At 39.6% G+C, this 57,671-nt stretch carries 41 protein-coding genes, 3 tRNA genes, 6 rRNA genes, 1 other RNA gene, 1 pseudogene and 1 other annotated feature (2 of these 53 only partly in view); of the genes and pseudogenes, 40 read left to right on the top strand and 12 right to left on the bottom strand.

The features are described 5' to 3' along the window. The 6 genes from mnmG to rpmH form a co-directional block, all read right to left on the bottom strand. Nucleotides 1-358: the start of a tRNA uridine-5-carboxymethylaminomethyl(34) synthesis enzyme MnmG gene (gene mnmG / locus AAJG31_RS13505; RefSeq protein ID WP_048395211.1), read on the bottom strand. The gene continues 1,535 nt to the left of window position 1, outside the view; 358 of the gene's 1,893 nt are visible here — the first part of the coding sequence; the start codon lies at nucleotides 356-358; its stop codon lies off the left edge, out of view. A 27-nt stretch (nucleotides 359-385) separates the two neighbouring features. Beyond that, nucleotides 386-1,771 carry a tRNA uridine-5-carboxymethylaminomethyl(34) synthesis GTPase MnmE gene (gene mnmE / locus AAJG31_RS13500; protein WP_054548811.1) on the bottom strand — a complete coding sequence of 462 codons (1,386 nt, stop codon included), beginning with the start codon at nucleotides 1,769-1,771 and terminating at the stop codon, nucleotides 386-388. 249 nt (nucleotides 1,772-2,020) lie between these two features. Continuing rightward, a complete protein-coding gene (jag, locus tag AAJG31_RS13495) occupies nucleotides 2,021-2,821 on the bottom strand; it encodes an RNA-binding cell elongation regulator Jag/EloR (protein WP_279493535.1) in 801 nt (266 codons plus the stop codon). Next, entirely contained in the window at nucleotides 2,818-3,588 is a 771-nt protein-coding gene (gene yidC / locus AAJG31_RS13490; RefSeq protein WP_025115704.1) for a membrane protein insertase YidC, read from the bottom strand. The genes jag and yidC overlap by 4 nt, the downstream gene beginning before the upstream one ends. Before the next feature lie 372 nt (nucleotides 3,589-3,960). Further along, a complete protein-coding gene (gene rnpA / locus AAJG31_RS13485; protein WP_048395204.1) occupies nucleotides 3,961-4,305 on the bottom strand; it encodes a ribonuclease P protein component in 345 nt (114 codons plus the stop codon). A gap of 100 nt (nucleotides 4,306-4,405) precedes the next feature. Next, nucleotides 4,406-4,540 (bottom strand): 50S ribosomal protein L34, encoded by a 135-nt coding sequence (rpmH, locus tag AAJG31_RS13480; protein WP_004233310.1) that lies wholly within the window; start codon nucleotides 4,538-4,540, stop codon nucleotides 4,406-4,408. Nucleotides 4,541-5,130: 590 nt separating this feature from the next. Here rpmH and dnaA point away from each other — a divergent pair. The 20 genes and pseudogenes from dnaA to asnB all read left to right on the top strand — a co-directional run bounded on the left by dnaA (nucleotide 5,131) and on the right by asnB (nucleotide 32,433). Beyond that, nucleotides 5,131-6,480, top strand: a complete 1,350-nt coding sequence (gene dnaA / locus AAJG31_RS13475; protein ID WP_004233307.1) for a chromosomal replication initiator protein DnaA — start codon at nucleotides 5,131-5,133, stop codon at nucleotides 6,478-6,480. Nucleotides 6,481-6,649: 169 nt separating this feature from the next. Then, nucleotides 6,650-7,786, top strand: coding sequence for a DNA polymerase III subunit beta (gene dnaN / locus AAJG31_RS13470; protein ID WP_279493545.1), 1,137 nt, complete (start codon nucleotides 6,650-6,652; stop codon nucleotides 7,784-7,786). Nucleotides 7,787-7,899: 113 nt separating this feature from the next. Beyond that, nucleotides 7,900-8,124 carry a S4 domain-containing protein YaaA gene (gene yaaA / locus AAJG31_RS13465; RefSeq protein WP_004233303.1) on the top strand — a complete coding sequence of 75 codons (225 nt, stop codon included), beginning with the start codon at nucleotides 7,900-7,902 and terminating at the stop codon, nucleotides 8,122-8,124. Between the two features lie 3 nt (nucleotides 8,125-8,127). Then, nucleotides 8,128-9,243, top strand: coding sequence for a DNA replication/repair protein RecF (gene recF, locus AAJG31_RS13460; protein WP_048395200.1), 1,116 nt, complete (start codon nucleotides 8,128-8,130; stop codon nucleotides 9,241-9,243). 93 nt (nucleotides 9,244-9,336) lie between these two features. Continuing rightward, on the top strand, nucleotides 9,337-11,271 hold the full coding sequence (gyrB, locus tag AAJG31_RS13455) for a DNA topoisomerase (ATP-hydrolyzing) subunit B (protein ID WP_048395198.1): 1,935 nt from the start codon (nucleotides 9,337-9,339) through the stop codon (nucleotides 11,269-11,271). A gap of 25 nt (nucleotides 11,272-11,296) precedes the next feature. Next, a complete protein-coding gene (gyrA, locus tag AAJG31_RS13450) occupies nucleotides 11,297-13,762 on the top strand; it encodes a DNA gyrase subunit A (RefSeq protein ID WP_048395196.1) in 2,466 nt (821 codons plus the stop codon). A 141-nt stretch (nucleotides 13,763-13,903) separates the two neighbouring features. Then, nucleotides 13,904-14,986 carry an HD-GYP domain-containing protein gene (locus tag AAJG31_RS13445; protein WP_279493547.1) on the top strand — a complete coding sequence of 361 codons (1,083 nt, stop codon included), beginning with the start codon at nucleotides 13,904-13,906 and terminating at the stop codon, nucleotides 14,984-14,986. 392 nt (nucleotides 14,987-15,378) lie between these two features. Further along, a 16S ribosomal RNA gene (locus AAJG31_RS13440) occupies nucleotides 15,379-16,930 on the top strand. A gap of 94 nt (nucleotides 16,931-17,024) precedes the next feature. Then, nucleotides 17,025-17,101, top strand: a tRNA-Ile gene (locus AAJG31_RS13435). Nucleotides 17,102-17,113: 12 nt separating this feature from the next. Next, nucleotides 17,114-17,189 (top strand) — tRNA-Ala (locus tag AAJG31_RS13430). Nucleotides 17,190-17,278: 89 nt separating this feature from the next. Next, nucleotides 17,279-20,206: ribosomal RNA gene (locus AAJG31_RS13425) — 23S ribosomal RNA — on the top strand. Nucleotides 20,207-20,276: 70 nt separating this feature from the next. Further along, nucleotides 20,277-20,392: ribosomal RNA gene (gene rrf, locus AAJG31_RS13420) — 5S ribosomal RNA — on the top strand. The 16S, 23S and 5S rRNA genes sit together here with 2 tRNA genes alongside, the layout of an rRNA operon. A 124-nt stretch (nucleotides 20,393-20,516) precedes the next feature. Next, nucleotides 20,517-20,638: pseudogene (locus tag AAJG31_RS13415) on the top strand (IS200/IS605 family transposase); the annotation flags it as partial. 604 nt (nucleotides 20,639-21,242) lie between these two features. Then, nucleotides 21,243-22,136 carry a patatin-like phospholipase family protein gene (locus AAJG31_RS13410; RefSeq protein WP_279493548.1) on the top strand — a complete coding sequence of 298 codons (894 nt, stop codon included), beginning with the start codon at nucleotides 21,243-21,245 and terminating at the stop codon, nucleotides 22,134-22,136. A 304-nt stretch (nucleotides 22,137-22,440) separates the two neighbouring features. Further along, nucleotides 22,441-23,992: ribosomal RNA gene (locus AAJG31_RS13405) — 16S ribosomal RNA — on the top strand. Between the two features lie 181 nt (nucleotides 23,993-24,173). Further along, nucleotides 24,174-27,101: ribosomal RNA gene (locus tag AAJG31_RS13400) — 23S ribosomal RNA — on the top strand. A 70-nt stretch (nucleotides 27,102-27,171) separates the two neighbouring features. Next, nucleotides 27,172-27,287: ribosomal RNA gene (gene rrf / locus AAJG31_RS13395) — 5S ribosomal RNA — on the top strand. 271 nt (nucleotides 27,288-27,558) lie between these two features. Beyond that, complete coding sequence (gene guaB, locus AAJG31_RS13390) at nucleotides 27,559-29,022, top strand: IMP dehydrogenase (RefSeq protein ID WP_004233999.1); 1,464 nt, start codon at nucleotides 27,559-27,561, stop codon at nucleotides 29,020-29,022. A gap of 141 nt (nucleotides 29,023-29,163) precedes the next feature. Next, the gene (locus AAJG31_RS13385; RefSeq protein ID WP_081010913.1) at nucleotides 29,164-30,495 is read left to right on the top strand and encodes a D-alanyl-D-alanine carboxypeptidase family protein; all 1,332 of its coding nucleotides are present in this window, start codon (nucleotides 29,164-29,166) and stop codon (nucleotides 30,493-30,495) included. Between the two features lie 99 nt (nucleotides 30,496-30,594). Next, a complete protein-coding gene (gene asnB, locus AAJG31_RS13380; protein WP_279493549.1) occupies nucleotides 30,595-32,433 on the top strand; it encodes an asparagine synthase (glutamine-hydrolyzing) in 1,839 nt (612 codons plus the stop codon). A 15-nt stretch (nucleotides 32,434-32,448) separates the two neighbouring features. Here the strand turns inward: asnB and AAJG31_RS13375 are convergent, their stop codons facing one another. Continuing rightward, nucleotides 32,449-33,867 carry a PLP-dependent aminotransferase family protein gene (locus AAJG31_RS13375; RefSeq protein ID WP_279493550.1) on the bottom strand — a complete coding sequence of 473 codons (1,419 nt, stop codon included), beginning with the start codon at nucleotides 33,865-33,867 and terminating at the stop codon, nucleotides 32,449-32,451. Between the two features lie 102 nt (nucleotides 33,868-33,969). Between AAJG31_RS13375 and pdxS the strand changes: the two genes are divergently transcribed. From pdxS to AAJG31_RS13345, 6 genes are all read left to right on the top strand, one after another. Beyond that, on the top strand, nucleotides 33,970-34,854 hold the full coding sequence (pdxS, locus tag AAJG31_RS13370; RefSeq protein WP_279493551.1) for a pyridoxal 5'-phosphate synthase lyase subunit PdxS: 885 nt from the start codon (nucleotides 33,970-33,972) through the stop codon (nucleotides 34,852-34,854). A 1-nt stretch (nucleotide 34,855) separates the two neighbouring features. Then, nucleotides 34,856-35,419, top strand: coding sequence for a pyridoxal 5'-phosphate synthase glutaminase subunit PdxT (gene pdxT / locus AAJG31_RS13365; RefSeq protein ID WP_279493552.1), 564 nt, complete (start codon nucleotides 34,856-34,858; stop codon nucleotides 35,417-35,419). Nucleotides 35,420-35,468: 49 nt separating this feature from the next. Continuing rightward, nucleotides 35,469-35,688: a binding site (T-box leader), on the top strand. 75 nt (nucleotides 35,689-35,763) lie between these two features. Continuing rightward, complete coding sequence (gene serS / locus AAJG31_RS13360; RefSeq protein WP_048390985.1) at nucleotides 35,764-37,044, top strand: serine--tRNA ligase; 1,281 nt, start codon at nucleotides 35,764-35,766, stop codon at nucleotides 37,042-37,044. Between the two features lie 141 nt (nucleotides 37,045-37,185). Then, nucleotides 37,186-38,520 carry a sigma 54-interacting transcriptional regulator gene (locus tag AAJG31_RS13355; protein WP_279493553.1) on the top strand — a complete coding sequence of 445 codons (1,335 nt, stop codon included), beginning with the start codon at nucleotides 37,186-37,188 and terminating at the stop codon, nucleotides 38,518-38,520. 108 nt (nucleotides 38,521-38,628) lie between these two features. Beyond that, nucleotides 38,629-39,960 (top strand): branched-chain amino acid transport system II carrier protein, encoded by a 1,332-nt coding sequence (brnQ, locus tag AAJG31_RS13350; RefSeq protein WP_279493554.1) that lies wholly within the window; start codon nucleotides 38,629-38,631, stop codon nucleotides 39,958-39,960. After that, nucleotides 39,957-41,552 carry an amidohydrolase gene (locus AAJG31_RS13345; RefSeq protein WP_279493555.1) on the top strand — a complete coding sequence of 532 codons (1,596 nt, stop codon included), beginning with the start codon at nucleotides 39,957-39,959 and terminating at the stop codon, nucleotides 41,550-41,552. Before brnQ ends, AAJG31_RS13345 begins: the two co-directional genes overlap by 4 nt. A 95-nt stretch (nucleotides 41,553-41,647) precedes the next feature. Here AAJG31_RS13345 and tadA read toward each other — a convergent pair whose 3' ends face one another. Beyond that, on the bottom strand, nucleotides 41,648-42,163 hold the full coding sequence (gene tadA, locus AAJG31_RS13340) for a tRNA adenosine(34) deaminase TadA (RefSeq protein ID WP_081010911.1): 516 nt from the start codon (nucleotides 42,161-42,163) through the stop codon (nucleotides 41,648-41,650). Between the two features lie 223 nt (nucleotides 42,164-42,386). On the opposite strand from tadA, the gene AAJG31_RS13335 reads away from it, so the two are divergent. The 10 genes from AAJG31_RS13335 (at nucleotide 42,387) to AAJG31_RS13290 (ending at nucleotide 50,703) form a co-directional block, all read left to right on the top strand. Then, the gene (locus AAJG31_RS13335) at nucleotides 42,387-42,722 is read left to right on the top strand and encodes a metalloregulator ArsR/SmtB family transcription factor (RefSeq protein ID WP_004233978.1); all 336 of its coding nucleotides are present in this window, start codon (nucleotides 42,387-42,389) and stop codon (nucleotides 42,720-42,722) included. A 20-nt stretch (nucleotides 42,723-42,742) separates the two neighbouring features. Then, a complete protein-coding gene (locus AAJG31_RS13330; protein WP_279493557.1) occupies nucleotides 42,743-43,696 on the top strand; it encodes a cation diffusion facilitator family transporter in 954 nt (317 codons plus the stop codon). Between the two features lie 66 nt (nucleotides 43,697-43,762). Beyond that, a complete protein-coding gene (locus AAJG31_RS13325; RefSeq protein ID WP_048390994.1) occupies nucleotides 43,763-44,095 on the top strand; it encodes a metal-sensing transcriptional repressor in 333 nt (110 codons plus the stop codon). Nucleotides 44,096-44,126: 31 nt separating this feature from the next. Beyond that, complete coding sequence (gene copZ / locus AAJG31_RS13320; protein WP_036121975.1) at nucleotides 44,127-44,333, top strand: copper chaperone CopZ; 207 nt, start codon at nucleotides 44,127-44,129, stop codon at nucleotides 44,331-44,333. Between the two features lie 81 nt (nucleotides 44,334-44,414). Then, nucleotides 44,415-46,826, top strand: coding sequence for a heavy metal translocating P-type ATPase (locus AAJG31_RS13315; RefSeq protein WP_279493558.1), 2,412 nt, complete (start codon nucleotides 44,415-44,417; stop codon nucleotides 46,824-46,826). Between the two features lie 198 nt (nucleotides 46,827-47,024). Next, the gene (locus tag AAJG31_RS13310; protein WP_048391001.1) at nucleotides 47,025-47,660 is read left to right on the top strand and encodes a deoxynucleoside kinase; all 636 of its coding nucleotides are present in this window, start codon (nucleotides 47,025-47,027) and stop codon (nucleotides 47,658-47,660) included. Continuing rightward, complete coding sequence (locus AAJG31_RS13305) at nucleotides 47,660-48,328, top strand: deoxynucleoside kinase (protein ID WP_004233968.1); 669 nt, start codon at nucleotides 47,660-47,662, stop codon at nucleotides 48,326-48,328. Before AAJG31_RS13310 ends, AAJG31_RS13305 begins: the two co-directional genes overlap by 1 nt. A gap of 107 nt (nucleotides 48,329-48,435) precedes the next feature. Beyond that, on the top strand, nucleotides 48,436-48,945 hold the full coding sequence (locus AAJG31_RS13300) for a TIGR00730 family Rossman fold protein (protein ID WP_009374249.1): 510 nt from the start codon (nucleotides 48,436-48,438) through the stop codon (nucleotides 48,943-48,945). Between the two features lie 129 nt (nucleotides 48,946-49,074). Further along, entirely contained in the window at nucleotides 49,075-49,983 is a 909-nt protein-coding gene (locus tag AAJG31_RS13295) for a methyl-accepting chemotaxis protein (RefSeq protein ID WP_016995248.1), read from the top strand. Between the two features lie 99 nt (nucleotides 49,984-50,082). Beyond that, nucleotides 50,083-50,703 carry an RraA family protein gene (locus AAJG31_RS13290; RefSeq protein ID WP_115674562.1) on the top strand — a complete coding sequence of 207 codons (621 nt, stop codon included), beginning with the start codon at nucleotides 50,083-50,085 and terminating at the stop codon, nucleotides 50,701-50,703. Nucleotides 50,704-50,748: 45 nt separating this feature from the next. On the opposite strand, the gene AAJG31_RS13285 is transcribed toward AAJG31_RS13290, so the two are convergent. From AAJG31_RS13285 to AAJG31_RS13270, 4 genes are all read right to left on the bottom strand, one after another. Next, complete coding sequence (locus tag AAJG31_RS13285; RefSeq protein ID WP_016995246.1) at nucleotides 50,749-52,023, bottom strand: cation:dicarboxylase symporter family transporter; 1,275 nt, start codon at nucleotides 52,021-52,023, stop codon at nucleotides 50,749-50,751. Nucleotides 52,024-52,115: 92 nt separating this feature from the next. Continuing rightward, nucleotides 52,116-52,994, bottom strand: coding sequence for a response regulator (locus tag AAJG31_RS13280; RefSeq protein ID WP_048391012.1), 879 nt, complete (start codon nucleotides 52,992-52,994; stop codon nucleotides 52,116-52,118). Further along, nucleotides 52,995-54,254 (bottom strand): sensor histidine kinase, encoded by a 1,260-nt coding sequence (locus AAJG31_RS13275; RefSeq protein WP_279493559.1) that lies wholly within the window; start codon nucleotides 54,252-54,254, stop codon nucleotides 52,995-52,997. A 126-nt stretch (nucleotides 54,255-54,380) separates the two neighbouring features. Then, nucleotides 54,381-54,473: transfer RNA gene (locus tag AAJG31_RS13270), tRNA-Ser, on the bottom strand. A 168-nt stretch (nucleotides 54,474-54,641) separates the two neighbouring features. Between AAJG31_RS13270 and ffs the strand changes: the two genes are divergently transcribed. From ffs to recR, 4 genes are all read left to right on the top strand, one after another. After that, nucleotides 54,642-54,909, top strand: an RNA gene (gene ffs, locus AAJG31_RS13265) — signal recognition particle sRNA large type. Between the two features lie 141 nt (nucleotides 54,910-55,050). Next, on the top strand, nucleotides 55,051-56,835 hold the full coding sequence (dnaX, locus tag AAJG31_RS13260) for a DNA polymerase III subunit gamma/tau (protein ID WP_048391014.1): 1,785 nt from the start codon (nucleotides 55,051-55,053) through the stop codon (nucleotides 56,833-56,835). Between the two features lie 20 nt (nucleotides 56,836-56,855). Further along, nucleotides 56,856-57,170 carry a YbaB/EbfC family nucleoid-associated protein gene (locus AAJG31_RS13255; RefSeq protein ID WP_004233957.1) on the top strand — a complete coding sequence of 105 codons (315 nt, stop codon included), beginning with the start codon at nucleotides 56,856-56,858 and terminating at the stop codon, nucleotides 57,168-57,170. 11 nt (nucleotides 57,171-57,181) lie between these two features. Then, on the top strand, nucleotides 57,182-57,671 hold the 5' portion of the coding sequence (gene recR, locus AAJG31_RS13250; protein ID WP_048391017.1) for a recombination mediator RecR. Its footprint extends 107 nt past the window's final position; the window shows 490 of its 597 coding nt (coding positions 1-490); its start codon is at nucleotides 57,182-57,184; its stop codon lies off the right edge, out of view.

Here is a 57,671-nt window from a genome sequence, read left to right as displayed (position 1 = left end):
TTGGTGTTTCTTCTAATACTCGTTTCATTTCTTGCTGATACAAAACTTTGTCCGCTTGTGCGCGCAATGCACGTACAGCTGGGCCTTTCCCTGTATTCAACATTCGCATTTGAATATGCGTTTTATCTATCACTTTCCCCATGACGCCTCCTAAAGCGTCAATCTCACGTACGACAATTCCTTTGGCAGGACCACCAATAGATGGATTACATGGCATAAATGCAATCATATCTAAATTGATTGTTAGCATTAATGTGTTAGCACCCATTTTAGCTGCGGCATGTGCAGCTTCTGAACCTGCATGACCAGCACCAATCACAATCACATCAAACGTGCCTGCCTCATATTTTGTTGGCATGCTCGTACCTTCCTTTCTTTCTGAAAATTATTTTCCTAAACAGAACTGAGAAAATAGTTGATTGATGAGGCTTTCTTGAACAGTATCACCAATGATTTCGCCAAGTATTTCCCATGTTCTTGTTACATCAATTTGTACCATATCAACTGGTACACCATCCTGTGCAGCTGCTATTGCATCTTCTACCGTTGCTTGCGCTTGGTGTAGAAGAGCAATATGTCTTGCGTTTGAAACATATGTTAAATCGCCCGCTTCGATTTGTCCCTCAAAGAACAATGCAGCAATGGCTTCTTCTAGCTCTGTAATACCTTCCTCTTGTAGCAGAGAAGTTGTTACAATGCGATGGTCACCAGCTAATTCCTTGACACGAGCCAAATCAATTTTTTGCGGTAAATCTGTTTTATTGACAATAACGATGTAATCCATCGCTTCAATTGTTTCGAATAGACGCTCATCCTCAGCAGTTAATTCATCTGCATAGTTTAATACAAACAGAATTAAATCAGCTCCACGAAGAGCTTCCCGTGAGCGTTCTACTCCAATTCGTTCAACAATATCTTCTGTTTCCCGAATACCCGCTGTATCCACTAAACGAAGTGGAACACCTCGGACATTGACGTACTCCTCTATAATATCACGAGTAGTCCCTGCAATATCTGTCACTATGGCCTTATTTTCTTGTACTAAGCTATTTAATAGTGAAGATTTCCCTACATTCGGACGACCTAAAATAACTGTTGATAATCCCTCACGTAAAATTTTTCCTTGAGAAGATGTTTGCAAAAGTTTTATAATTTCATTTTTTACCCATGTACATTTCTCTACTAATACAGGTACAGTCATTTCTTCTACATCATCATACTCTGGATAATCTATATTAACCTCTACTTGGGCTAATGTCTCTAGTAAAGCTTGGCGCAAATCACCAATAAGTCTCGATAATTTTCCATCCATTTGACCCAGAGCCACATTCATCGCACGATCTGTTTTAGCTCTTATCAAATCCATTACTGCTTCAGCCTGTGATAAATCAATACGTCCGTTTAAAAAGGCACGTTTTGTGAATTCACCTGGTTCAGCTAACCTTGCTCCATTTGTTAAAGCAAGTTGCAACACGCGTTTGACTGAAACTAATCCACCATGACAGTTTATTTCAACTACATCCTCACGTGTGAATGTTTTTGGCCCACGCATCAGCGAGAGCATTACTTCCTCTACTACCTCATTAGTTTTAGGATCGACTAAATGTCCATAATGAATAGTGTGCGAATCTTTGGTTGTTAAACTTTTTCCCCCGGGTGATTTGAATATTTTGTCTGCAATCGTCACAGCCTCGTCTCCACTTAAACGAACGATGGCTATGGCACCTTCACCCATCGGTGTGGATATCGCAGCAATTGTATCGAACTCCATTTAATGACCTCCTCAACGTTATCCACATGTGGATAATCAAAACCGACCAATACTTACTAACACCTTAGACTAACATATTTTCAGCAAAATCTAAAGTAAGGATCATTTCCAAATGTGGATAAAATCAATTTTTCGCTAATCATATTTTCGACAAAATTTGCTACGTTTCATTAAAAAAGGTCATTTTATCTAAAAGATAAAATGACCTTTCAAAATATATTGTCTGTATGATTATGTGAAACAGCCTAATTATTTTTTTACTGGTTCTATTACTAAATAACGATTAGGCTCCGTACCTTCTGAATACGTTTCAAGATCTAGACGATTTGCTAATTGATTATGAATTATCTTTCGTTCGTAAGACGGCATTGGTTCAAATGCCACACGTTGATTTAAGCGTAATGCTTTATCCGCCATTCGATCCGCAAGTAATTCTAAAGCTACTTGTCGACGCTCGCGATAGTTTTCTACATCTAGTTTCACCATTAAGAACTGCTTTGCGCTTTTATTTAATACGAGTTGTGTTAATTGCTGTAAGGAATTTAATGTTTGACCTCGTTTCCCTATAAGCAGGGCAGCTTTCTCACTTTTTAGTTGAAATAATACATATTTCCCTTCGCGTGTCGTAGCAATCTCAAGATCATGAATAGCCAATTGTTCAGCGATACTACTTAAATAAGCCTTTGCCTCTTCAATTGGATTTGCTGAGTCTCCATCCTCAGCTTGTTCTTTAACGACTTGTTGAACTTCTTCCATTTCACTTGGTTGTTCAGAAACTTGTGAACTTAGTGTTTCAACATCATCTACTTCTATTGGTTCATATAATTGAGTTACTACGTGCAATTGCGCATTGTCGCTTTCAATTGTCGGAACCTGAACTTCTTTTACTGTTACACGTACCTCTGCAGAACGTGCACCAAAACCTAAAAATCCTTTTTTACCTTCTTGTAAAACTTCAACATCTACTTGTTCACGGGTTTTGCCAAGTTTCTGTAACGCCAATGAGATCGCTTCTTGTGTTGTTGCGCCTATTTGCGTAAGTTGTTTCACTTTTTAGCCCCTCCATTTTGAGCAGGTTGTGTTTTATCTTTATTCCAAGGTTTATAAATGTACAAGTTTTGGAAAATCGAAATAATGTTTCCGATTACCCAGTATAATGATAATGCAGCTGGTAAGGCCATACCAAAACCAATAATCATGAATGGCATAATATACATCATAATTTTCATTTGAGGATTATCCATTGCTGGTCCTGTACGTAACACGATAAATTGCATTAAGCCAGCTGTAATAGCTAATGCAGGTGCAGGATCTGCTAGCGGGAAGATAAAGAAATTCCCTAAATCAAATGTTGATGTTGCATTCATACGGCTAATTGCATGATAGAAACCAATTAAGATTGGCATTTGAATGATTACTGGTAAGCATCCTGCAAGTGGATTTACTCCAGATTCACTCATTAACTTCATCATTTCTTGCTGATATTGTTGTTGTGTCTGAGCATCCTTAGAAGCATACTTCTTTTGCAGTTCCTTCAATTTTGGTTGAATTTCTTGCATCTTTTTAGAACTCTTTGTTTGTTTGATCATCAATGGTAAAATTGCTAAACGAATAATAATCGTTACGGCAATGATCCCCCATGCATACGTACCTAGCAGATCAGCAAAGTATTTTATTGCTGATACCAACGGCCAAACAATGAATTCATTCCAGAAGCCTGTGCTATCTTTGGAAATTGGTTCATTGAATTCTGTACAACCAGAAAGTAGTAAGGCTACCGATACTAGTGACAAAATTACCCAATGTTGTTTTTTCAACCTTCTTCCCCCTACAATTACTATTCACTTTTTCTTATTCTTATGGTTCTTTTTGTACCGACAGTTTCCTATCACATAATCGGTTTAACGTCAGTAGCCTTATCTTTATTTCAGTCCACTTTTGAGAGTCCTCGATGAAGATAAAGTTATCAGTTATTTTATCATGCCTATAACATTCACTCTACTAAATATTCTAACTACACACGCTTATTCTTAAGATAAGTTGTGAATTTTACATATTTTTAAGCGAAAACTCTCGCCACAAATACCCCCGTGTGTATAATTCTCTTACATATAATTTTATGCAAAATCACATATTATTTATTCTATTGCTAACAGTACAGGCGTAATTTCACCACTTGGTTGCATACATTACACTTTTTTCATTACCTTTGCGATTCGTAGTACATGCTGCAAACTTTGTTTCACTTCATGAAAATCCATAGTGGCCGCCGGATGTCTGGCGATAATAACATAATCCATATTCGGCTTTAGCTCATCTTTTAATTCATGAATACTTTGTCGAATATAGCGTTTTACTTGGTTGCGTGTTACCGCATTCCCAAGCTTCTTACTAACTGATAAACCTACACGAAATTCCGTTTGTCCCTCTTTTACTAAAAAATAAACAACAAACTGACGATTAGCGAAAGATTTACCTTTTTTAAACACCTTTTGAAAATCATCATTCTTCTTCACTCGTTGGCGTTTTTTCATTTCTTTCACCTGCTATTAGATAATATCTTTTGATCCTCATTTCTAGGTTTACCAAAAATAAAGAAAAAAAAGACCACTGATGTGGCTCAGTGGACTTATTTTATGCTGATAAAACTTTTCTTCCTTTACGACGACGAGCAGCAAGAACTTTGCGACCGTTTTTCGTGCTCATACGTGCGCGGAAACCGTGTACTTTGCTGTGCTTACGTTTTTTTGGTTGGTAAGTACGTTTCATTTATATAGACACCTCCTGATATGAGTTGAATTTTTCAACATACAGACTCGAATATTATATAAAGTATCTAGTTATTTTGTCAATGAATTTCACAAATTTCTTTTAATCCGTCCAACTATCTATTTATTCTATTCTCAATTTTCTAGTGTTTGGAACTCTACTAGAAATATTTTTTCTACATAAACATAAAAATATTTATCCACAGAGTACTTGTTTTTTTTACACAGAGTTGTGTATAGTATTTTTTGCATTATTTTTTATCCACAACAATTATCTACAGGTTTCTCACATAAGCAGTGCTTGTGGACAACTATAAAGTGCATAACTGTAAGCTATGTGGATAAGTTTCACAAACTATTGAAATAGCTTTGTTTTTCTGATACGATTACTGTGCTTCACTTTGTTGAAAACTAAAACGAACATTTTAATTATCCACAACTGTTAATATGCTGTGGATAATTTTTATCACAGCCTTTGGTTAACTTTTATCCACAACTTGTGATTATGTGGACGAGTTATAAAATGAACGTATTTACAATTCTATAAATGCGATTTTTTTTGTATTGAACACTGTAAAGGAGATTAGCAGCTTGGAACATTTAGAAGAACTATGGAACAATGTCCTGGCTCAAGTTGAACAAAAAATTTCTAAACCAAGCTTCGAAACGTGGCTAAAGTCTACGAAGTTACTATCTTACAATGGTAGTGGGTCCACTGTGACAATTGCTGCGCCAAATTCGTTTGCTCGAGACTGGCTTGAAAATCATTATATTCATTTGATTACAGGTATATTAACGGAGCTAACAGGCGAAGACTTGCTTATTAAATTTGTTGTTCAAAAAAACCAGGATTCGGACGATTTTGATTTGCCAGCGCCGATTATCCAAGCAAAAAATAATGAACATCATGATATTTCACCAGGTATGTTAAACCCGAAATATACTTTTGACACGTTTGTTATTGGCTCTGGTAACCGCTTTGCACATGCAGCTTCGCTAGCTGTAGCTGAAGCACCTGCTAAAGCATACAATCCATTCTTTATTTATGGGGGAGTAGGGCTAGGTAAAACGCACTTAATGCACGCTATTGGTCATTATGTATTAGAGCATAATCCAAATGCTAAAGTAGTGTACTTATCATCCGAGAAATTTACAAATGAATTTATTAACTCAATTCGTGATAACAAAGCACTTGATTTTCGCAATAAGTACCGCAACGTGGATGTACTGCTAATTGATGATATTCAATTCCTTGCTGGAAAAGAATCAACTCAAGAAGAATTTTTCCACACTTTTAATACTTTACATGAAGAATCCAAACAAATTGTTATATCAAGTGACCGACCTCCTAAGGAGATCCCAACTTTAGAAGATCGGCTCCGTTCACGTTTCGAGTGGGGGTTAATAACTGATATTGCGCCACCCGATTTGGAAACTCGTATCGCTATTTTGCGTAAAAAAGCAAAAGCAGACGGTCTAGAGGTACCAAATGAAGTAATGCTTTATATTGCGAACCAGATTGACTCCAATATTAGGGAGCTTGAAGGTGCGCTTATTCGCGTCGTTGCCTACTCATCTCTTGTAAACAAAGATATTACAGCGACATTAGCTGCCGAGGCATTGAAGGATATCATTCCAAATTCAAAACCGCGAACAGTGACAATATTAGACATTCAAAATGCAGTAGGGGAACATTTTAGTATACGTTTGGAAGATTTCGCTGCTAAAAAACGTACTAAATTAATTGCTTTTCCACGTCAAATCGCTATGTACTTATCGCGCGAGTTGACAGATTTTTCGCTGCCCAAAATTGGCGAAGAATTTGGTGGCCGCGATCATACGACTGTCATCCATGCACACGAAAAAATATCTTCTATGTTGAAAAATGACGTTCAACTTCAACAAGATGTTAAACAAATTCGTAGTATGCTAGGCAAGTAATTGCTGTGGACAAACTAACTATTTAAACACAAACTTATACACAGTCTATCTACATGTGGATAGACTGATTTTATTCATAAAAATATACTTATCCACAAATCCACAGGGCCTATTACTATATCTTTTTATTTTATATAAATAAATAATATAAATATGTGAGGGAAAACGAATGAAATTTGATATTTTACGTGACCGTTTATTAGAAGGTTTAAATGATGTCATGAAAGCAGTAAGTTCAAAAACAACTATTCCGATTTTAACTGGTATTAAAATTGACGTAACAGAGGAAGGGATCCGCTTAACTGGTAGTGATGCTGATATAACTATTCAAACATTTATTCCAGTAGAAGAAGATGGACAACAAATTATTCACATTACAGAAACAGGTTCAATTGTTGTACAAGCACGTATGTTTAATGAAATCGTACGTAAATTACCAACAAACGATGTTGAAATTCAAGTAACACCAGGTTTCCAAACGCATATTCGTTCAGGGAAATCGGAATTCCATTTAATTGGCTCAGATGCAGCAGAGTATCCTTTATTACCAGAGCTTACAGAAGATCAAAAATTTACTATTCCTGCTGATCTCTTAAAAACAATTATCCGTGAAACAGTATTCGCTGTTGCCACTTCAGAAAGTAGACCCGTGTTGACAGGTGTAAACTGGCAGATCAAAAATGAAACATTAATCTGTGTTGCAACAGATAGTCATCGTTTGGCAAGACGTAAAGTGCAACTCGAAAATTTACCAGAAGTTGAACATAGTGTAGTAATTCCAGGGAAAAGTTTGAATGAATTAAATAAAGTACTTGAAGATTCTACAAATCTTGTCCAAATCGTTATTACAAGTCAGCAAGTATTATTTAAAACTGGTGATGTATTATTCTTCTCTCGCTTACTGGAAGGAAATTATCCTGACACAACTCGTTTAATTCCTGAAGAGTATCAAACAAATTTAACAATTAATGGTAAATCTTTATTACAAGCTATTGACCGTGCATCACTTGTTGCACGAGGAGATCGTAATAATGTTGTCCGTTTTGAAATTTTAGATAACCAAGCAGTTGAGGTTTCTTCTAATTCTCCTGAAATCGGAAAAGTACAAGAAGAAATTCCTGTGGAAGCATTAGAAGGGGAAGGTTTAAAAATCTCATTCAGTGCAAAATATATGATGGAAGCATTAAAAGCAATAGATGGACAAGACGTAGTTATTCAATTTACTGGGGCAATGAGACCGTTTATTTTACGTTCCGTTCATGATGATGCTATTTTACAATTAATTTTACCTGTACGAACTTACTAAAGAATAAAAGATCTGTTAAGATAGTCGCTCTTCGTGACTATCTTTTTTTACTTATGGCGTAATTTTAGGTATGATAGAGAGATAGACAGTCTGTATTCGGAGGGGAACACACTATGCAGGACATTAAAATTGATGAGGAGTTCATCACGTTAGGGCAACTTTTAAAAATTACTGATGCCATTAGTTCAGGTGGAATGGCCAAGTGGTTTTTACAAGAACATGCTGTATATGTAAACGGAGAAGTAGACGATCGTCGAGGTCGTAAATTACGTAACGGAGATATTGTAAATATTCCTGGATGTGGTCGTTTTCAAATTATAGGACCAACTGGACAATAAATTATGTATATTGAGCAAATAAAACTTACAAATTACCGTAACTATGATGCCTTAGCTTTAAACTTCTCTCCAAAAATTAATGTTTTCATTGGTGAAAATGCACAAGGAAAAACAAATGTTATGGAGTCCATCTATGTTTTAGCAATGGCTAAGTCCCATCGAACAACGAACGATAAAGAATTGATACGTTGGGATTCAGACTATGGTAAAATAGAAGGGGCCGTTAAAAAAAGGCATGGTATTTTACCGATCGAACTTACGATTACAAAGAAAGGTAAAAAGGGCAAGATAAATCATATAGAGCAAAGTCGCCTTAGTCATTATATTGGTCAAATGAATGTCGTTATGTTTGCGCCAGAGGATTTGAACGTTGTAAAGGGAAGTCCGCAAATACGTCGGCGTTTTATTGATATGGAGATTGGGCAAATTTCGCCTGTCTATTTACATGATTTATTAACCTTTCAAAAAGTTTTAAAACAACGTAACCATTTTTTAAAAATGAACCAAGGCAAGTCCATGCCAAATGATGTGATGTATGAGGTCTACAATGAACAATATATTCACGCTGCTACCCAAATTATTCGTAAAAGATTTCAATTTATGGATTTATTGCAAGAGTGGGCGGAACCCATACACGCAGGTATATCGCAAGGTAAGGAAACACTGGTTATAAAATATCGTACGGTAGCTGGTATTGAAAAAGAACACTCTACTAGTGAAATTGAAAATACTTTACATCAAAAATTAATTGAAGCGAGAGAACGTGAATTTGATAGAGGCGTGACATTAGTTGGTCCACACCGAGATGATTTACAATTTTTAGTGAATGGCTATGATGTTCAAACTTATGGTTCACAAGGACAGCAGCGTACTACTGCATTGTCTTTAAAGCTTGCTGAAATTGAATTAATTAAACAAGAAACAAATGAAACACCCATACTACTTTTAGATGATGTTTTATCGGAACTCGATGATTATCGCCAATCGCATTTATTAAATACCATTCAGGGTGAAGTCCAAACCTTTGTTACAACCACAAGTGTGGAAGGAATTCATCATGAAACGATGGAACAGGCTCAACTGTTCCACGTGAAACAAGGTGCGATTGAAAGAAGTTAGCCAGGGTAGTTTTTTAGATTACAAAAAGAATGGTAATAGTCAGCTCGGTTGACTGTTCATTCATTTACACACAATGATGTTATGAAGGAGTAGATGAAAGCCGTGGCTATAGAGAACGAAGGTTTACAAAACCAAGCTTATGAGGCCGATCAGATACAGGTATTAGAAGGTTTAGAAGCAGTACGTAAAAGACCAGGGATGTATATCGGTTCAACTAGCTCTAAAGGGCTTCACCATTTAGTATGGGAAATTGTTGATAATAGTATCGATGAAGCACTTGCAGGATTTTGTACAGATATCAAAGTAACAATTGAAAAAGAAAACTGGATTCGTGTAGAAGATAACGGTCGTGGTATTCCAGTTAGTATTCAAGAAAAAATGGGTAAGCCTGCTGTTGAAGTTATTATGACTGTTTTACATGCTGGTGGTAAATTTGGCGGTGGAGGCTATAAAGTTTCTGGTGGTCTTCATGGAGTTGGAGCATCAGTAGTAAATGCACTTTCTGTTGAAACAATTGTTCAAGTACATCGTGAAGGTCATATCCATGAAATAAAATTTGAACGTGGAAAAACAGTTCAAGAGTTAATGGTTATCGGTGACACCGATCATAATGGTACAACAACGCGTTTTAAAGCTGACCCAGAAATATTTAAAGAAACTACTGTTTATGAATATGATATTTTAGCTCATCGTATTAGAGAATTGGCTTATTTAAATCGTGGTATTAAGATTACGATTGCTGATGAGCGTGAAGAAGAGATTCGCTCAACAACATACCACTATGAAGGTGGTATTCGCTCTTATGTTGAGCATTTAAATCAATCTAAAGAGCCAATCCATGATCCAATTGATGTCCTTGGGGAGAAGGATGGCATCACAGTAGAAATTGCTATGCAATATAATGCTGGATTCTCTTCTAATATTTTTTCATTTGCTAATAACATTAATACGTATGAGGGCGGTACACATGAGTCAGGGTTTAAAACAGCCCTTACACGCGTTATTAATGACTATGCACGAAAAAGTGGATTACTAAAAGAATCTGACGCTAATCTTACAGGTGAGGATGTACGAGAAGGGTTAACAGCTATAGTTTCTGTAAAACACCCAGATCCGCAATTTGAAGGACAAACAAAAACAAAGTTAGGGAATTCAGAAGTAAGTCAAATTACCAATTCTTTGTTCTCAGATGGCTTTGAGCGTTTTATGTTAGAAAATCCAACGGTTGCACGAAAGATTGTGGAAAAAGGATTAATGGCAGCCCGTGCTCGTGTAGCTGCGAAAAAAGCACGTGAGTTTACTCGTCGTAAAAATGCCCTTGAAGTATCTAGCTTACCGGGTAAATTAGCTGACTGTTCTTCTACTAACCCAGCTGATTGTGAAATTTATATTGTTGAGGGTGATTCTGCCGGCGGTTCGGCTAAATCTGGACGTGATCGACACTTCCAAGCAATTTTACCTTTACGTGGTAAAATCCTTAACGTTGAGAAAGCTCGTCTAGATAAAATTTTATCGAATGCGGAAATCCGTGCGATGATAACAGCATTCGGTACTGGTATTGGTGAGGAGTTTAATTTAGAGAAAGCTCGTTATCATAAAATCATTATCATGACAGATGCCGATGTCGATGGGGCACATATTCGTACATTACTTTTAACATTCTTCTTCCGTTTCCTTCGACCACTTATAGAAGCTGGCTATATTTATATTGCACAGCCACCACTTTATCAAGTGAAACAAGGTAAACATATTGAGTATTGCTATGATGAAGAGACATTAAAAGAAATTTTAGAACGGCTACCAAAAATGCCAAAGCCAAATGTGCAGCGTTATAAAGGTCTTGGAGAAATGAACGCTGAGCAGCTTTGGGAAACAACAATGGATCCTGAGTACCGCACATTATTACAAGTAGAATTAGATGATGCAATTAAAGCAAACCAAGCATTTGAACGTTTAATGGGCGATGAAGTTGAACCTCGTCGTCAATTTATCGAGGAAAATGCCGTATACGCTAATTTAGATATCTAATTTTTCTTGAGAGGAGGTCTACACTTTGTCAGAACAAGAACGCTCCGGTGTTAAAGGAGTTAATATAACAGAAGAAATTGAAACATCCTTTCTTGATTATGCAATGAGTGTAATTGTATCACGTGCATTACCTGATGTACGTGATGGATTAAAACCAGTTCATCGTCGTATTTTATATGGGATGCAGGAATTAGGTAATACAGCAGATAAAGCCTACAAAAAGTCAGCACGTATCGTTGGGGATGTAATGGGTAAGTACCATCCACATGGTGACTCTTCCATCTATGATGCAATGGTACGTATGGCACAAGATTTTAGCTATCGCTACATGCTTGTTGATGGTCACGGAAACTTCGGTTCTGTTGATGGTGATGGCGCAGCAGCCATGCGTTATACAGAATCACGTATGTCTAAAATAGCAATGGAAATGCTCCGTGATATTAATAAAGATACAATTGACTATACAGATAACTATGATGGATCAGAAAAAGAACCAATAGTTTTACCAAGTCGCTATCCAAATCTTTTAGTCAACGGTGCTGCAGGGATTGCTGTAGGTATGGCAACAAATATTCCTCCGCATCAATTGGGCGAAACAATTGATGCTGTTATAGCACTTTCTGAAAATCCGGCCATTACGACTGAAGAGCTGATGGAAATCATTCCTGGCCCTGATTTTCCTACTGGTGGATTAATTTTAGGACGTAGTGGTATTCGTAGAGCCTATGAAACTGGTCGAGGTTCCATTATCATCCGTGCGAAAGTGGAAATTGAGCAAAAGGCAAATGGTAAAGAAACTATTCTTATTCATGAATTGCCTTACCAAGTGAATAAGGCTAAGCTCATTGAAAAAATTGCAGAGCTTGTACGTGATAAAAAAATAGATGGAATCACAAATTTACGTGATGAATCAGACCGTCGTGGTATGCGTGTAGTGATTGAAGTTCGTAAAGATGCAAATGCTAATGTTGTACTAAATAATTTATATAAACAAACAGCTATGCAATCTAGCTTCGGTATCAATATGCTATCTTTAGTAAACGGACAGCCTAAAGTATTAGGCTTAAAAGAAATGCTATACCATTATTTAGAACACCAAAAAGTAATTATTCGTCGTCGTACAGAGTTTGATCTTCGAAAAGCTGAAGACCGCGCTCACATTTTAGAGGGCTTACGAATCGCACTCGATCATATTGATGAAATAATCGCTATTATACGTGGTTCACGTAGTGGTGAAGAAGCAAAACCTCAATTAATGGAACGCTTTAACTTATCGGAGCGTCAGGCTCAAGCTATTTTAGATATGCGCCTCGTTCGATTAAGTGGCTTAGAACGTGAAAAAATTGAAGCAGAATATCAAGAGCTTCAAGTTCTTATAGCTGAATTAAAGGCAATCTTAGCAGATGAAGAGAAAATTGTAGATATTATTCGTACTGAAATCTTAGAGTTGAAAGAACGTTTTAATGACACACGTCGTACTGAGATTACATCAGGTGGAATTGAAATGATTGAGGATGAGGATTTAATTCCTGTTGAAAACTCAGTTGTTACTTTAACACATAATGGCTATATCAAGCGTTTAGCTGCGAATACATATCGTAGTCAAAAGCGTGGTGGTCGTGGTGTACAAGGAATGGGTACAAATGAAGACGACTTTGTAGAGCATCTAATGAATACTTCTACCCACGATACAATTTTATTCTTCACGTCTAAAGGTAAAGTATTTAGAGCAAAAGGATATGAAATACCTGAGTTCGGTCGTACTGCTAAAGGGTTACCAATCGTAAACTTGCTTAATATAGAAAAAGGCGAAAAAGTAACAGCTATGATTCGTGTTGCGTCGTTTGATGAAGATGCTTACTTTATCTTTACCACAAAAACAGGTATTACAAAACGTACCCCTGTATCACAATTTGCTAACATCCGAACAAATGGTTTAATCGCAATCAGCTTGAGAGAAGACGACGATCTTATTTCGGTACGTCTTACAGATGGAGAGAAACAAGTGATTATTGGTACTCGCGATGGTATGCTCGTTCGTTTCCAAGAAGACGACATTCGATCTATGGGCCGTACAGCTGGTGGTGTTCGAGGCATTAAGCTACGTGATGGTGATGAAGTAGTTGGCATGGAGATTGTTGAACCAGGGCAAGAAATATTAGTAGTAACTGAAAAAGGTTACGGTAAACGTACTTCTGAAGAGGACTATCGTTTACAAAGTCGTGGTGGAGTAGGACTGAAAACTATTCAGATTACAGATAAGAATGGTCCAATGGTGGCTGTAAAAACCGTCGATGGTTCTGAGGATTTAATGCTTATAACTATTAATGGTATGCTTATCCGTATGGATGTAAATGATATTTCATTAATTGGGCGCAGTACGCAAGGTGTACGTTTAATTCGACTAGGAGATGACGAATTGGTTGCAACTGTCGCTAAAGTGGAAAAAGCAGAAGAGTCTTTTGAAGACGAAGAGGAAGTCGAAGAATAGTATAATCCGATGACGACATTATTGAATGTCGTCATCGGTTTTTTTACGTAAATAATGAAAAATAAGTAATTATTTTGAATTCCATGATAAAATGATAATACCTTATTTTGAAGCAAGAAATAGTGGAGAGGTGTTCATTCTGTGGAAACTATACATGTTCCAATTTCAGAGCTAGGTGTTGGCAAGGTAATTTCTGAAGATATATTTGCTAATACACAGTATCCGATTATTTTCAAAGATACAATGATTTCTTATGTACACTTGCAAGTTTTTCATGCATTTAATATTTTCACCGTCCCCGTTTATAAAAGTGAAAATGATATGCGTGTAGAAAAGAATGAAAGTGATGTCGAAGTTATAATAGAAGAACTTCCGACTTTTAGGAAAATCTATAATCATTCTGTTGAACAGTTTAAAAAAGAATTTAAAAACTGGGAAGCGGGCGCCAAGGTAGATATTGCAAAGGCCAGAACAATTATTTTACCTTTAGTAGAGATGGTACTAGAAGATCGTACTATTATTTTTGATTTAAATGAGTATTCAAATCCAAAAGACTACCTGTATCATCATTGTGTAGCAACTGGTCTGATTGCCTCAGTTATTGGTCAAAAACTTGGTTATGATAGAGGAACCACTATTCAAGTAGCCATCGGTGGTTTATTGGCTGATTGTGGTATGGCTAAAGTACATCCTCGTATCAGGGATAAGAAGACACCATTAACAGAGCAAGAATATGATGAGATATATAAACACCCGATTTATAGCCATAATATGGTGAAAGATTTGACCATTTTAAAAGAAACGATGAAAGAAGCAATCTTCCAACATCATGAACGTTTAAATGGTAGTGGATATCCGAAGAACGAAAAGATCGCCAATATTTCTATATTTGCACAAATTATTGCTGTTGCAGATGTTTTTCATGCTATGACATGTGAACGAGTATATAGAACGAAACAATCTTCATTTAAAGTAATTGAAATGATTAATGAATCTGAGTTTGGTAAATTTGATATTAAAGTAGTACGTGCATTAATTGATATTGTTGCAGATCTTCCGATAGGTACAATTGTAGAGCTTTCTAATTTAGAACGTGGGGAAGTAATGTTTGTAAATAAATTTGCCCCAACAAGACCACTTATTAAATTAATTCATTCAGGGGAAATTTTTGATTTAGGGAAAAATCGCAGTTTTTATATTTCACGTATCATAACTAATTTATAGATAGACGGGCAAACTATATTATGTGGTTTGCCTTTTTTATTAGGTAAGAGATGTACTCTACGCAAGTGCTAATATAATTTTTTCTTAACAAACACTTCGCAATAATAGTAATCAATTAAATAGTGAGCATTTTAACCATAATTGTTTTTTGAAACATTTATATATTGTATTAAAATATTTTTGGAGAAACTGTTGACTTTGTTTTGGAATCTTGATATTATAAATGAGTCGCCAAGAGGTGACAACGAAATAAACAAAATGAACCTTGAAAACTGAACAAGCAAAACGTAATCAATAAAGTTTTAAGTAGCTAGCTTCGGTTAGTGAACAAAACAAAAATTTTGGACATCAAACATGATGCCAGCAAAACAATTTGAGCTAATCAAATTTCTTTTATGGAGAGTTTGATCCTGGCTCAGGACGAACGCTGGCGGCGTGCCTAATACATGCAAGTCGAGCGAACAGAAAAGGAGCTTGCTCCTTTGACGTTAGCGGCGGACGGGTGAGTAACACGTGGGCAACCTACCCTATAGTTTGGGATAACTCCGGGAAACCGGGGCTAATACCGAATAATCTCTTTTGCTTCATGGCAAGAGACTGAAAGACGGTTTCGGCTGTCGCTATAGGATGGGCCCGCGGCGCATTAGCTAGTTGGTGAGGTAACGGCTCACCAAGGCGACGATGCGTAGCCGACCTGAGAGGGTGATCGGCCACACTGGGACTGAGACACGGCCCAGACTCCTACGGGAGGCAGCAGTAGGGAATCTTCCACAATGGGCGAAAGCCTGATGGAGCAACGCCGCGTGAGTGAAGAAGGTTTTCGGATCGTAAAACTCTGTTGTAAGGGAAGAACAAGTACAGTAGTAACTGGCTGTACCTTGACGGTACCTTATTAGAAAGCCACGGCTAACTACGTGCCAGCAGCCGCGGTAATACGTAGGTGGCAAGCGTTGTCCGGAATTATTGGGCGTAAAGCGCGCGCAGGCGGTCCTTTAAGTCTGATGTGAAAGCCCACGGCTCAACCGTGGAGGGTCATTGGAAACTGGGGGACTTGAGTGCAGAAGAGGAAAGTGGAATTCCAAGTGTAGCGGTGAAATGCGTAGAGATTTGGAGGAACACCAGTGGCGAAGGCGACTTTCTGGTCTGTAACTGACGCTGAGGCGCGAAAGCGTGGGGAGCAAACAGGATTAGATACCCTGGTAGTCCACGCCGTAAACGATGAGTGCTAAGTGTTAGGGGGTTTCCGCCCCTTAGTGCTGCAGCTAACGCATTAAGCACTCCGCCTGGGGAGTACGGTCGCAAGACTGAAACTCAAAGGAATTGACGGGGGCCCGCACAAGCGGTGGAGCATGTGGTTTAATTCGAAGCAACGCGAAGAACCTTACCAGGTCTTGACATCCCGTTGACCACTGTAGAGATATAGTTTCCCCTTCGGGGGCAACGGTGACAGGTGGTGCATGGTTGTCGTCAGCTCGTGTCGTGAGATGTTGGGTTAAGTCCCGCAACGAGCGCAACCCTTGATCTTAGTTGCCATCATTTAGTTGGGCACTCTAAGGTGACTGCCGGTGACAAACCGGAGGAAGGTGGGGATGACGTCAAATCATCATGCCCCTTATGACCTGGGCTACACACGTGCTACAATGGACGATACAAACGGTTGCCAACTCGCGAGAGGGAGCTAATCCGATAAAGTCGTTCTCAGTTCGGATTGTAGGCTGCAACTCGCCTACATGAAGCCGGAATCGCTAGTAATCGCGGATCAGCATGCCGCGGTGAATACGTTCCCGGGCCTTGTACACACCGCCCGTCACACCACGAGAGTTTGTAACACCCGAAGTCGGTGAGGTAACCTTTTGGAGCCAGCCGCCGAAGGTGGGATAGATGATTGGGGTGAAGTCGTAACAAGGTAGCCGTATCGGAAGGTGCGGCTGGATCACCTCCTTTCTAAGGATTATTTCGGAATACAAACCTCGGGTTTGTAAGATTACGTTTTGCGTTCAGTTTTGAAGGTTTATGAAATTCAATAAAACTTCCAAGAGGGCCTATAGCTCAGCTGGTTAGAGCGCACGCCTGATAAGCGTGAGGTCGATGGTTCGAGTCCATTTAGGCCCACCATATATACCTCTTGGGGCCTTAGCTCAGCTGGGAGAGCGCCTGCCTTGCACGCAGGAGGTCAGCGGTTCGATCCCGCTAGGCTCCACCATTTTTTTGTTCTTTGAAAACTGGATAAAACGACATTGAAATTGTAACAAACACATTTATTTTTTAAGTTTTTTATAGGCTTAATAACTTGGTTAAGTTATTAAGGGCGCACGGCGAATGCCTTGGCACTAGGAGCCGAAGAAGGACGGCACTAACACCGATATGCTTCGGGGAGCTGTAAGTGAGCTTTGATCCGGAGATTTCCGAATGGGGGAACCCACTACGTTTAATCGCGTAGTATCTTGACGTGAATACATAGCGTCTTGAAGGCAGACCCAGGGAACTGAAACATCTAAGTACCTGGAGGAAGAGAAAGAAAAATCGATTCCCTGAGTAGCGGCGAGCGAAACGGGAAGAGCCCAAACCAAGAGGCTTGCCTCTTGGGGTTGTAGGACACTCTATACGGAGTTACAAAAGAGCGAGTTAGATGAAGCGACTTGGAAAGGTCCGCCAGAGCAGGTAAAAGCCCTGTAGTCGAAAGTTCGTTCTCTCCTGAGTGGATCCTGAGTACGGCGGAACACGTGAAATTCCGTCGGAATCCGGGAGGACCATCTCCCAAGGCTAAATACTACCTAGTGACCGATAGTGAACCAGTACCGTGAGGGAAAGGTGAAAAGCACCCCGGAAGGGGAGTGAAAGAGATCCTGAAACCGTGTGCCTACAAGTAGTTAGAGCCCGTTAATGGGTGATAGCGTGCCTTTTGTAGAATGAACCGGCGAGTTACGATTACGTGCAAGGTTAAGCTTTAGAAGGCGGAGCCGCAGCGAAAGCGAGTCTGAATAGGGCGAAGTAGTACGTGGTCGTAGACCCGAAACCAGGTGATCTACCCATGTCCAGGGTGAAGGTGAGGTAACACTTACTGGAGGCCCGAACCCACGCACGTTGAAAAGTGCGGGGATGAGGTGTGGGTAGCGGAGAAATTCCAATCGAACTTGGAGATAGCTGGTTCTCTCCGAAATAGCTTTAGGGCTAGCCTCGTGATGAGAATACTGGAGGTAGAGCACTGTTTGGACTAGGGGGCCATCCCGGTTTACCGAATTCAGACAAACTCCGAATGCCAGATATTTATACACGGGAGTCAGACTGCGAGTGATAAGATCCGTAGTCAAAAGGGAAACAGCCCAGACCACCAGCTAAGGTCCCAAAGTAATCGTTAAGTGGAAAAGGATGTGGCGTTGCACAGACAACCAGGATGTTGGCTTAGAAGCAGCCATCATTTAAAGAGTGCGTAATAGCTCACTGGTCGAGTGACGCTGCGCCGAAAATGTATCGGGGCTAAACGATTCACCGAAGCTGTGGATTGACATCTACGATGTCAGTGGTAGGAGAGCGTTCTAAGTGCGTTGAAGTCAGATCGGAAGGACTGGTGGAGCGCTTAGAAGTGAGAATGCCGGTATGAGTAGCGAAAGACGGGTGAGAATCCCGTCCACCGTATGACTAAGGTTTCCTGAGGAAGGCTCGTCCGCTCAGGGTTAGTCGGGACCTAAGCCGAGGCCGATAGGCGTAGGCGATGGACAACAGGTTGATATTCCTGTACCACCTCCTCACCGTTTGAGAAATGGGGGGACGCAGTAGGATAGGGTAAGCGCGCCGTTGGTTGTGCGCGTCCAAGCAGTAAGGCGTGTGTGTAGGCAAATCCGCACACTGTAACGTTGAGCTGTGATGGCGAGTCCGTATGGACGAAGTTCCTGATTTCACACTGCCAAGAAAAGCCTCTATCGAGGTGAGAGGTGCCCGTACCGCAAACCGACACAGGTAGTCGAGGAGAGAATCCTAAGGTGTGCGAGAGAACTCTCGTTAAGGAACTCGGCAAAATGACCCCGTAACTTCGGGAGAAGGGGTGCTCTTGAGCGTGCAAGCGCATGAGAGCCGCAGTGAATAGGCCCAGGCGACTGTTTAGCAAAAACACAGGTCTCTGCAAAACCGTAAGGTGACGTATAGGGGCTGACGCCTGCCCGGTGCTGGAAGGTTAAGAGGAGTGGTTAGCGCAAGCGAAGCTGCGAATTGAAGCCCCAGTAAACGGCGGCCGTAACTATAACGGTCCTAAGGTAGCGAAATTCCTTGTCGGGTAAGTTCCGACCCGCACGAAAGGCGTAACGATCTGGGCACTGTCTCAACGAGAGACTCGGTGAAATTATAGTACCTGTGAAGATGCAGGTTACCCGCGACAGGACGGAAAGACCCCGTGGAGCTTTACTGTAGCCTGATATTGAATTTTGGTACAACTTGTACAGGATAGGTAGGAGCCAGAGATCTCGGAGCGCCAGCTTCGAAGGAGGCGTCGGTGGGATACTACCCTGGTTGTATTGAAATTCTAACCCATGCCCCTTAGCGGGGCAGGAGACAGTGTCAGGCGGACAGTTTGACTGGGGCGGTCGCCTCCTAAAAGGTAACGGAGGCGCCCAAAGGTTCCCTCAGAATGGTTGGAAATCATTCGTAGAGTGTAAAGGCACAAGGGAGCTTGACTGCGAGACCTACAAGTCGAGCAGGGTCGAAAGACGGGCTTAGTGATCCGGTGGTTCCGCATGGAAGGGCCATCGCTCAACGGATAAAAGCTACCCCGGGGATAACAGGCTTATCTCCCCCAAGAGTCCACATCGACGGGGAGGTTTGGCACCTCGATGTCGGCTCATCGCATCCTGGGGCTGTAGTCGGTCCCAAGGGTTGGGCTGTTCGCCCATTAAAGCGGTACGCGAGCTGGGTTCAGAACGTCGTGAGACAGTTCGGTCCCTATCCGTCGTGGGCGTAGGAAATTTGAGAGGAGCTGTCCTTAGTACGAGAGGACCGGGATGGACACACCGCTGGTGTACCAGTTGTCTTGCCAAAGGCATCGCTGGGTAGCTATGTGTGGACGGGATAAGTGCTGAAAGCATCTAAGCATGAAGCCCCCCTCAAGATGAGATTTCCCATTACGCAAGTAAGTAAGATCCCTCAAAGACGATGAGGTAGATAGGTTCGAGGTGGAAGTGTGGTGACACATGGAGCTGACGAATACTAATCGATCGAGGACTTAACCAAAAAAGTTTGAAACATTCAATGTGCCGTTTATCCAGTTTTGAAAGAATAAATCTTTCAATTAAATACAAAGTCTAGTGATGATGGCAAAGAGGTCACACCCGTTCCCATACCGAACACGGAAGTTAAGCTCTTTAGCGCCGATGGTAGTTGGGGGCTTCCCCCTGTGAGAGTAGGACGTCGCTAGGCAAAAAAAACAGTCAGCTGTGCGCTGACTGTTTTTTTATTGTATATTTTAAAAAAACCTTGCTATGCGAGGGGTTCCAAAGAGCTTCTAGCTATGGACAAGAAAAAAACAGCCGAGCAATCAGGTATGTTGGTGAGTATTCGAGCAAAAATAATTGTTTCATCTTTTGTGGTTTATTTGAAAGGGAAGAGTAGCTTAATATTCGATCGGCATGCCAACCTGAATACAAATATGGAAACAGGAAGTTTTGAGTGTGTCTTTTGACACGGACCAGTACCCCAGCGTTTCACGCGAGAGCAAACCACCAGTCTAACTTGGTTCTGATTCATTGTAATCTTAGCAAGATATAGAAGGGGTTAGTAAGCTATTAACTAAGTCGGCTAAAATTTTCAAGCCTTCAGTGAAAGAATAAAATTAGAAGTTATGAAAACCCCAGCATTTGTGGATAGCTAAACATTCTGTAACTTTTTTTAAAATTAAATAATATCAATCACCATCAGTACGTTCTTATAAGACATAGTTAATATAGATAAGGGCTGTGATTTAAATTAAATATTGTTGGGGGCTTAGGCCCTTTATTTTTGTTGTTAAAAATATGTTCTACACTAAAAATTTCCGGAACTAAAATTATTGTTGAAACTACTTTAGCATTTAAGTAGCTCTTTACATTTCTTAGAATAACGATATTTCGCCGCATATTCTTATATGATACTGTAATCGAATTTTAGCTAGACACTTGGTTAAAGTTTGCTGCTATGTACATAAGTATCGTCAATAAAGTAGAAAATTTAGTTCTATTCGTCATTCTTCATTCTTATACTGTAAAGATTACATCAAAAAGGAGAGGAAATTTTGTGGATTGATGGCGTGTTTTCTGGTGGCGGTTTGAAGGGCTTTGCATTAGTAGGGGCATATCAAGTACTAGAAGCTGAACATTTTCGATTTAAACGTGTAGCTGGTACAAGTGCGGGTGCCATTTTAGCCGCCTTTATTGCGGCAGGATATAGTGGAAAAGAGATAGAAATTATGCTAGAAGAGTTAGATGTTCCTTCATTACTTGATCCAAGAAGAACAATTTTACCTTTTCCTTTTATGAAATGGGTAAATGTTTATAATCATTTAGGTCTCTATAAAGGAAAGGCGTTAGAAAAATGGTTTTTCCAAAAGCTAGCTGCAAAAGGAGTATATACTTTTGGTGATCTGCCTAAAGATTCACTTAAATTAGTAGCTTCAGATTTAACGAATGGTAGAATGATTGTTTTACCAGACGATTTGCATAAATATCAAATTGAAGCAAAGAATTTTTCAGTAGCTTGTGCGTTACGCATGAGTTGTGGTATACCTTTTTTCTTTGAACCAGTTACATTAAAGACTGGTAAGGGTGAATCGGTTATAGTGGATGGTGGTGTTTTAAGTAATTTTCCACTATGGATATTCGATGATAAAGAAGGTCGGAAAGTACGTCCGATTTTAGGTCTGAAACTGAGTAGAAGAGGAGAAGAACAATGTCCTCAAGAAATTAAGAATGGTCTAAATTTATTTGAGGCACTATTTTCAACTATGAAAGATGCACATGATGAAAGGTATATATCAAGACGACACGAAAGAGACATTATTTTTATTCCTGTAGAAGATTATAGTGCAACCCAATTTGATTTAAATGAAGAAACAAAAGAAACTCTATTAGATATAGGAAGAAACCGTACAATTCAATTTTTACGAAATTGGCCAAGATTGAGGTTGTAATTTTTTAAAAAAATAATTATAAAACTATTGACCAATGAAAAATAGGGTGTTATTATATAAAAGTTGCTGTTGAGATATGCAGCTACTAAAATATAAAATAAAATAACTGTTTGACATTAAATATAAAACATGTTATTATATAAAAGTTAACTCTTACAGAAGAGTAAACAAAATGAACCTTGAAAACTGAACAAGCAAAACGTAATCAATAAAGTTTTAAGTAGCTAGTTTTGCTAGTGAACGAAACACAATTTTGGACATCAAACATGATGCCAGCAAAACAATTTGAGCTAATCAAATTTCTTTTATGGAGAGTTTGATCCTGGCTCAGGACGAACGCTGGCGGCGTGCCTAATACATGCAAGTCGAGCGAACAGAAAAGGAGCTTGCTCCTTTGACGTTAGCGGCGGACGGGTGAGTAACACGTGGGCAACCTACCCTATAGTTTGGGATAACTCCGGGAAACCGGGGCTAATACCGAATAATCTCTTTTGCTTCATGGCAAGAGACTGAAAGACGGTTTCGGCTGTCGCTATAGGATGGGCCCGCGGCGCATTAGCTAGTTGGTGAGGTAACGGCTCACCAAGGCGACGATGCGTAGCCGACCTGAGAGGGTGATCGGCCACACTGGGACTGAGACACGGCCCAGACTCCTACGGGAGGCAGCAGTAGGGAATCTTCCACAATGGGCGAAAGCCTGATGGAGCAACGCCGCGTGAGTGAAGAAGGTTTTCGGATCGTAAAACTCTGTTGTAAGGGAAGAACAAGTACAGTAGTAACTGGCTGTACCTTGACGGTACCTTATTAGAAAGCCACGGCTAACTACGTGCCAGCAGCCGCGGTAATACGTAGGTGGCAAGCGTTGTCCGGAATTATTGGGCGTAAAGCGCGCGCAGGCGGTCCTTTAAGTCTGATGTGAAAGCCCACGGCTCAACCGTGGAGGGTCATTGGAAACTGGGGGACTTGAGTGCAGAAGAGGAAAGTGGAATTCCAAGTGTAGCGGTGAAATGCGTAGAGATTTGGAGGAACACCAGTGGCGAAGGCGACTTTCTGGTCTGTAACTGACGCTGAGGCGCGAAAGCGTGGGGAGCAAACAGGATTAGATACCCTGGTAGTCCACGCCGTAAACGATGAGTGCTAAGTGTTAGGGGGTTTCCGCCCCTTAGTGCTGCAGCTAACGCATTAAGCACTCCGCCTGGGGAGTACGGTCGCAAGACTGAAACTCAAAGGAATTGACGGGGGCCCGCACAAGCGGTGGAGCATGTGGTTTAATTCGAAGCAACGCGAAGAACCTTACCAGGTCTTGACATCCCGTTGACCACTGTAGAGATATAGTTTCCCCTTCGGGGGCAACGGTGACAGGTGGTGCATGGTTGTCGTCAGCTCGTGTCGTGAGATGTTGGGTTAAGTCCCGCAACGAGCGCAACCCTTGATCTTAGTTGCCATCATTTAGTTGGGCACTCTAAGGTGACTGCCGGTGACAAACCGGAGGAAGGTGGGGATGACGTCAAATCATCATGCCCCTTATGACCTGGGCTACACACGTGCTACAATGGACGATACAAACGGTTGCCAACTCGCGAGAGGGAGCTAATCCGATAAAGTCGTTCTCAGTTCGGATTGTAGGCTGCAACTCGCCTACATGAAGCCGGAATCGCTAGTAATCGCGGATCAGCATGCCGCGGTGAATACGTTCCCGGGCCTTGTACACACCGCCCGTCACACCACGAGAGTTTGTAACACCCGAAGTCGGTGAGGTAACCTTTTGGAGCCAGCCGCCGAAGGTGGGATAGATGATTGGGGTGAAGTCGTAACAAGGTAGCCGTATCGGAAGGTGCGGCTGGATCACCTCCTTTCTAAGGATTATTTCGGAATACAAACCTTGGGTTTGTAAGATTACGTTTTGCGTTCAGTTTTGAAGGTTCATTCTATCTGAATGAAACACTTCAAAACTTGTTCTTTGAAAACTGGATAAAACGACATTGAAATTGTAACAAACACATTTATTTTTTAAGTTTTTTATAGGCTTAATAACTTGGTTAAGTTATTAAGGGCGCACGGCGAATGCCTTGGCACTAGGAGCCGAAGAAGGACGGCACTAACACCGATATGCTTCGGGGAGCTGTAAGTGAGCTTTGATCCGGAGATTTCCGAATGGGGGAACCCACTACGTTTAATCGCGTAGTATCTTGACGTGAATACATAGCGTCTTGAAGGCAGACCCAGGGAACTGAAACATCTAAGTACCTGGAGGAAGAGAAAGAAAAATCGATTCCCTGAGTAGCGGCGAGCGAAACGGGAAGAGCCCAAACCAAGAGGCTTGCCTCTTGGGGTTGTAGGACACTCTATACGGAGTTACAAAAGAGCGAGTTAGATGAAGCGACTTGGAAAGGTCCGCCAGAGCAGGTAAAAGCCCTGTAGTCGAAAGTTCGTTCTCTCCTGAGTGGATCCTGAGTACGGCGGAACACGTGAAATTCCGTCGGAATCCGGGAGGACCATCTCCCAAGGCTAAATACTACCTAGTGACCGATAGTGAACCAGTACCGTGAGGGAAAGGTGAAAAGCACCCCGGAAGGGGAGTGAAAGAGATCCTGAAACCGTGTGCCTACAAGTAGTTAGAGCCCGTTAATGGGTGATAGCGTGCCTTTTGTAGAATGAACCGGCGAGTTACGATTACGTGCAAGGTTAAGCTTTAGAAGGCGGAGCCGCAGCGAAAGCGAGTCTGAATAGGGCGAAATAGTACGTGGTCGTAGACCCGAAACCAGGTGATCTACCCATGTCCAGGGTGAAGGTGAGGTAACACTTACTGGAGGCCCGAACCCACGCACGTTGAAAAGTGCGGGGATGAGGTGTGGGTAGCGGAGAAATTCCAATCGAACTTGGAGATAGCTGGTTCTCTCCGAAATAGCTTTAGGGCTAGCCTCGTGATGAGAATACTGGAGGTAGAGCACTGTTTGGACTAGGGGGCCATCCCGGTTTACCGAATTCAGACAAACTCCGAATGCCAGATATTTATACACGGGAGTCAGACTGCGAGTGATAAGATCCGTAGTCAAAAGGGAAACAGCCCAGACCACCAGCTAAGGTCCCAAAGTAATCGTTAAGTGGAAAAGGATGTGGCGTTGCACAGACAACCAGGATGTTGGCTTAGAAGCAGCCATCATTTAAAGAGTGCGTAATAGCTCACTGGTCGAGTGACGCTGCGCCGAAAATGTATCGGGGCTAAACGATTCACCGAAGCTGTGGATTGACATCTACGATGTCAGTGGTAGGAGAGCGTTCTAAGTGCGTTGAAGTCAGATCGGAAGGACTGGTGGAGCGCTTAGAAGTGAGAATGCCGGTATGAGTAGCGAAAGACGGGTGAGAATCCCGTCCACCGTATGACTAAGGTTTCCTGAGGAAGGCTCGTCCGCTCAGGGTTAGTCGGGACCTAAGCCGAGGCCGATAGGCGTAGGCGATGGACAACAGGTTGATATTCCTGTACCACCTCCTCACCGTTTGAGAAATGGGGGGACGCAGTAGGATAGGGTAAGCGCGCCGTTGGTTGTGCGCGTCCAAGCAGTAAGGCGTGTGTGTAGGCAAATCCGCACACTGTAACGTTGAGCTGTGATGGCGAGTCCGTATGGACGAAGTTCCTGATTTCACACTGCCAAGAAAAGCCTCTATCGAGGTGAGAGGTGCCCGTACCGCAAACCGACACAGGTAGTCGAGGAGAGAATCCTAAGGTGTGCGAGAGAACTCTCGTTAAGGAACTCGGCAAAATGACCCCGTAACTTCGGGAGAAGGGGTGCTCTTGAGCGTGCAAGCGCATGAGAGCCGCAGTGAATAGGCCCAGGCGACTGTTTAGCAAAAACACAGGTCTCTGCAAAACCGTAAGGTGACGTATAGGGGCTGACGCCTGCCCGGTGCTGGAAGGTTAAGAGGAGTGGTTAGCGCAAGCGAAGCTGCGAATTGAAGCCCCAGTAAACGGCGGCCGTAACTATAACGGTCCTAAGGTAGCGAAATTCCTTGTCGGGTAAGTTCCGACCCGCACGAAAGGCGTAACGATCTGGGCACTGTCTCAACGAGAGACTCGGTGAAATTATAGTACCTGTGAAGATGCAGGTTACCCGCGACAGGACGGAAAGACCCCGTGGAGCTTTACTGTAGCCTGATATTGAATTTTGGTACAACTTGTACAGGATAGGTAGGAGCCAGAGATCTCGGAGCGCCAGCTTCGAAGGAGGCGTCGGTGGGATACTACCCTGGTTGTATTGAAATTCTAACCCATGCCCCTTAGCGGGGCAGGAGACAGTGTCAGGTGGACAGTTTGACTGGGGCGGTCGCCTCCTAAAAGGTAACGGAGGCGCCCAAAGGTTCCCTCAGAATGGTTGGAAATCATTCGTAGAGTGTAAAGGCACAAGGGAGCTTGACTGCGAGACCTACAAGTCGAGCAGGGTCGAAAGACGGGCTTAGTGATCCGGTGGTTCCGCATGGAAGGGCCATCGCTCAACGGATAAAAGCTACCCCGGGGATAACAGGCTTATCTCCCCCAAGAGTCCACATCGACGGGGAGGTTTGGCACCTCGATGTCGGCTCATCGCATCCTGGGGCTGTAGTCGGTCCCAAGGGTTGGGCTGTTCGCCCATTAAAGCGGTACGCGAGCTGGGTTCAGAACGTCGTGAGACAGTTCGGTCCCTATCCGTCGTGGGCGTAGGAAATTTGAGAGGAGCTGTCCTTAGTACGAGAGGACCGGGATGGACACACCGCTGGTGTACCAGTTGTCTTGCCAAAGGCATCGCTGGGTAGCTATGTGTGGACGGGATAAGTGCTGAAAGCATCTAAGCATGAAGCCCCCCTCAAGATGAGATTTCCCATTACGCAAGTAAGTAAGATCCCTCAAAGACGATGAGGTAGATAGGTTCGAGGTGGAAGTGTGGTGACACATGGAGCTGACGAATACTAATCGATCGAGGACTTAACCAAAAAAGTTTGAAACATTCAATGCACCGTTTATCCAGTTTTGAAAGAATAAATCTTTCAATTAAATAAAAAGTCTAGTGATGATGGCAAAGAGGTCACACCCGTTCCCATACCGAACACGGAAGTTAAGCTCTTTAGCGCCGATGGTAGTTGGGGGCTTCCCCCTGTGAGAGTAGGACGTCGCTAGGCAATAAAACAGTCAGCTGTATGCTGGCTGTTTTTTTACTTTCTCTTTTGATAACTTTTAACTCTACTAAAGAGATTGTTCAAAAGTGTTTTCTGAATTTAAAAAATGCAAATAAATGCCTCGAAAATGTAGTTAATTATTTGTATTGTTTATCTTAATTGTTATTTGTTAAAAATCTGAATTGTCTTTCTTTTATAAGTTCCTTGACAGTAGCAGTCCACGTTGTTAATCTTACAATTAATATTCTTTTAACTATAGGAGGAAGTTACGAAAATGTGGGAGACTAAATTTGCCAAAGAAGGTTTAACTTTTGATGATGTATTATTAGTACCAGCTCATTCCGAAGTACTACCGAAAGATGTTGATTTATCTGTTCAATTAACACCAAAGATTAAATTAAACATCCCAATGGTCAGCGCAGGTATGGATACAGTTACAGAGTCTAAAATGGCGATTGCTATGGCACGTCAAGGCGGTATCGGTATTATCCATAAAAACATGGGGATTGATGAGCAAGCTGAACAAGTAGAAAAAGTAAAACGTTCTGAAAATGGTGTTATTACAAACCCATTCTTCTTAACTCCGACACATCAAGTTTTCGATGCTGAGCATCTAATGGGTAAATACCGAATCTCTGGTGTTCCTATTGTTGATAGTATGGAAAATCAAAAGCTAGTAGGGATTATTACAAACCGTGATTTACGTTTTATCTCTGACTACTCTTTAAAAATTGAAGATGTAATGACGAAAGAAGATTTGATTACAGCACCAGTGGGAACGACTTTAGAGGATGCTGAAAAAATTCTTCAACAATATAAAATCGAAAAGCTTCCAATTGTAGATGAAGAAGGTAGATTAACTGGACTAATTACAATTAAGGATATCGAGAAAGTGATTGAATTCCCGAATGCTGCGAAAGATACACATGGCCGTTTATTAGTAGGCGCGGCAGTTGGTGTATCAAAAGATACGATGGTACGTATTGAGAAGCTTGTTGAAGCACAAGTTGACATTGTTGTAATCGATACGGCCCATGGTCATTCAGAAGGCGTATTACAAACAATTCGCTCAATCCGTGAGACTTACCCTGAGCTAGAAATCATCGCTGGTAATGTTGCTACAGGAGAAGGCGCACGTGCATTATTTGAAGCAGGAGCAGATGTTGTTAAAGTAGGTATCGGTCCTGGTTCTATTTGTACTACACGTGTTGTAGCAGGTGTAGGTGTACCACAAATTACAGCAGTATATGATTGTGCTACAGTAGCTCGTGAGCTAGGTAAAACAATAATTGCTGATGGTGGTATTAAATACTCTGGTGATATCGTAAAAGCTCTAGCAGCTGGAGGCAACGTTGTAATGCTTGGTTCTCTTCTAGCAGGTACATCTGAATCTCCTGGAGAAACAGAAATCTTCCAAGGACGTCGCTTTAAAGTTTATCGTGGTATGGGTTCTATCGGCGCAATGGAAAAAGGTTCTAAAGATCGTTACTTCCAAGAGGATGCAAAAAAATTAGTACCTGAAGGTATTGAAGGCCGTCTTCCTTATAAAGGACCATTAGCTGATACAATCTACCAACTGATTGGTGGTATTCGGGCTGGTATGGGTTATTGTGGAGCTCCACATCTTGAGCACCTACGCGAGAATGCACAATTTGTTAGAATGACAGGTGCTGGCCTTCGTGAATCACATCCACATGATGTACAGATTACAAAAGAATCACCAAACTATTCCATGTAATATATTACTTGCAACTTTTATGCTTTCGCATCGTCTACAAAGATGGCGCGAGAGCATTTTTTTATGGTAGAGAGTCAACACGTTTGTTGTTATCTATGATAAAATGTCGAGGACAAGATTATTTTTTGGAGGGCTTTAAAGGTGAAAAAGAAAATGAACACCGTATTACGCTTACTCCTAATTCCTGTTTTATTATTTAGTATTTTTGCAGGTATTCCTGCAAAGGCAAATGCGGAAACAGATTTAGGATTAACAGTGGATGCTGCGATTTTAATTGATGCAGATTCAGGGAAAATTTTATTTGAACAAAATGCAGATACTTCACTAGGTATTGCAAGTATGACAAAGATGATGACTGAATACCTGTTATTGGACGCGATTGATGCAGGGAAAGTTAAATGGGATCAAGAATATCACGTAACAGATTATACGTATCGTATGTCTCAAAATCGTGCATTAAGTAATGTACCTTTACGTAGAGATGGCTCTTATACGATTCGTGAGTTATATGAGGCAATGGCAATCTATTCAGCAAATGCAGCAACCGTAGCTATTGCTGAAACGATCGCAGGTTCTGAAACTGAATTTTTAAAGTTAATGAATAAAAAAGCAGAAGAACTTGGTTTAGAGGGCTATAAATTTGTCAACTCTACTGGTCTTAATAATGCTGATTTATTTGGTATGCATCCATCAGGCACAGGCCCAGAAGATGAGAATGTGATGCCTGCAAAATCTGTAGCAAAATTAGCATATCATTTATTAAAAGATCACCCAAAGGTATTAGAAACATCTAAAATTGCAAAAAAGACATTCCGTGAAGGAACAGAAGATGCAATTAAAATGTCTAACTGGAACTTTATGTTACCGGGGTTAGTGTATGAATATCAAGGTGTAGATGGATTAAAGACAGGTACAACAAACTTTGCAGGTCACTGCTTCACAGGTACTGCAGAGCGCAATGGTACTCGTTTGATTGCAGTTGTAATGAAAGCTGTTGATGCAAATGGACAAGGGTCCTATGAAGCTCGCTTTGATGCCACAGCGAAATTATTTAACTACGGCTTTTCACAATTCTCAAAGCAAGAAATTTTACCAGGGAACTATACATTCAAAGATCAAAAAACAGTTAAAGTGACAAAAGGTAAAGAAGACAAAGTATCGATTGCAGTAAAAGAACCAATTTCATTTATGATTAAGTCTTCTGATAAAGACTTATATAAACCTACATTGGTTTTAGATAAAAAGAGTTTAGAGGCAGACGTTAAAAAAGGCACTGTTGTAGGAAAGGTCGTTATTGAACGCACAGAAGGCACAGATTACGGCTTTATCGATGGCAAGGATATTTCATCCGATGTTGTCACAACAGAGGCTGTAGAGCGTGCTAGCGGTATCTCATTGTTCTTCCAAGGTGTAGGTAACTTCTTCGGTAATTTATGGGGAGGCATTACAGACTTTGTTGGTGGATTGTTTTAATATTTAAATACGAGCACATGAATGCACTTAAGCATTCATGTGCTTTTTCACATTTTTACACGCTATAGCATACGCTAATAGGCGAAAGGATGTGGCTAAATGTGTGGCATTACAGGCTGGGCTAGTTTTCAAAAGGACTTAAGAACAAGTGACACAATATTAAAATCGATGACGCAAACATTAAATAAGAGAGGGCCAGATGATGAAAATATTTGGTGTAGTGAGCATATTGCATTTGGCCATCGACGGTTGGCTGTTATTGATTTAATCGGTGGCAAACAGCCAATGAAAAAAATCCATGATGGTTTGAACTATGTCATTACATATAATGGCGAACTTTATAATACAGAGGAGCTACGTAAGGAACTTCAAAAAAGAGGGTACAGCTTTACAACACAATCAGATACTGAAGTACTATTAACTGCCTATATTGAATGGAAAGAGCAGTGTGTAGAATTTCTAAATGGTATTTTTGCCTTCGGTGTTTGGGATGAGCAAACACAGTCTTTATTTTTGTGTCGAGACCGACTAGGCGTAAAACCATTGTATTATACAGAGCAACAAGAAGGTGTACTTTTTGCATCTGAGGTGAAGGCTCTGCTAGCACACCCCACGGTTCAAGCATGTGTAAACGTTGAAGGGTTGGCAAGTATGATGGCTGTAGGACCTTCTAGAGCGCCAGGTAAAACCCTTTTTCAAAATATTGAAGAATTACGACCTGGCTATGCTATGCGATTCTCTAGAGAAGAAGGTTTAAGAAAGTGGCCGTATTGGCAACTACAAAGCCGTAGACATGAAGAAACATTAGGAGAAACAATTGAACATGTTGGTTTTTTGTTAACGGATGCTATAGAACGTCAGCTAGTTTCGGATGTACCCATTTGTACGTTTCTTTCAGGAGGACTAGATTCCAGTATTATTACAGGCATTGCAGCAAATAGATTCCAACAGCAAAACCATCAATTGCATACGTATTCTATTGATTATGAAGATAATGAGCGCTTCTTTAACCCACATTCTTTCCAGACCTCCACGGATACGTACTGGATTCAAAAAATGACAGAAACTTTCAAGACAGCTCACCACGCAGAGGAAATCACTCAGCAACAGTTAATTGATTTATTAGTGGAATCGGTCATTGTTCGTGATTCCCCAGGTATGGCAGATGTAGATTCTTCGTTATTATGGTTTTGTCGTGAAATAAAAAGGGAATTTACTGTAGCGCTATCAGGAGAGTGTGCAGATGAAATTTTTGGTGGTTATCCATGGTTTAAAGATAGGACTACTGGTTTCCCTTGGATCCGTTCATTGTCTGAAAGAAGTGCATTACTCCAAGAGAAGTGGAACAAAAAATTAAAAATTGAAGCCTATGCACAACAACTATATACACAAACAATAGCTGAAGTTCCTTTGCTAGATGGAGAAGGTCTAGCAGAGGCAAAGCATCGTGAAATGTCCTACTTAAATATGCTATGGTTTATGCAAACATTATTAGAGCGGAAGGATCGTATGAGTATGGGGGCAAGTTTAGAGGTACGTGTCCCTTTTGCAGATCATCGGCTTGTAGAATATGCCTGGAATATTCCGTGGGAAATGAAGAATTTAGATGGAATAGAAAAAGGATTACTTCGAAAATCAATGGCACATCTATTGCCGAATGAAGTGTTATATCGTAAAAAAAATCCTTATCCAAAAACATATCATCCTATCTATACAGCAGGAGTGCAAAAATGGTTGAAGGAAATTCTACATGATAAAAATTCAATTTTGCATGAACTATTTGAACGACAAAAGCTTGCGGAGTTAATTGAATCGGGAGGTAGCTCTTTTAAGGTTCCGTGGTATGGGCAATTAATGGCAGGTCCCCAGCTTTTAGCTTATCTAGGGCAAATTCATACTTGGTTTGAGCATTATCAAATTCAATTAATTGAGACTTAATATAAAACGACCCATCTACGTAGATGGGTCATTTTTTTGTATACTCCAGCAATCCATCAACTGCTCAATGGATGATTCGATTGCTTGTACGGGAATCCCTCCAAAACCTAATAAAAATTGAGCTTGTGAAGATTCATAATGATCTAGTCTATAGGCTGATAATGGATAAATACCGATTTCTGCTTGAGACGCGAGCTGTTGTAATTGTTTTTCTGAAAATGTGTGTTGAACCTCTAATAAAATATGCATACCCGCTTGTTCACCAGTAATGTTAATGGATGATGAATATTTTTCTAAAATAGAAGTTAGTTTATCATGTTTTTTACGATAAATTTTACGCATACGATTGAGATGCTTTGCAAAATGCCCATCACCCATAAAATTTGCTACAATATGCTGATCAAAACGAGGCACCGTTGATGAATAATAATTAAAGACATCGTTATAAGTAGCAAGTAGTTTAGGTGGAAGTACAAAATAAGCTACTCGCAAGGATGGCATTAAAGATTTAGTAAAAGTACTCATGTAAATAACTTTATCGTTTCGATCTAATGCATGTAGGGCAGGAATTGGTTTTCCAGCATAACGAAATTCCGAATCATAATCATCCTCAATAATATAACGAGAGGTGCTTTGTGCCGCCCAATTTAAAGCTTGTGCTCGTCTTGTAGCAGATAATACAGCCCCAGTTGGGAATTGATGTGAGGGTGTAATATACACAACATTAGCATTTGTTTTTTCGAGATCATGAATAATTATGCCCTCTTCATCAACTGCAATCGGATAAACTTTTCGTTTATGCTGCGAAAACATTCGATGGACGGCAGGGTATCCCGGGTTTTCTAATGCAAAGCTGGTGTCCTCATTAAAAAGACGGAGAATCATAGGGAGGAGCTGCTCCGTCCCTGAACCAATAACAATTTGTTCAGGGTGGCATACAACACCACGGGATTGATATAAATAATTAGCAATCTCTGTGCGTAAAGACAGTTCACCTTGTGGTTCCCCTGTTAATAATAGCTCCTTTGAGGTATCGTCAAAAAGCTCTTTTGCATACTTTCTCCATGTTTGAAATGGAAAAGCATCGATATCAATAGATCCTGGATTAAAATCGATTTTGTAAGACTTTTTCTTAGGATATTCATTAATGGACGCCATAGTATCTTGTTGAATGTAGGGCAGTTCATCTATTTCTTCTACAAAATAGCCAATACGTGATTTGGACATAATATAGCCTTCAGCTAAAAGCTGAGCATAGGCAATTTCAATTGTTGTTTGGGAAATGTTTAAAAAATCAGCTAATTTTCTTTTTGAAGGCAGTTTTTCTCCTACAGTTATTTTTTTAGAAATAATAGCTTCTTTAATACCGTTATAAAGCTGATCATAAAGCGGTTTATCACTATCTCTTTCAAGCTGGAATAAAAGCATATCCATGATCTGGAACCTCCTGACCCTATAAATATTTTAAAAACTGGATATTTTGATATGGTCAATTTCTATTATACTAAACTTCATCATAAAGGTGGAGGTTAGAAAATGAAACAAACAGGTACAGAGCTAGTAAAGCGTGGAATGGCAGAAATGCAAAAAGGCGGCGTCATTATGGATGTCATTAATGCAGAGCAAGCAAAAATTGCAGAAGCTGCAGGTGCTGTAGCAGTTATGGCATTAGAAAGAGTACCGTCAGATATTCGGAAAGCAGGTGGCGTTGCACGCATGGCCGATCCTCGTATTGTTGAGGGAGTGATGGGGGCTGTAACTATTCCTGTGATGGCCAAAGCACGTATTGGTCATATTGTTGAAGCACGTGTCTTAGAAGCAATGGGTGTTGATTATATTGATGAAAGTGAAGTTTTAACACCAGCTGATGAAGAATACCATTTATTAAAAAGTGAATACACAGTACCGTTTGTGTGTGGCTGTCGTGATTTAGGAGAGGCAACCCGTCGTATCGGGGAAGGTGCCTCGATGTTACGAACTAAAGGTGAACCAGGTACAGGGAATATTGTGGAGGCCGTTCGCCATATTCGTAAAGTAAATGCACAGGTTCGTAAAGTCGTAGGAATGACAGAGGATGAATTAATGACAGAGGCGAAATTACTAGGAGCTCCTTTCGAGTTATTAAGAGAAATTAAACGTCTTGGTCGTTTACCAGTAGTAAACTTCGCAGCAGGAGGAGTGGCAACGCCTGCTGATGCAGCCTTAATGATGGAACTTGGAGCTGATGGCGTTTTCGTTGGTTCAGGTATTTTTAAATCTGAGAACCCTGAAAAATTTGCACGTGCCATTGTAGAGGCGACTACTCATTATAAAGACTATCAGCTTATTGCGGAAATATCAAAAGAGCTCGGAGTGCCAATGAAGGGGATTGATATTGCACAGCTTGGACACAACGAGCGTATGCAAGAGCGAGGTTGGTAGCATGAAGCGAATTGGTGTATTAGCATTACAAGGAGCAGTTCGTGAGCATATACAAATGTTAGAAGCTCTTGGTTGTGAAGCAATTCAAGTAAAACAAAGAAAGGATTTAGGAAACCTAGATGGACTTGTGTTACCAGGTGGAGAAAGCACTACAATGAGAAAATTGCTGGATCGATTTGATCTGCTAGAGCCAATTCGTGGACTTGCTCAGCAAGGATTACCGATGCTTGGTACATGTGCGGGAGTAATTTTATTAGCCAAGGATCTAATTGAAGATGAACCACATTTGGCTGTGATGGACGTGACTGTAGCAAGAAACTCGTATGGACGTCAGGTGGATAGCTTCGAAGTACAACTAGATATTCCTAAAGTAGGTGTAGGGATTCCAGCAGTATTTATTCGTGCACCTCATATTGAAGCGGTAGGTAAAGGTGTTGAAATTCTTGCACAACATGAAGGGAAAATAATCTTGGCACAAGATGGCCATTTATTGGGTTGTTCGTTTCATCCCGAATTAACAGAGGATACACGAATTCTTGAATATTTTGTAACCTCTATGGTATGACTTGCAAAATTTGTTTTCATATAGTACAGTATGTTTAAATTTTAAATAACTGAACACGATGATGGGAAGTAGTAGCAAGCACGTTTTTTTTAGAGAGTCAGCGGTTGGTGGAAGCTGATAAAAGCACTTGTGAATCCGTCCTGGAGTTGCACAGTCGAAGTGAATGAAGTAGGCTGTAGCCGGCTGAAATGCCGTTATGAAATAAGTGGACTAGGCAGAAATATGTCTAGTCAATTAGGGTGGCAACGCGGGTAGCTCTCGTCCCTTTTTAGGGATGAGGGCTTTTTTGTGTTCATTTCGCTGCAACGATTTTCCATCATGAAGAAACTATTGGAGGTATGAAGATGTTAGATATTAAACGCGTCCGTGAGAATTTCACGGAAATTAAAGAGATGTTATTAACACGTAATGAGGACTTGGGAAACTTAGATGACTTTGAAGACTTAGATGCAAAACGTCGTGAATTGATTGCCAAAACAGAAGAATTAAAAGCAGAACGCAATAAAGTATCTGAACAAATCTCAGTTATGAAACGCAACAAAGAAAATGCTGATGAAGTCATTGCTCGTATGCGTCAGGTTGGCGATGAAATTAAAGAATTAGATGTACAATTAAATGATGTTGAAGAGCGCTTTAAAGATATGATGATGCGTTTACCAAACATCCCACATGAATCTGTACCAGTAGGCACAACAGAGGATGACAATGTTGAAGAATATACGTGGGGTGAAATTCCGACATTTGATTTTGATATTAAAGCACACTGGGACCTTGCAACGGATTTAAAAATTGTAGACTTTGAACGCGGCGCGAAAGTAACAGGTAGCCGTTTCTTATTCTATCGTGGTCTTGGTGCTCGTTTAGAACGAGCATTAATGACATTCATGATGGATTTACATGCAGAGGAGCATGGTTACGAGGAAATGCTACCACCTGTCATTGTTAATCGAGATAGCCTAACAGGTACAGGGCAACTTCCGAAATTTGAGGAAGATGTATTCAAATTAGAGGAAACAGATTATTTTATGATTCCAACTGCAGAAGTACCAGTAACGAACTTCTATCGAGATGAGATTTTACCGGCTGAAGCTTTACCACAAGGCTTTGCAGCGTATAGTGCTTGCTTCCGTTCAGAAGCGGGATCTGCAGGTCGTGATACACGTGGTTTAATTCGTCAACACCAGTTCAATAAAGTAGAATTAGTTCGTTTTGTAAAACCAGAGGAGTCATACGAACAATTAGAGCTACTAACAAGTCATGCAGAAAAAGTATTACAATTACTAGGCTTACCATATCGTAAGTTAAAAATGTGTACAGCTGATTTAGGTTTTACTGCAGCGAAAAAATATGATTTAGAAGTTTGGATTCCTGCACAAAACATGTACCGTGAAATTTCTTCTTGCTCTAACTTTGAGGATTTCCAGGCACGACGAGCAAATATCCGCTTCCGTCGTGAGCCAAATGCAAAACCAGAATATGTGCATACATTAAACGGCTCAGGTCTTGCCATTGGTCGTACAGTTGCTGCTCTTCTAGAAAACTACCAACAAGCTGATGGCAGCGTAGTAATTCCTGAAGTTTTAAGACCTTATATGGGCGGTAAAGAAGTAATCGCACCAAAATAAACGACAGATAAAGCTATTTTAGACAATTCCTTTATGGATGTTCTAAAATAGCTTTTTTGTGTTGCTAAAATTGAAATCTCTCATAATTTTTGAAAATTCGTTATAATGGGTAATATTCATGGGGACAAGGGGGAGAAATTCATGGAATTGCAACAATTTGCACAGGCTTTCAGTGAATTTGATAATGTTTTAATTACAGATGATAAAGGCTGTGCAATCTTTTATGATTTAGCAGATTTAAATATATTATTGGAAATCGGCTTAACACCAGATGAATTTTTTCACAGCACAGTGACTGATAATTATCAAAATTTATCACCTGAGACAAGTACTGTTTTTCAAGTCATACAAACAGGGCAGCCAGTTTTATACTATGAACAACAACTGACAACATTGAACGGTTTTAGTTATTTATCACTGAGTTCGACCTATCCCATTATGGAGCATGGAAAAGCCATTGGTGCCATTGAATTTTCAAAACATTTTTATGAAACTAAGCAAATTAAATACTTAGATAATTTCCTGGGACATAAATTATATCGAGATAATCATACAACCTATCGTTTAGAGGATTACATTACAACAAACGCCGAAATGAAAACTCAACTTGAAAAGGCACGTCGTAGTGCTCAAAAAAGTGCACCAGTTTTACTAACTGGGGAAACTGGAACTGGGAAAGATATAATCGCACAAGGCATACACAATGAAAGTGAACGCTATACAAAGCCGTTTATTACTTTGAACTGCTCAACATTAACAGAGGATAATATATTTACTCAGCTATACGGCTCGGGCAATGAAGCAAAAAGTGGAAAGTTACAGGAGGCTAATGGAGGGACGCTACTCATTGACCACCTTAATTTATTGGATATATCTTTGCAGGCGAAACTTTTACATGCGGTAGATATAAAAGTGTTAAATGGTGAGCCCTTGGATATACGGTATATTACTACTGTCAATGAAGATGTGGACAAACTATTAGCTGAAAAAAGGCTACGCGAGGACTTATTTTATCGCTTAAATGTTCTTCAAATTGATTTGCCACCGCTAAGATTAAGGAAGGAAGATATTCCACTTATCCTTGATTTTTATATACAATTTTACAATGAACATACACTACAGAAAAATATAAGCTATTGTAATGAAGTAATTCAGTTATTTTATGCCTATCATTGGCCGGGGAATGTGCGTGAACTAAAAAATGCCCTTGAATCGGCATATAATAATTTGCTTGGGGATGAAATACTTGTTGAACATGTTCCAGAGAGGATTAAAAAAAATGTTCAACATTCAACTCAATCGATCATGCAAAACAACCAATCTGGGCATTTACGAGATTTAACGGAAGCCTACGAGCGTCTAATTATAGCGGAAAAGTTGCGTGAAACTGATGGACGATTAGCGGAAACAGCTAGACGTTTAGGTATTTCTCGTCAATTACTAAAATATAAGTGTTTAAAATATGAATTGTTGTAAAAAAATTTTTACAAAAAGGGGATAAAAATTTATCTCCTTTTTTTGTGTTATTAAATTTTTTATTATTTAGATAAATCTTCTGTAAACGATTATAAAGGGGTTGAGGATATGTCTAAAGTTGTGCAGCATACGATAATCGTGGGGCTAGCCTTATTTGCTATATTTTTTGGTGCTGGGAATTTAATATTTCCGCCTTCCATAGGAAATAGTGCAGGGGAATCATGGATCTCCGCTCTGATGGGCTTTAGCTTAACGGGTGTTATTTTACCTGTGCTTGCGGTGTATGCAATTTATAATACTGGGGGAACTGTGGAAGCGCTCACAAGACCAATCGGAAATTGGTTTTATAAAGCCTTTAATACGGTCATGATGGTTTGTATTGGGATGATTGTCACAATACCGAGGATGTCAGCGACAACTCATGAATTAGGAGTATCACAAATTATTCCGAACGTACCTTTAATTGTGTCAGTATTAGCATTTTTCGCGATTTGCTTTTACTTTGCGATGGACCAATCAAATGTGATCGATAAGATTGGCAAATGGTTGACGCCTGTTCTTGTTCTTATACTTATTATCCTCATTGGTAAAGGGGTATTAGACCCAATAGGAGCGGCAATTAATACAGGAGCAGAAAGGGTTTTTGCCAACTCCATAATAGCAGCCTATCAAACAGGAGATGTGGGAACAGGTATTCTTTGTGCGCCAATCTTTTTAGCAGCAATAGTTGGCTATGGCTATAAAGGGAAACAATCTAAAAAGGTCGCGCTTGGTGGAATGGCTATTGCTGCAATAGGGTTAATTGCAGTATATGGTGGCCTGCTCTATTTAGGGGCTACAAGTAGTGGCATCATCACAAAACCTGGCAGTGATACAGAACTATTAGCGGGCATTGCCTTTAGTGTCATTGGTAATTTGGGTAAAGCGTTACTAGCTATATGTGTTGTTTTTGCCTGCTTAACATCAGCGATTGGTGTCATGGTCATATCCTCACAGTTTTTAAATGAACTAACAAAAGAGAAGCTTGGCTATAGAACGTGGGTCTTTATTATGTGTGTAGTAGGCGCAACTATTGGCTCCTTAGGTGTAGGTGCCATCGTCGAAATTACATTGCCGATTTTCTTGGTAATTTATCCAGTCATTATTGTACTTGTGCTACTGGGAGCCTTTGATCGTTTTGTACCAAATGCAGGAGCCTATAAAGGAACTGTGCTATTTGCATTTCTAGTAAGCGTCGTTGAAACATTTGCTAGCTATGAAATTACGATACCTGGTGTGACACAGTTGGTCATGCATTTACCATTGCAGTCTAGTGGATTTGCTTGGATTATGCCATCTATTGTTGGCTTTATTATCGGTACTATTTTGCATAAGGTGCTGAAAGCAGAAGATCCTGAAAAATCTACTTTTGGTATAGAAGAAATAGGAGTTGAAAAATGATGCAAATTATTTGTAACGCAAAGATATATACAGCAGATACTATTCAGCCATCTGCAACTGCTATGGTAATCGAAGGAAGAAAGATACTTTGGATTGGACAACAGGAAGATTTACCCCCCTATCAGGGAGAAATAATAGATGTACAAGGAAAGGTCATTATTCCTGGGATTATTGACGCTCATATGCATCCGATTATGTTAGCGGATGTTATGGAACAAGTGGCTTGTTTACCTCCATATATTTATTCTATTGAGGATATAATTAATGCATTAGCAAACTGTGATGCAAGTCAGCGGGGATGGCTATTAGGCTGGGGCTATGATGAAGGGAAACTAAAGGAAAAAAGAGCGCCTTTAAAAGAGGACTTAGACCGTGCCTCTACAGAGTTACCTGTCATTGTTATGCGTACATGTGGTCATATTATATCGGTTAATAGTAAAGCATTAGCAATCGCAGGTATTACGAAGGATACGCTTGATCCACAGGGTGGACAAATCGATCGGGATGAAAATGGAGAACCTACAGGCGTACTGCGTGAAAATGCACGTAATCTAGTACTACAGCATTTACCTACACCATCTGAAGAAGAGATTGTCAAAAGGCTCCTAAAGCTATCACAAACTTTGGCATCCTATGGTGTAACAAGTATTACAGAATTAATGGCCACGGTAGCACCAATTGATTATTTAGGCCTGTATCGTAAAGCCCGAGAAAAAGGTTTTAAGCAACGCGTAGCAGTTTATTATATCTGGGAAGATATTCAACGATATGAGCTGTTGACAGCAAATACTATTGATCGTTCTGCAGGAGCCTATATCGGAGGCATTAAGCTATTTTCGGATGGCAGTGTTTCAGGCCGTACAGCACTTGTTTCTGAGCCATTTTTGGGAAGTGATGAAAAAGGCATAGCGATGACTTCGAAAGAGGAGCTGCTAGCGGCTGCTGCGGTAGCAAAAGAATATGGTATTCAATTAGTGGTTCATGCAATGGGGGACAGAGCCATTGATCTAATTGTCGACACATTTTATGAGGAAAAGGCTTGGTTAACAGATGCACCGTCTGTTCGTATTGAGCATGCAGCCATGCCATCTAAAAGTGCCTTGCAAAAAGCTGCTGAATGGGGGATAGGCTTTGTGCCACAACCCATCTTCTTATTTTGTGAAATTGAGAGTTATTTAGAGAATCTAGGGCTAGAAAAAACACAGACATTATATGGTGTACAAACATTTCTCAAGAGGGGGATTGCGACAGCGCTCTCTTCAGATGCGCCTGCTACATCATGGGCAGAAGCGGCTAATCCCTTTGTTACGATACAAGCAGCTGTTACACGAACAGCCTATGATGGAACAGATTTAGGTACCGCAGAAAAAATCTCTGTAGAGGAGGCATTACAGCTATACACAGTTGATGCCAAGACGATGATTCGTATGGAGAACGTTGGTCAGTTAAAAGAGGGCTATGAAGCTAATTTTGTTGTACTAACAGACGATTTGTTGACGCTTTCACATAACCAGCTTATGCATGTAAAACCATTCGCTACATATATCGAAGGAGAATGTGTTTTTACACAATCCACTATTCAAGCTCAATAAATTAGTTATGAAGATGGTCGCTGCTACGACATATTTCATATATATCGCCATTCCCTTAAATATTAAAGAAGGTGTCTCATTAGGAGGCACCTTCTTTAAAGACCATTTACATCGTTGGAAGCTAATCGTGCTTTTTTCTCAGCTTTTTTACGGTCTCGTAATGCCTTAAAAAAGTCTGTTAAAATTTGACCACATTCCTCGGCTAAAATCCCTTCTGTTACATCACATTCATGATTAAAGCGTTCATCATTTAATAAATGGTAAAGAGAATCTACACAGCCAGCTTTTTGATCTCTTGCCCCATAAACAACTCGGGGTACACGTGATTGGAGAATGGCTCCTGCACACATTGGACAAGGCTCCAATGTAACATAAAGAGTAGTATCCTCCAGTCGCCAACTCCCTATTTTTTTGCAGGCTTCTTGAATCACTAACAGCTCCGCATGTGTTGTTGCATTTTGCGTTGTTTCTCTTAAATTATGCGCACGTGCAATGATTTTTCCTTCATAAACAAGTACTGCACCAATTGGTACTTCCCCAAGTAATGCAGCCTGTTGAGCTTCCTCTAATGCTTGTTTCATAAATAAACGATCTGCGTCAAAAATATCCACTCATATCTCTCCTTAACAGTAGTGTAGCGTGCTGAATTGGTAATTGCTACTTTTAACTTCTTTTCGGATGTTATATTCATCTAAAATCATTGCAGCCATGCGTAAGCGATTGATATGTAATATGTCGAAGCATAAATACTTGTTGACATTCCTTATATATCCATATATATTTATATATGAACACATGCTCATATATAAATATTGAAGAATGGGGTAAACTTCTATGGATGAAAAATTAAACAGTTCAGAAATGCAAAAAAATATTGATCAGCATTTAGATGAAGAGACATTATTTGTAGTATCTCAGACTTTTAAAGCCTTGAGTGATCCAACACGAATTCGTATTTTAAACTTACTTTGTTCAGATGAACATTCTGTTAATGATATTGCAGAAATTTTAGATTTAGGCCAATCAACCGTTTCCCACCAATTACGCTTTCTTAAAAATTTAAGATTGGTGAAATTTAGGAGAGAAGGAACAACCATATATTATTCTAAGGACGATGATCACATTATGAATTTATTGAAGCAGGCTATTGAGCATGCGGCTCATAACTAAAATGAAATGGGGGAATAACAATGGGACATCAACACGACCATGGCCATGATCATACACATGGTGCAAATAAAAAGGTATTATTACTGTCGTTTATTATTATTACAGGGTATATGGTAGTGGAAGCCATTGGTGGCTTTTTAACAAATAGTTTGGCTCTTTTATCAGATGCAGGGCATATGTTAAGCGACTCTATCTCTTTAGGCATAGCAATGTTAGCTTTTATGTTTGGGGAAAAAGCTGCAAGCTATAGTAAGACATACGGCTATAAACGATTTGAGATTCTAGCTGCAGTATTGAATGGCATTACATTAATAGGAATCGCATTATTTATTTTCTATGAAGCAATTGAACGATTTACAAACCCACCAGAAGTAGCTACAACTGGAATGCTTATAATTAGTATAATTGGTTTGTTCGTAAACATTTTAGTTGCCTGGATTATGATGCGTGGAAGTGATACAAAGGATAATTTAAATATGCGCGGAGCATTTTTACATGTACTAAGTGATATGCTAGGGTCTGTAGGAGCTATTGTTGCGGCACTATTAATTATGTTTTTTGGCTGGGGCTGGGCAGATCCTCTTGCAAGCGTTATTGTTGCATTATTGGTCGTACGAAGTGGCTACCATGTCACAAAAGCCTCCATTCATGTCTTAATGGAGGGGACACCTTCAAATGTAGATGTTCAGGAGATTATTCAGTTAATAGAGCAGACTGATAGAATAGAAAGTATCCACGATTTACACATCTGGACAATTACTAGTGGAACGAATGCATTATCCTGTCATGCGGTTGTAAATGATCAATTGAAAATAGCTGAGAGTGAGCATATCTTGCGGAAAATTGAACATAATCTTCAACATAAGGGCATTAAGCATGTAACAATTCAATTAGAAACATCCTTACATCGACATGATAATTCTATTTTATGTAAATTAGAAAATGACCATGAACATCATCACGATGAAAAATAAAATTTTTTATGACTTGCATACCCTTCTTGGGTATAGTATGATAATTACAAATAGGAGGTGTAGTGAATGGAGGAGACAGTAAAAGAAGAAGCTTGTCATACAGAGGAAGCTACGTCTTGCCGAAAAAGTCATCACCCTGAGCGTGTGAAAAAGGATTTAACAACTCGCTTAAATCGAATTGAAGGTCAGATTCGTGGTATTAAGGGAATGATTGATAAAGACGTTTACTGTGATGATATTATTACGCAACTATCTGCTACACAATCTGCATTAAATAGTGTGGCAAAAATATTATTAGAAGGTCATTTAAAGGGCTGTGTTGTGGATCGTCTATCAGAGGGCGATGAAGCAGTATTAGATGAGTTAGTAATAACGATTCAAAAGTTAATGAAAAAATAGATTGAAAACATACAAAAGGAGAGATTTTATTATGCAAAACGTAACATTAAACGTACAAGGAATGTCATGTGGTCATTGTGTAAACGCGGTTGAAAAAAACGTTGGTGCTTTAGCTGGTGTTGAACAAGTAAAAGTAAATTTAGCAGAAGGTTTAGTTGATGTTGCATTTGACGATGCACAAGTATCACTTGATCAAATTAAAGAGACAATTGATGATCAAGGCTATGAAGTAAAATAAAATTTGTAGAGTGCTTCTGTGGCACTCTCTTATTTTCAAAAATATATACCCCTAGTCGGTATAAGGAGAGGTGAAAGGTAAATGAGTTCTGATCATAAGGAAGCTAATTTGCAAATTACAGGGATGACATGTGCGGCCTGTGCCACTCGAATAGAAAAAGGGTTAAATAAAATGGATGGTGTAGAACATGCAACAGTAAATTTAGCACTTGAAAAATCATCTATTAAATATGACCCAACTAAACTAAGTGAAGCAGATTTTGAAAAGAAAATAGAAGCACTTGGGTATGGTGTTGTTAAACAAAAAGCTGAACTTGATATTACAGGTATGACATGTGCAGCCTGTGCGACTCGCATTGAAAAAGGGTTAAATAAACTAAGTGGTATTTCCTCTGCTAATGTCAACTTAGCACTGGAAAAAGCGATGATCGAGTTTAATCCTTCGGAAGTATCCATCGCAGATATCATTACAAAAGTTGAGAAGCTAGGCTATGGGGCACATCAAAAGGCAGATGAGCGGGAAACAGTGGATCATCGTGAAAAAGCTATCAAACAGCAACAACATAAATTTATTTTATCGGCAATACTTTCTTTACCACTGCTTTGGACGATGGTTGGTCATTTTTCCTTTACGTCATTTTTATATGTTCCAGAATTTCTAATGAATCCATGGGTCCAAATGGTATTGGCTACGCCAGTGCAATTTATTATTGGTAAACAATTTTATGTAGGGGCATATAAAGCATTACGCAATGGTAGTGCAAATATGGATGTGCTTGTTGTGATGGGGACATCAGCGGCCTATTTCTATAGTGTCTATCAAGCGATTGTAACGATAGGATCACATCATGGTCCACATCTTTATTTTGAAACGAGTGCTGTATTAATTACACTTATTTTATTAGGTAAATTATTTGAGGCAAAGGCAAAAGGACGCTCATCTGAAGCCATAAAAAAACTAATGGGACTTCAGGCAAAGACAGCAATCGTTGTACGTGACGGTATAGAAAAGGAGGTCCCATTAGAAGAAGTTATTATTGGCGATGTTATTTTAGTGAAACCAGGTGAAAAAATTCCTGTAGATGGTGAGGTAATAGAGGGGACAACGGCTGTTGATGAATCGATGCTAACAGGAGAAAGTCTACCAGTTGATAAAAAGCAAGGTGATCTATTATTTGGCTCAACTATTAACAAAAATGGTTTTATTAAAATGACTGCAACAAAGGTTGGACGTGATACAGCATTAGCACAAATTATTAAAGTGGTCGAAGATGCTCAAGGATCAAAAGCACCTATTCAACGTTTAGCAGATCAGATTTCGGGGATTTTCGTACCTATTGTTGTTGGCATAGCCATTGTAACCTTTTTAATTTGGATTATTTGGGTCCGTCCAGGGGAATTTACACCTGCTTTAGAGGTATTAATCGCAGTTCTTGTCATTGCTTGTCCATGTGCACTTGGGTTAGCAACACCAACTTCAATAATGGCAGGCTCTGGACGTGCAGCTGAGTTTGGTATTTTATTTAAAGGTGGAGAACATTTAGAGCAAACACAAGGCATAGATACAGTTGTTGTAGATAAAACAGGAACAGTGACACATGGTAAACCTGAGCTTACAGATGTTCTGTTAGCGCCAGAGCAAGATGAAGCACGCTTTTTATCCTTAATCGGAGCAGCAGAGAAGCAGTCAGAGCATCCACTAGCTGAAGCCATTGTTCAAGGCATAGAAAAACGCGGCATAGCTTTAGGTGACGTTCAATTCTTTGAAGCAATACCGGGTTATGGTGTGCAGGCAACTGTCTCAGGTCAAGGTGTTATCATTGGCACACGTAAATTAATGCAACAATATAGTATTCATATTAATGATATTTTACCAACAATGGAGCAACTAGAACGAAATGGTAAGACAGCCATGTTAGCAGCCATTAATGGGCAATATGCAGGTTTAGTAGCTGTGGCTGATACCGTGAAAGATACATCAAAAGAAGCTATTCGTCGTTTACAGGATATGGGTATTACGGTCATCATGATGACTGGTGATAACGAGCGTACTGCTCAAGCAATTGGAACAGAGGTAGGCGTGAATCATGTTATTGCAGAAGTCTTACCAGAAGGTAAAGCTGATGAAGTGAAAAAACTTCAAGCCCAAGGGAAAAAAGTAGCGATGGTTGGTGATGGTATTAATGACGCACCTGCCTTAGCAACAGCGAATATTGGGATGGCAATTGGTACAGGGACAGATGTGGCAATGGAAGCTGCAGATATTACGCTTATTCGTGGAGATTTAAATAGTATCGCGGATGCCATTCTAATGAGTAGAAAAACAATGCGTAATATTAAACAAAATCTATTTTGGGCATTTGCTTATAATACATTAGGTATTCCAATTGCTGCACTCGGTCTGCTTGCTCCATGGGTAGCAGGCGCAGCGATGGCCTTTAGTTCAGTTTCGGTCGTATTAAATGCACTTCGTTTACAACGAGTGAAATTATAAATAAGTATAAAGGCATCGGGAAGTAGATTCTCGATGTCTTTTTTCTATGTCATCATGAGAAGAATATCCCAGGTAAATTTACTAGAACAATAGGTTGATTCTGTTTTTCATTTTCCTACTATGATAAAATGAAAGGTACTGATTCATTTTATGTAGGACACAATGATCGAATCCATAGAACAAAAGGAGGAGCTTCTGGTGACGGTTCCATTTGTTACGGTAGAAGGTCCGATTGGTGTTGGTAAAACCTCTTTATCGAAAGAGATAGCAGCGACATTTAATTACCATCTATTAAAAGAAATTGTAGACGAAAACCCTTTTTTAAATAAGTTTTATGAAAACATTGAGGAGTGGAGTTTCCAAACGGAAATGTTCTTCCTCTGTAATCGCTATAAGCAACTAACCGATATTAAAAAATTTCGTTTAGCACATGCCAAACCTGTTGTAGCAGACTATCATATTTTTAAAAATTTAATATTTGCGAAGCGTACATTGGCACCAACTGAATACGAGAAGTATGAAGAGATCTATAGAATTTTAACGAAAGACATGCCTGTTCCAAATGTAGTGGTTTATTTATATGCCAGCGTTGAGACATTAATGAAGCGTATCGCCATGCGAGGGCGAGAGTTTGAAAAGATGATTTCACGTGATTACATGGAGCAGCTTGTGGCCGACTATCATTCTTTTATCGAGCATTTTGAAAGCATGCATCCCGAAATTCCAGTTATTCGATTTAATGGAGATCAGCTTGATTTTGTAAAAAATCCCAATGATTTAAATCATGTTTTAAAAATAATTAAAGATACGTTACAACAAAGGAGTTTGCAATAATGAATTTAAGAGAGAAGTACGATATTCCACCACAAACGGTTATTACGATTGCAGGTACTGTTGGGGTAGGAAAATCGACGATGACAAAGGCTTTAGCAGAGGCACTGAACTTTCGTACCTCGTTCGAGAAAGTAGACACAAATCCATACCTTGATAAATTTTATGAGGACTTTGAAAAATGGAGCTTTCATTTACAGGTCTACTTTTTAGCAGAGCGTTTTAAAGAACAGAAGCGTATTTTTGAATATGGTGGAGGATTTGTACAAGATCGTTCTATTTATGAGGATACTGGCATTTTTGCTAAGATGCATTATGATAAAGGAACAATGAGCCCAACAGATTATGAGACTTATACAAATTTGTTTGATGCAATGGTGATGACACCTTATTTCCCACATCCAGATTTGCTTGTCTATCTTGAAGGACCTATTGATGCAGTTATTGGGCGTATTCAAGAGCGAGGACGTACAATGGAGCAACAAACACCGAATGATTATTGGATAGAAATGCATGAACGCTATGAAAATTGGATAAATAATTTTAATTCTTGTCCCGTTCTACGTTTAGATATTAATGATTATGATTTATTAAAAAATCCTGATGCCATTGAATCAATTGTAAGCCGTATCAGTCATATGCTAAAACAAACAAGCCATTTACGAAAATAAAAGTAAAATAAATGACCAAAAAACGTGAGACAATATATAGCCGATTGTTTCACGTTTTTTGAATAGGAGGGATTATTATAAGAATCGCAGTGTATTGCGGATCCGGTTTGGGTAAAAGTCCTATTTATGCAGAGAAAGCTGCTGAGCTTGGTACAGCACTGGCAAAAAACGGTCACGGGGTTGTCTATGGTGGTTCTAAAACAGGCCTAATGGGGAAGGTAGCCGATGCTGTTTTAGCAGCTGGAGGAGAAGTGATTGGTGTGATGCCAACACATTTACAAAAGCGTGAATTGGCCCATGCCTCATTAACAGAAATTCATATTGTAGACTCTATGCATATTCGTAAAGCTAAAATGGCCGAGTTAGCCGATGCTTTTATTGCTCTGCCAGGTGGCGCAGGGACTTTAGATGAATATTTTGAGGTATTTACTTGGGCTCAGATTGGCCTTCATACAAAACCTGTCATTTTATATAATGTCCATGGATTCTATGATGCACTTCTACAGCATTTTAAAACAATGCTAGAGGAAGGCTTTATACGTGCAGAGCAAAAGAAGTTCTTACGTGTAGCGGCTACCTCTGAAGGGATTTTACGTTTATTAAAAAAACATGGATGAACATTCTCCATGTTTTTTATCTTGATGCAGCAGGTACACTAACATCTGCTGCAATTACACTGAGGCATAATTAATGTAATATAAAATTAAATTTTAAGTAAAAAATTAGTAACGGATGGGGTGTTCTTTATGCATAGTGTAGAGGCTCAAGTAACCGATGATTTAGTAGTACAGGCTATTGAACGCAATATAGCTATTATCCGCTTCGATATGGATAGAAGAGTAGCGTATGTCAATGAACTATTTGCTCAAACATTAGGCTATACAGTGCAGGAAATGCTAGGAAAACATCATAAAGACTTTTGTTTGCCAGATTTCGTTAATAGTATGGAGTACGATAAATTTTGGCGTCACCTAACGGCAGGAAACAGCTATCAGGACAAAATAGAAAGAATTGATGCTAGAGGGAATATAATTTGGCTGGAAGCGACATATATGCCTGTCTTCGCAAATAATACAAGAAAAGTAATAGGTGTATCCAAAATAGCTACCAATATCACCGAACGCCAACATGAGATAGTTAGTGTTGCCGACAAGTTGAAGGGCATGTCTAATAAGCTTTACCAGCGTTCAGAGGCGGGCATTCAAAATAGCCAAGATCTACTAGAAACCATTAAAGTGGTTTCAAAGGAATCAAATGAAAATGTAAGTAATCTTGTACAGCTTCAGAAACAAGCAGATTCTATTAAAGGGATTGTCAAAACTATACAAGAAATTGCCTCACAAACTAATTTATTGGCATTAAATGCAGCTATTGAAGCAGCTAGGGCTGGAGAATATGGAAGAGGTTTTGATGTAGTGGCGAAAGAGGTACGTAAGCTTTCTGTAAGAGTTGAACAATCTATTTCAGAAGTGAAGGATAATGTGGAGGGCATTGAGCGAGAAATTGGTCAGGTGACTGATAGTATTACAAAAATAGCAGAAAAAATAGATAAAACAAATGAACAAATTACTGTCACAGCAAATGACTTTAGTGAAATAGCATCTGCTGCTGAAGCCTTAGACGAGCAATCAAAGCAATTTATTGAAATTATTTAATTCTAATAATGACTACTATTTTCGTGATATATTGAAATAGGATATATTTTTTATTTACAATACTAGTGTAAGTCATTAATCATAATAGGGGTGTTATGTATGACAAAAGTGGAAGTAAGCTTTCAGCATTTACCAACAACAGCTATTTCAGATGCAACTGGTGGGCATACCAATGTGCGAAGTGATATTAAGCCGTTAGCAGACCATTTTAAAGTTGCTGGGCGAGCTGTAACTGTACGTTTACCAGATGGTGAAAATGGGGCAGTTTTGGAAGCGATTAGGGCTGCAAATGAAGGGGATATTTTAGTCATTGATGCAAAAGGAAATACAAACCGAGCTGTTGCTGGAGATTTTGTGATCTCCTTAGCAAAAGGGATAGGTGTACAAGGTTTTGTTGTGGATGGTGTAATCCGTGATATTGCAGCAATTCGCGAATTAAATTTCCCTGTATTTTCGTTGGGCACTACTGTAGCAGCAGGCAATAAAAACGGCGGTGGTCAAGTAAATGTACCGATCGCCATTGGAGGAGTTACGGTTCATCCTGGTGATTATATTATTGGGGATGTGGATGGTGTAATTGTTGTGCCACAGCAAGATGCTGAAAAAATCGTTGTAGCGGCAGAGGCTAAGCTTGAAAAAGATGAAAAACGCGCTCAAGAAGCACATGCCAATGGAAAAGAATCAATTATCGCTTATTTAGATAAAGTGTTAGCAAAATAAAAAAACCCTCACGATGCCATCCAACATCGTGAGGATTTTTTTAAATTACGCTAGATTTTCATTATCATTAAAGTAATTTTTCATCTTTTCTCGATCGAAACGGCCTTCCCATTTAGCCATTACTAATGACGCTAATGAGTTACCAATTACGTTAACAACTGTACGTCCCATATCAAGAATACGGTCAATACCAGCAATGAAGGCTAGTCCCTCAAGTGGAATACCTACAGTACCTAAAGTTGCTAGAAGTACTACGAATGATACGCCTGGTACACCTGCAATACCTTTTGATGTAACCATTAATACAAGCATTAACGTAATTTGTTCACCAATGCTTAGGTGAATACCGTACATTTGTGCAATAAATAATGCTGCAATGGCTTGATATAGTGTTGACCCATCTAAGTTAAAGGAGTAACCGGTAGGTATAACAAAAGATACAATATCCTTTGGCGCCCCTAATTTCTCCATTTTCATCATAATACGTGGTAACACAGCTTCAGAACTTGCTGTTGAGAAGGCTAAAATTAGCTCATCTTTTAATACTTTAATTAAATAGAAGATGCTGATTCCTGCGAATTTTGCCACAAGTCCAAGAACGACAAAGATAAAGAATAGCATTGTTGCATAAACAAGGATTGCTAATTTGGCAAGTGGAACCAGTGAAGCAAACCCATATTTGGAAACGGTTACACCAATTAAACCAAATACCCCTAGTGGCGCGAATTTCATTACGAGGTTTGTTACCCAGAACATAGCATCTGCTACCCCTTGGAAGAAGTCTAAGACTGGTTTCCCTCGATCTCCTACTGCAGCAACCCCTAAACCGAAAATAACTGAGAAGAAGATAATTGCTAGCATATTACCTTCAGCCATTGACTGAATAATATTTGTTGGGACGATGCCTACAATGATATCAAATGGTCCCTCATGCTGAACTTCCTCAGTTGTTGATACATACTTCGAAATATCCCCTTGAGATAATTCATTCATGTTAAGACCTGCACCAGGTTGGAAAATGTTTGCGGAAAGTAATCCAACTACGATTGCGACCGTAGTAATAATCTCAAAGTAAATTATAGATTTCCCGCCTAATCGTCCAAGTTGCTTCATATCTCCAGTACCAGCAACACCAACGATTAATGTCGAAATAATAATCGGTACAACAATCATCTTAATAAGATGTAAAAATATATCCCCTAATGGTTGTAGATATGTCTCAATTTTGGGATTTCCGTAAAAGATACCACCAACAATGATCCCTAAAATCAAACCGATTAAAATCTGAGCGGCTAAACTGACTTTAAATTTCTTTTTCAAATCCTTTGTACCTCCCCTAATATTAAATTTTTAGGACACGCCTTACTTTAATAATACGGAGGACTTATGGAATCCGACAAAATCCGAGAAAATTAATTTACTTTTGTTAAAATGTCTGAATATAACACTTGAATAAACTTCTTAATATTTACCTTTGCTTTACGATTATCGTGATCTTCAATCTGTGTCATGAGCTGACGAATTTCTTTAAAATCAAAGTAGCGAGGGGCATAGTACTCGAATTCTGAGTTTGTGTAATCAACAACCCCTAAATTAGCGAGATTAATCATGGCAGCTAATATTGTACGACGCACACGCTGCTCGATGGCTTTACTCTCTTTTAAAATTTCATCTGGCGTAGCCTTGGTCACAGCTGCAATTTCTTCATAAAGCTCTTTTAATGGAGGAAGGGGGGCAATCTTGTGCTGGTGAGCAAGTAATGTTTCTATAATGGCAATGATATCCTCACTACCAATTTCCCCGACAATCCCCATATCATTCAAAATAGATTGAATATGGTCTCGTGATGTAGCTTTATGAGTCTTTTGTTCACTTAACTCAATATTTGTAAGTGATTGACGTATCACTAATAGTGAATTTTTAAGTCGAAATTGTTCAGTTGTTTTTTTCAAAACATTTTCGACTTCAATACGATTGATTGGTTTATGAATGAAGAAATCAATTCCTTGCTCATATGCTTCGCCAACCATTTCCTTATTCACTACCTGTGAAATCATAATAAATTGTCCCTCGAAACGATTTTGCATAAGTTGTTCCACAGTTGCTATGCCATCAAGCTTAGGCATCAGTAAATCAATAAGCACAAACTCTGGCTGTGTCATTAAAATTTGTGGAATGGCATCCTCACCATTGCGAGCCTCACCAATAACTGTTCCTAACCCGCTATCTTCAATAATTTGCTTTAACATAACACGACTTGCACGATCATCATCTACAATAAAATACCTCATTTAAGTCTCTCCCGTTTGAATAGTTTGCGTAGGAATTATGATTTTAAACGTTGTGTATTGATTGTTTGATTCAACGGTTATTGAGCCTTTTAATTTTTCTACTAGTTCAGCAACATGTGAAAGCCCAATGCCAGTTGCTGCAACACCATCAACATTGAATTTAGTGGTGTATCCAGGTTCAAAAATAACAGAAATATCTGCTTGTGAAATCCCTTGTCCATTATCACATACGGTTATTACAGTATTATCCTCTTGGCGCTCAATAGCAATAGAAATGATCCCTTGCTTTTCAATAGCCTCAACAGCATTGGCTGATAAATTATTTAATAGAGCAAGGAGTGCAATATGATCTTTCGTTTGAAAATCGAAGTCTATACATGTATTAAATTGTATTTCCTTACCGAGTAATTCTGCATATTTCCTATTACCTTCTTCAATATAATGCAATAATTCTGATAATACAAAAGGGCCAAAGCTCTTTTCACCGACAATCTTTGAAATACCAGCATATATCCGTTGAGAATCCTTTTTCACTTCATGGATTTCCTGGGCAATATGAAGTGCTTGTAAACTTTCCGCTCGAAAACCTAGCGTCTTTAACTGACGATATAATTCATAACCACTACCTGTAATTGTTTCAATATGATTCATTGATTTTTTTAAATATAGTGTCTCCACATAGAGATCAGATCCAATATTCAGCATTTCTTGTACCTGTTTTTTTTGTTCAGCTATCAAAATAGAGCTGTAAATCCCTACTACAAAAAAGCTTCGTAATAATGCCACTGCTAATAGGATCAAGAGATCATGGAGAAATAAAAAAGTATATGTTTGGACAAAAAAGCGGAAAATTTGTTCAGCTAAATTACTGATAACCTCACTAAAAGCAACGAGTAAACCAAGTTTTAGTGGTTTTTCTCTGTATTGTTGAATATCTAAAATTTGCAGGCATACTGCAAACAATACATAAAATAAACCAGCTGGTAAATGGTTAAATATACTCTCGGCAATCGGAACATCATGTAATGTCGAATTAATAACCCGAAAAATAGTTGTCACAATACTGGTAGCTACACCGGCTAAAATAATTGGTGTAGGTTTAATTAATGTGCATAAAAAGAAGACAATGGTTCCTAAACCAAAACGGAAAGTTGTATTAGCAAAAGGCATAATTTTAATTTCACTACCTATTGCGGTCATAACAGCAATAATGAAAATCCAAGTAAGGGAAGCACGCGTCATAAGTAATTTCGATTGCAATTCAACAACCTCCCATCATTGATATAATAAAAAATACCACAACCGAGGCGGAAGTGGTATCTAACAAGTAATACATACAATTTGGGCAAAAAAAAACGGCTACATTCGTAGTCGAAAATTTAAAACTGGAGGAGGTAGAGGGATTCGAACCCCCGCGCGGTGTTACCCGCCTGTCGGTTTTCAAGACCGATCCCTTCAGCCAGACTTGGGTATACCTCCATGTTATATTGCTTTACTGTCTTATCGACAAAAATAAATTTATCATAACTAGAAACGAACGTCAAGATAATTTTTGAAAAAATATATAATGTTTAAATTGTCACTTAGAAATAAATAATTTGTGCATTAAGTTGCATTTTATACAAACAGTCAGTATACTAGTTATTGCCGTGCTAGGTGGGAAGGTAGCGGTGTCCTGTAACTCGCAATCCGCTCTAGCGAGACTGAATTCCTTTTTCGAGGCTGTCCGTATTGTTTGGTCTGCCTTTTGCACGTAGTGTTGACGATTGGGTCCTGCGCAATGGATACCCATGAACCATGTCAGGTCCGGAAGGAAGCAGCATTAAGTGGTCTTATTCATGTGCCGCGGGGTTGCCTAATCTGAGCTAACGACAAGAGTAACGCTTATGTGCGGCTGTCAAGGAAAGGTGCACGGCATTAAATTGCCAATTCAAAGCATCCGTCTATTATAGGCGGATGCTTTTTTATTTTAAATTTAGCATCTTCATTTTCTATATAATGCTGCAAATGCTATAATAAAACTATTCAATTAAATGGAGAAGGAGAGAGGAAATCAGTGACGTATCAAGCATTTTACCGTGTGTATCGACCACAATCTTTTCGAGAAATGTCTGGTCAAACACATGTCAAAAGAACGCTACAAAATGCTCTCCTAGCAAATAAAACAACACACGCTTACTTGTTTTCTGGGCCCCGTGGTACAGGGAAAACAAGTACTGCTAAAATCTTTGCGAAGGCCTTGAATTGTGAACATGCACCATCGAAAGAGCCTTGTAATGAATGTGCTACATGCATGAGTATTACAGATGGTTCTCATCCAGATGTAATTGAATTTGATGCAGCCTCAAATTCACGTGTTGAAGAGATTAGGGATATCATAGAAAAGGTTCGTTTTGCTCCCGCAAGCAGTAGATATAAGGTGTACATCATAGACGAAGTGCATATGCTTTCTACAAGCGCTTTTAACGCTCTTTTAAAAACGTTGGAAGAACCACCTCCTCATGCTGTGTTTATTTTAGCAACTACAGAGCCTCATAAATTGCCTGCTACGATCATTTCTCGTTGTCAGCGTTTTGATTTTAAACGACTTTCTACTAATGATATTATTGAACGTATGAAGGTTGTTTTGGAAGATATTGACTTGCCATATGAAGAACAAGGTTTAAAGGTGATTGCACAATCAGCCGCAGGGGGAATGCGTGATGCTTTAAGCTTATTGGACCAAGTTGTGTCTTTTAGTGGCGAAAAATTAAAACTTGAGGATACGTTATTAGTTACAGGTTCTATTAGTCAGGATGTTTTTTATGATCTAGCGGAGGCACTTAAAGTAAAAGATGTTGCGCAAATGCTTGCCCTTTTAGAGCAACTTATAGCTGACGGTAAGGACCCTTTGCGGCTCTCAGAGGATTTAATTACATTTTTCCGCGATTTATTATTACTTCAAACAAGTGATGATTTAGCTGAACTTTTAGAGCTTGTATCTCCTGAGGAACGTGTATTCACTTTAGCACACGAATTTGCACCAAATATGCTTTATGGGTATATTGATATACTTGCAAAAACACAGCAAGAGATGCGTTTCTCTCACCATACAAAAATTTATTTAGAGACGGCTTTGCTTAAAATGGTACAGTTTTCAGGAGGGATAGCCCATCAAACGGTGACTACAAATGAAATGGGAGAAAACCCTGATCTCACTCAAAAAATTGTGGCTCTTGAACAGCTGGTTCAGCAACTATCCTTACAACTGCAAACGGGGACTCCTGTGCAAACGCCGACAGCACAAAAAGAGCAACGGCCCCGAGCTAAAAGTCCGAATGGTTATAAAGCACCTACAGGTCGTATTCAGGAAGTGCTGAAAGATGCCACAAAGCAAGATGTGCAACGCATTAAGTCCATTTGGGCGCAAGCCTTAAGTCAAATGCAAAAATCACAATCTGCTCTTTTAGCAGAAGCCGAACCTGTTGCGGCATCTTCAAGTGCTTTTGTGTTAAAATTCAAGTATGATATTCATTGTCAGATGGTTGCCGACAACCAGTCTTTAAAGGCTCACTTTACACAATTAATTGCAGGGCAAACTGGTACAATGTACGAGATGCTATGCATACCAGAAGAATCATGGTTAAAAATGCGTGAAGAGTTTATTCGTGATCATGGTCTGCAGCAAAAGAAATCACAGTCTGAATCAGAGCATGGAGAAGAATTATTAGAGCCACCACCGGCAGAAATGCCAGAAGAACCATTTATCGATGATGCCCAACCTCTTGCTTCACAAGATCCACTTGTGACTGAGGCTGAAAAGCTCTTTGGTAAAGATTTTGTTGAAATTATTGAAGATTAAATTTTTAGGAGGAAACATTTATGCGTGGAATGGGAAATATGCAAGGTATGATGAAAAAAATGCAAAAAATGCAAAAGGAAATGATGGAGGCACAAGAAGCTTTAAATGCTGAGCAATTCGAAGGTGTTGCAGGCGGCGGTATGGTGAAAGTAACAGTTTCTGGTCAGCGTGAAGTAGTTTCAGTAAATCTGGATGAATCTGTAGTAGACCCAGAAGACATAGAAATGCTACAAGACCTAATTGTTATTGCAACAAATGAAGCGTTGAAAAAAGTAGAAGAAAAAACAAACTCAACTATGGGTAAATTCACGCAAGGCTTAAACCTTCCATTCTAGGAGGTATTCATATGTACTACCCAGAACCAATATCTAAATTGATCGATAGTTTTATGAAATTGCCAGGTATCGGGCCGAAAACTGCGGCTCGTCTGGCGTTTTTTGTGTTAACAATGAAGGAAGATGATGTATTATCTTTCTCTAAAGCACTGATTGATGCTAAACGAAACCTAAGCTACTGTTCTGTTTGTGGCAATATAACAGATGTAGATCCATGTCACATATGTACAGATAAGCAGCGAGATCATTCTATTATTTGTGTTGTACAAGATACAAAAGATGTGATTGCAATGGAAAAAATGCGTGACTACAACGGTATGTACCATGTACTTCAAGGAGCAATTTCACCAATGGATGGTATTGGTCCAGAAGACATTAATGTTGCTTCTTTGCTAGTGCGCTTGCAAGATGAAAGTGTCCAAGAACTTATTTTAGCTACAAATTCAACAATCGAGGGTGAGGCAACCGCTATGTACATTTCTCGCCTTGTCAAACCGTCTG

It is taken from the genome of Lysinibacillus sp. BS3, from assembly GCF_039614735.1.
GTDB classification, from domain to species: domain Bacteria; phylum Bacillota; class Bacilli; order Bacillales_A; family Planococcaceae; genus Lysinibacillus; species Lysinibacillus capsici.
This window is presented reverse-complemented; position numbering and strand designations above follow the sequence as displayed.

Coding starts and splice junctions, on each gene's coding strand:
- brnQ (WP_279493554.1), top strand. CDS start 38,629: ATGTCTAAAGTTGTGCAGCATACGATAATCGTGGGGCTAGCCTTATTT.
- asnB (WP_279493549.1), top strand. CDS start 30,595: ATGTGTGGCATTACAGGCTGGGCTAGTTTTCAAAAGGACTTAAGAACA.
- pdxT (WP_279493552.1), top strand. CDS start 34,856: ATGAAGCGAATTGGTGTATTAGCATTACAAGGAGCAGTTCGTGAGCAT.
- recF (WP_048395200.1), top strand. CDS start 8,128: ATGTATATTGAGCAAATAAAACTTACAAATTACCGTAACTATGATGCC.
- AAJG31_RS13355 (WP_279493553.1), top strand. CDS start 37,186: ATGGAATTGCAACAATTTGCACAGGCTTTCAGTGAATTTGATAATGTT.
- yaaA (WP_004233303.1), top strand. CDS start 7,900: ATGCAGGACATTAAAATTGATGAGGAGTTCATCACGTTAGGGCAACTT.
- AAJG31_RS13375 (WP_279493550.1), bottom strand. CDS start 33,867: ATGGATATGCTTTTATTCCAGCTTGAAAGAGATAGTGATAAACCGCTT.
- dnaN (WP_279493545.1), top strand. CDS start 6,650: ATGAAATTTGATATTTTACGTGACCGTTTATTAGAAGGTTTAAATGAT.
- mnmE (WP_054548811.1), bottom strand. CDS start 1,771: ATGGAGTTCGATACAATTGCTGCGATATCCACACCGATGGGTGAAGGT.
- AAJG31_RS13295 (WP_016995248.1), top strand. CDS start 49,075: ATGCATAGTGTAGAGGCTCAAGTAACCGATGATTTAGTAGTACAGGCT.
- AAJG31_RS13280 (WP_048391012.1), bottom strand. CDS start 52,994: ATGAGGTATTTTATTGTAGATGATGATCGTGCAAGTCGTGTTATGTTA.
- rnpA (WP_048395204.1), bottom strand. CDS start 4,305: ATGAAAAAACGCCAACGAGTGAAGAAGAATGATGATTTTCAAAAGGTG.
- guaB (WP_004233999.1), top strand. CDS start 27,559: ATGTGGGAGACTAAATTTGCCAAAGAAGGTTTAACTTTTGATGATGTA.
- AAJG31_RS13255 (WP_004233957.1), top strand. CDS start 56,856: ATGCGTGGAATGGGAAATATGCAAGGTATGATGAAAAAAATGCAAAAA.
- gyrB (WP_048395198.1), top strand. CDS start 9,337: ATGAAAGCCGTGGCTATAGAGAACGAAGGTTTACAAAACCAAGCTTAT.
- AAJG31_RS13305 (WP_004233968.1), top strand. CDS start 47,660: ATGAATTTAAGAGAGAAGTACGATATTCCACCACAAACGGTTATTACG.
- AAJG31_RS13335 (WP_004233978.1), top strand. CDS start 42,387: ATGGATGAAAAATTAAACAGTTCAGAAATGCAAAAAAATATTGATCAG.
- AAJG31_RS13345 (WP_279493555.1), top strand. CDS start 39,957: ATGATGCAAATTATTTGTAACGCAAAGATATATACAGCAGATACTATT.
- pdxS (WP_279493551.1), top strand. CDS start 33,970: ATGAAACAAACAGGTACAGAGCTAGTAAAGCGTGGAATGGCAGAAATG.
- copZ (WP_036121975.1), top strand. CDS start 44,127: ATGCAAAACGTAACATTAAACGTACAAGGAATGTCATGTGGTCATTGT.
- AAJG31_RS13325 (WP_048390994.1), top strand. CDS start 43,763: ATGGAGGAGACAGTAAAAGAAGAAGCTTGTCATACAGAGGAAGCTACG.
- AAJG31_RS13315 (WP_279493558.1), top strand. CDS start 44,415: ATGAGTTCTGATCATAAGGAAGCTAATTTGCAAATTACAGGGATGACA.
- AAJG31_RS13290 (WP_115674562.1), top strand. CDS start 50,083: ATGACAAAAGTGGAAGTAAGCTTTCAGCATTTACCAACAACAGCTATT.
- AAJG31_RS13330 (WP_279493557.1), top strand. CDS start 42,743: ATGGGACATCAACACGACCATGGCCATGATCATACACATGGTGCAAAT.
- serS (WP_048390985.1), top strand. CDS start 35,764: ATGTTAGATATTAAACGCGTCCGTGAGAATTTCACGGAAATTAAAGAG.
- rpmH (WP_004233310.1), bottom strand. CDS start 4,540: ATGAAACGTACTTACCAACCAAAAAAACGTAAGCACAGCAAAGTACAC.